We start from the raw sequence: 45693 nt of genomic DNA on the forward strand, positions 1-45693 counted from the left end.
CGACTGACGCCAACCCCCAGAGGAGGACCGCGGCGATGAATCCCCTCGCGCATTTCGACCCCGATGACCCCTATCCGGAGAGCGACGGCGAGCCCATGGCGGAGAATACCGAGCAGTATGAGTGGCTGGTGAAGATCAAGGAGAATCTCGAGATCCTCTTTGCGCAGGACCCGCAGGTCTTCGTCGCCGGGGATCTCTTCTGGTATCCGGTCCTTGATCGCCGGATCGCCGGCCCGGTGGCCCCGGACGTGATGGTCGCCATCGGCCGGCCCAAGGGCCGCCGCGGCTGTTACAAGCAGTGGGAAGAGGGTGGTATCGCCCCCCAGGTGGTGTTCGAGATCCTCTCGCCGGCGAACAGTCTCAAGGAGATGGCCGATAAGCTGGCCTATTATGACGCCTACGGGATCGAGGAATACTACGTCTACGATCCGTCCGCCAACATGCTGGAGATCCGGCTGCGCCAGGAGGGGCGGCTGCGGCGGATGTCGCACCTGAACGGCTGGATCAGCCCGCGGCTGGGTATCCGCTTTGCCTTGAGCGGCGAGACGCTGGAGATCTTCGATCCGCAGGGGCAGCCGTTCTTGACCTCGGTCGAACTGGCCGCGCGCTTGCGCGATGAGGCGGCGCGTGCCGAGCAGGAGCACGCGCGTGCGGAGCAACTGGCCGAGCGGTTGCGTGCCCTGGGGTTCGAGCCTTGAGCCTGGGAGCCCGATCAAGGGTTTTTCACGAAGACACGGAAGAAAGAGAAGAAATCCTCTCACACAAACCGCATCGCAGCGCGCGGTCCGTGATGCGGTTCGAGTACTCACCGCATCCTACGCGCTGGCCGAAGACACCGCGAGCCGCCAATACAATACGAGATGCACGTGCGCCGTTATCGCGTTACGCTTGGCCCCTGCGATCCCAAGATCGGACTCCTGCCGCCCATGTCCTCCAGCGCTGCCACTGAACTCGCACCCGCACCGCAGGTCCCGGCCCCGCCGCCGAGACGCCTGCCCACGGCGGGCTCCGCGGACGGTCTCCTGGTCTCGGAGGCGGTCTACTGGGCCGAGTACTATCTGGAGTCGGACCACCATTACGAGTGGAACAACGGCCGCCTGGAGGAGAAACCGGTGTCCGATTACGAGACCTTTCTGGTCTATGCCTGGTTCAGCGAACTGGTGCGGCACTTCCTGCGCACCCACCCCTGCGCACAGATGGTCGGTCTGGAGATGGGTTTCCGGCTGCCGCTGCCGAGCGGCACCGTCATCCGCAAGCCCGATTTCGGCGTGGTGCGCAACGACAATCCCCAGCCGCTGCTGCCCCTGGATTGCTCCTACCACGGAGTTTTCGACCTCTGTATCGAGGCTCTGTCCGACCAGGAGCGCAGCGGCATCGTGCGCGATACCGTTACCAAGAAAGCCGAATACGCCGCCGGGGGCGTGCCCGAGTATTACATCCTGCACCAGAACCCCGCCCACCAGGCGTTCTACACCCGCACCCCCGCCGGGTTCTATACACCCATCGCACCGCAGGTCGGGGTCATCTGCTCGCGGGTGCTGCCGGGGCTGCAATTCCGCCCGACCGACCTGGCGCGCCGACCGGAGTTGGAGGCGCTGCGTGACGATCCGGTCTATGCCGGCTTCGTCCTGCCGGGCTGGCGCGCCGATCGGGAGCGCGCGGAGGCTGCGGCGCGGCGAGCCGACGCGCAGACGCGGCGGGCCGATGCGCAGACGCGGCGAGCCGACGCGCAGACACGGCGGGCCGACGCTGAGGCCCAGGCCAAACGCGAGGCCGTGGACCGGGCCGAGGCCGCGGCGCGGCGGGCCGAGGCCGAGGCCCAGGCCAAACGCGAGGCCGAGAACCGGGCCGAGGCCGCGGCACAGGCCAAACGCGAGGCCGAGAATCGGGCCGATGCCGAAGCGCAGCGGGCGCTCGAGCAGACCCGGCGGGCCGACGCCGAGGCCCAGGCACGGCAGCGCCTGGAGCAGGATCTGGCGGCCCTGCGGGCACGCCTCGCGCGGTAGGATGCGGTGAGAAACGAACCGCATCGCAGCGCGCCCTGCATCCGCGGTATGCGCGTGACCACCGGCATGATGGCGAGCGGTCATGACCGTGCCAAGATTCTCACGCTCTATCCCTACCTGGAGGCGGATGATATCGCCCAAGCCTTGAGCTATGCCGCATGGCGCGCCGAAGAGGTCGAGATCGATATCACTTGCGCATGAAACTGCTCTTGGATATGAATCTGTCACCTTTCGCGGTCCCCATCGGGTACTCAACTACAGAGCTGCCATGTCCAAACAAGCCCCCGCCCTACTCCCGATGCTGCAAGGCTTGATCGGCACTCTGTCGGTCAGCAGCCTCGCGCCGGCCTTCGACCACAGTAACCGACCGCTGATCGATCTGTTGGCCGGCTGGCTCGACGCGGCCGGGTTCCGGGTCGAGATCCTGCCGATCCCCGGTCATCCGGGCAAGACCAATCTGCTCGCGACCCTCGGCGCGGGGCCGGGGGGCCTGGTCCTGGCCGGACACACGGATACGGTTCCCTATGACGAGCCCTATTGGTCCTACGACCCACTGGCACTGACCGAGGCGGACGGCCGTTACTATGGGCTTGGAACCTCGGACATGAAATCATTTCTGGCACTGGCGATCGAGGCGGCGCGCGGACTGACTCCGCGGGACCTGACCCGACCCCTGATGATCCTCGCCACCGCGGATGAAGAATCGTCGATGACCGGCGCCCGCGCCCTGGTCGATACGGGCCGCCCGCTGGGGCGCTATGCGGTGATCGGGGAGCCGACCGGTTTACGGCCGGTGCGCACGCACAAGGGGGTGATGGGCGAGGCAGTGCGGCTGATCGGGCGCAGCGGCCACGCGAGTGATCCGCGCCTGGGCAACAATGCGATGGAGGGGATGCATGAGGCCCTGACCGCCATCCTCGCCTGGCGCGATGAGTTGCAGCGCACCCATCATCACCCGGCTTTCGCGGTCCCCTATCCGACCATCAATCCGGGTTATATCCATGGCGGCGACAACCCCAACCGCATCTGCGGCGACTGTGAATTGCACCTGGACCTGCGCGTGCTGCCGGGTCTCGACCCCACGGACCTGCGCGACGAACTCACCCGCCGGGTGTCGGCTATCGCCGAACGGCGCGGGCTTGCCTGGGTGGTGGAGCCGTTGTTTCCGCCCATCCCGCCGGTCGAGACACCGGCGGGCGCGGCCATCGTGCGGGCCGGCGAGGCGCTGACCGGGTACGCCGCCGAAGCGGTCGGTTTTGGCACCGAGGCCCCGTTCTTCGATCAGTTGGGGATGCAGACCCTGATCCTGGGACCCGGCGACATCGCCCAGGCCCATCAACCGGACGAGTTCCTGGAAATCGCCCGTATCCCGCCGACCATCGAATTACTGCGCGGGTTCATCCGACGGTTTTGTATGGCGTGATGTAACGAGTCAGAAATAAGTGAAACAACGAATACAAGTGCTGTCGTTGTCGTTGTCGAAATCGGATAAGTGATTGGGTAGTCCTGTAATCTGTAGGCGGTCTTGATCATTGTTCCGGCGGACATCCGGGCGTCCCGCACTGGAGGTCGATGCTTTACCGTGAAAGTGCGTCGTCAGGCCATCCTGGCCTGACGGCGTCGGGACTGAAACGGTCAGGGCTGGAAGCCCTGACTACGCACTCCGCTCGAACCGGACGACGACGGCCGTGACGTTGTCGCGCCCACCGGCCTCGCAGGCACGCTGCACCAAGGCCTGGGCGATACGCCCGATGTCACCACCGCCAGGGGTCCCGCCAAGCAGCGCGGCAATCTCCGGATCACCCAACTCCTTGTCCAGCCCGTCGCTGCACAGCAGGTAGCGGTCGCCGTCACGCAGGGATTCGATGCGGGTGTCGATCTCAACCCAACCGTCCGCCCCGATGGCGCGGGCCAGGACATTGGAGTACGGGTGACCTTCGGCCTGTTCCGGGGCCAGCAACCCCTGGTCGACCAGGGCCTGCACCTGGGTGTGGTCACGGGTGAGGCGGGCGATGACGCCGTCACGCAGCCGGTAGACGCGGCTGTCCCCGACCCAGAGGATGCCGCAGTGATCGCCGACCGCGATCAGGGTGACGATGGTACTGCCGATGACGTCGCTGCCGGCCGCCGTGGATTCATCGAACAGCGCCTGGTTGACGGCCGTCAGCGCCGCCCGGACCGCGTCTCCGGCCGCCCCGAGCAGTCGTGGGTGCGGCAGTGCCGCGAGCGCCTCGACCAGCAGCCGACTCGCCCGGCCGCCGTCGCGGTGACCGCCCATGCCGTCAGCGACGGCCCAGAGCCCCAGGTCGGGGCGGTCCAGGAAGGCGTCCTGATTGATGGAGCGGCGCATGCCCTGATCGGTTGCGCCACCCGAGGTCCAGCGGAAGCCAGGGCAGGGATCGTCCACGTCACGCCTCCGGACCCAGGGTGCGCGGCGCCTCCCCGAGCAGCCGCCAATCGCCCCCGGACCAATCGCCATTGAGGAACGCGGCAAAGCCATCGGGCGGCGGCAACCCCTGACAGGCCAGGAGCGAGGGTGCGACCAGGTCGGACCCCTGGCCCCACCACAGGCTGTAGGCGAGGAACACCTGATTCATAGCATGGTCCAGCAGGGTCGGGCAGGCGCCGGCGGCCGGTCCGTCGGCCGTGCTCAGGTGCCAGGCATTGGGTCGTCCACGACCTGGATCGGGAGGGCAGATCGCACCTTCCGCGCCGATGGGGTCACCCAGCGCCAGCACCTCCGCGTCGAAGTCATCCAGCGAAAAGGGGTCATCAAGGACGGACAGGGCCAGCGCCTCCGCCCGCTCGAACCAGTCGGTGACATGCAGTAACCGGCAGGGGTTGGTGCCCGTCGGCAGCGAAGCTGCGATGGTGAGCGGGAAGTAACGCCCCACCCGGTCCACGCTCGGCATCAGTACCCCGGCCCAAGCCCCCTGCCCTGCCACGCCGGGACTGAGGGCAAAGCGCCACAGCGGGCTAGTAAGGTATTGCTCCAGCCAAGCCTCGCCAAGACGGGTGCGACTGGCCGCCAGGGAGGCTTGCAGCCATTGGTCCCAGGGCTCGATCAGCTCGGTGGACAAGCGCCGACCGACGAAGTCACCCAGGTGCGGGAGTTTGCCGTAGAAGCCAGTACCGACCGGGTTCCCCGTACTCATAAGCGCTCCGGGCAGGCGAAGCCGCGCAATTCGTCGAGCTGGTAAGGATTGCGCACACTCATCGCCCGCAAGTCGAAGGCTGCCGACAGCCCGCCCAGGGCAAAGGTCACGCGGAACAGTTCCGGCTGTCCGGTCGGTTGCAGCTTGGCGCGGTCCAGCACCCGAAACCAGGCCCAGGAACCCTCTTCGGTCTGACCGGGGGTCTTGCCGTCGACGCCGGCGAACATCAACCGCACCTGTCCGAGTCCGTCGGGAGCAGGCCACTTGAGCACCTGCGCCTTCATGGGCCCATGGCGGTAATCGAGGATCTGACCGCCCAGATCGAGTGTGAACTGAGTCGCCCGGGCGTCGAGGCTGGTTGGCGTCAGCGCAAACTCCACTGCCGGGGCCTTGGCGCCGGCGGCGAAGAAGGCGTCACGGATGGTCGCTGCCCGCTGGAACTGAGTCAGCACCGAGGCGGGAATGCCCAGGTCAGCGTTCACCCAGCGCCACTGGCGACGCGAGGTGTCCGCCAGGGGGGCCAGGTTGGTCTTGAAAAAGGTCTCCAGGAGCCCGCCGGGGCCGAACAGTTGTCCGAAGTCGGCCAGGGTGGTGTCCCGCGCGCTGCCCTTATCGAATGGGTAGCGGCCTTGTATCGCCTCGCGGCAGAAGGGCAGGATCTCGGACGTCCAAAGATTGTTCAGGTGCGACCGCGCGCCCCCGGCCACCAGGCCGGCGCTGTCCTCCGCCAGCGCACCGAGCAATGCGGCGAGGACCGGCGGCTGGGCGGCCGCCGCCTGTTTGGCCGCCTGGATCTCGGTCCCGGTGCCGACCGCCAGGGTGCCGCGTCCGGTGGTGGCGGCAGCGGCCACTGACCGCAGGTGCGCCCCCAGTTGGCCGACACTCTCCAGCGACTTATCCAGCGGTGCCGGCCGGTCGCCCTTGCCCTTGACCAGATCGTGCAGCCAGGCGAAACGGCGCGTCACATAGGTTTCCGGCGCCTCGCCCGGCTGCTCCTCAGGCGTGGGGGTATCGAAATAGCGCCCGACCCGGTTGCGCAGGTTGGTGACCGCGCTCGTGGCGCCGGCGGCTCTGGCCGCGATCTTGGCCGCCTTGTCGCCGGTCGCCTCCGATTCCGTCGGACGATCGAGTTCAGTCTCGCGGGCGGCCGCGACCAGCAGCCGACGCAACGGCGAGTCGTCCGGGGAGGCGAGTGCATCGGCCACCTCGGCCGCGTGCGGCAGGTCCCGCGCCGGGACCAATCCGAGGTCTTCGAGCAGGCTGTTCCACTGCGCCACATAGTCGCGCAGGTAGGCCGTGCGGACGGCTTCGATCAGCGCCTTGGCCTCGGGGCTGCCGGGGGTGAGCCGCGCGGTCGGACCCAGGACCCAACTCTCCGCGGCCTCGTCCGCGATCAGGCGGGTGGTCACCGCGTCGAACCCCTGATGGTAGCCCGCATAGGTGTAGAGCGCGGGAATGCCCTGGTTGATCGGCTTGCCGCTGCGGCGCTGGAACACCAGGTTGGCCAGATCGCCACCGGCGGTGACGATGGTGAAGTCGGGCAGCCCCCCGCCCGGCCCCGCCTGCTTCAACTGCGCATAGACCCGGGTGGCCAGCGGGGCACTGCTCAGGATCTCGCGGGCCTGCCCGATCAGATCCGCATCCAGCGCCAAGGGTAACGGACTCGGCCGAGTCTCCAGCAAGGCGGCCAGATGGCCGGCCAGGGCCGCGCGCTGCTCGGTCGTGGTCTCCCGCGGCAGACTGCGCGCCCAGTCACGCTCGATCCAAGTCTGCAACTGGTCGGGATCGTAGTGCTCCGCATCGTCCAGCATCAAATAAGAGCGCAAGGCCTCGTAGAGAGTCGCCGGGTCGGCCGCGCCCTGGCGGATCTGCTCCTCCAGCCGCAGAATCACCGCGGGCAGCAAGGCACGTAGCAGGACCCGTCGATAGGTGCGCTGCGCCTGGGAACCCAGCTTGCCCCCCTGATACAGACCGAAACCCATGGTCAGTGGGGTGCCGGCGTCGCGCTCGGCATAACCGCCTGGAATGCGCCGGGCGGCGTCGAGCAGCGGCAGGACGGCGAGCACATCACGCCCGCTGGGCTCCAGCGCATCGATCTGGGTCTGGATGGCGGCGACTTGGGTGGCGACCTCGGTGATATAGGCGCGATTGCGCGCGTAACTCACACTCCAGAGCGCGGCGGCCGTCACGGCGAGCAGCACGGCCCCCGCATACGCGCCCCAGCGCAGCCAGCGCCGCCGCTGTTCCTGGCGCGGGTCAAGCCCGGCGAGCGGGGCCTCAGGAAACACCACATCGGTGAGCAGACGGTTGACGAAAAACGTCTTGGCAGTGCCGTTGAAGGGCGCCGGCCCCTGGCGCCCGAGGCCGAAGTTGGCGGCGATCGCCGCGAGCACCCGGTCGATCGGGGTGCCGGTCTGGGTGCCGCTGGTAAAATAGACCCCGCGGACCAAGGGCCGCACCTCATAACGGGTGGACTCCAGCGCGTCAGTGAGAAACTGGTCGATGGTCTCGCCCAAAGCGGCGAACTGACGCGGGAAGTTGAAGACCAGACCGCGCCGCCGGGGGTCGCGCTCCTCCTGCATCCGCCCGAGCAGACGCTGATTGAGCCGCTGCGACAGCGCCTGGTGCTCGCCGCGGAAACCGCTCAGCGTACCCGCGGCCGTGGGGGCGGGGTCGAAGGGGAAGGTCATGCCCCAGACCTGTTCGCGTCCCTCTTTGCCGAGATCCGCGAAATACTCCATGAAGCCGGCCACCAGGTCCGCCTTCATGAAGAGGACATAGAGCGGCACGCGAATGCGGAAGGCGGCGTAGATCTCCTGGACCCGCAAGCGGATCGCCTGGGCATGGGCGGCGCGCTCGGTCGGGGAGAGTTGCAGCAGATCGGACAAGCTGACCGCCACCAGCACCCCGTTGATGGGGCGGCGCGGGCGATGGCGCTTGAGCAGTGCCAGGAAGCCGGTCCAGGCGGCGTTGTCGACCTGAGCATAACTGTCCTGCGTGGTGTAGCGCCCCGCCGTGTCGAGTAGCACGGCCTGATCCGAGAACCACCAATCGCAGTTGCGGGTGCCGCCCACGCCCTGGACCGGGTCTTGCCCCAGCCGCTCGGCGAGCGGGAAGCGCAGCCCCGAGTTGACCAGGGCGGTGGTCTTGCCGCAGCCGGGTGGGCCGATGATCAGATACCAGGGCAACTGATAGACCCAGTGCCCGCCAAGTCCTTTGCGGCCCTCGGAACCCTTGAGCATCGACAGCGCCTCATCAAAGCGCTGCTTCAGCGTCGCCAGTTCCTCCGCGGAGGCTGCCTGCGTCGGGTCGGGCGCGGCGGCGGGACCGGACGCGAGTTGCTCCATCAGGCGGCGGTTGCGCCGCCGCGCCACGACTGCCGCACCGATCTGCCACAGCGCCCACAGCGCGAAGAGGATGCCGATGACCCACCAGCGCGGCGCTTCCGGTTCCAGCGGCGCGCTCCCGGCGAACCCGAACAGGGGGCCGATAAACCACACCAGGGCGGCAAGCGCGGCGGTGCCCAACAGGGCCAGGAACCACCGGGCCGTGAGAAATCCAAACAGTGCTTTCATGGTGCGACTCCCTCGGCGCGGGGTACCGACGGCGTCCCCCCGGCGGGCGATTTGGCCGCGCTCGGCCGCTGCAGCATGATCTCGACGCGCCGGTTGCGTGCATCGCGCGGGTTGTCCGGCACCACCGGCTCGGCGTCGGCGCGGCCTTCACCGGTGAAGCGTCCCGGGTCCTTGGTGAGTTGCCCGAGCCGTTTGGTCACCTCGTCCGCGCGCGCTTGCGACAGGTGCCAGTTGGACGGATAGCGCAGCGACTTGATGGGCGCGCTGTCACTGTGGCCGGTCACCAGCACCGGACCGGGCAATTGCGCCAGTGCCGTGGCGATGCGCTCGATCAAGGGCACGACGGCCGGGGTGAGCGTGGCCTGCGCCGAGGCAAAAAGTCCGTCACCGCGAATCGTCACAACCTGGCCTTGCGGTCCCTCGACGACCCCGATCCGATCGGCGGCGATGTCCTCGGCGAGCAGGGTGCGCAGCGTGATCTGGGGGACATTCGGCACGGGCGCGGACGCGACCGGCGGCGGCAGGGGGCGGCGCGGCCGGTCGGCGGGGTCCGGAATGCCCCGATCGAGCGTGGCCAGCGACAGATAGACCGGGTCCGAGTCGCGACTCAGGGCGAACGTGAAGGCGGTGAAGAGGCCGAGCAGCAACAAGCCGGCGACCGCGGAAAGCACCCACAGCGGCACCTGTTGGATCATCGGATCGCGTTGGGGCGTTACCCCCCGCCAGTGCGGAGAGAGTTCCCGCTCCGGTTCACCACGCTGGGCGCGGATGGTTTGGTACAGGTTGGTGCGGACCCGTTCGAGTTGATCGCGCCCGCCGTCGCGCACCCGGTAGCGGCCTTCGAAGCCCTGGGCCAGACACAGATAAATCAGTTCCAAGAGATGCAGGTTACCCGCGGGGTAGGTCAGCAGGCGGTCGAGCGCATCGAAGAACTTCTCGCCGCCCCAGGTCTCGTTGTGGAAGCTGACCAAGAGTCCCTGCTTGCTCCAGATGCTCTGGCTGCCCCACGGCGTGTCCAGCACCGATTCGTCCAGCAGGGCGCACAGGACATAACGGGCCGGCAGCACCACCGTATCCACCAGGCCGCGGGCACGAGCGCAGTTCTCGAAGTCCCGCACCTGACCCACCAGACGCTCACGCAAGCCCTCCGGGTCGCGGTGCGCGGCGCTGCCCCGCAGCTCGCCGGCGACGCTGAGCAGGTCACCGGCACAGGCGACCAGCGGGTTGTCGGTGGCGATCGGCGCCGGCCGGGAACCCGCACCAGGATCAGCGGCAACCGCCGGACGTGGCGGCGGCGGATTGAACGCTGGGGACGGCAGGGGCGGCAGAGGTGCGCCGGCCGTCGGTCGCCGACCGCCTGGGGTCGGCCGGATGACGGTCGGACCCGCGTCATTGGGATCAAAAAAGGGATCGTCGACGGTCACAGGCTACTCCCGAATCGCCCACAAGGTTAACTGTAAGCCCGGAAACTCGCCGCCGATGTGCAGTCCGAGCCCCCCGCCGACGGCCAGCGGTTTCCAGAACTCGCTATTCCGGTCGAGTTCGAAGTAGTCGCAGCCGGCGTGATAGGGAATCTCCAAGGGGGCCGTGGGCAGGGGCCGCAAGGCAATCCCCGGCAGGGCCAGTTTGACGAACTCCTGAATGCGCTCAATGGGTCCGATCTTGGCCTGTGCCGGGAAGCGGTTGCGCAGGACTTGCGAGTCCAGATCGGCCTGCGCGGCTAACACAAATCGTGCCCCAACGAGCAGAGACCGATCGGCCACCAGCGCCACCCGGAACCCAAACTTACGTTCCTCGATCGGAATAGCCACGGCACGCTCAACCAGTTCGCGGCTGAGATAGTCGCGCAGACGCTCCATGAGCGGGGTGAAGGTCGCATCCAGATCGTCGTGCCGGTACGGCGGGAAATCCGGCGGACGCTTGGATTCCGCGGCATAGGTGGCGAGTTCACCGGCCAGCCCGAGCAGGAAGCGGTAGAAGGGCTCCGGATGCAGCCCTTGGATGCGTGAGAGGTGGACCGTGACCGGTTCACTGCGGTTGATTAACTGGAGCATCAGGAAGTCGGCCCAATCCGCGACCCCGCCGCGCCCGCCGCCGCGCACCCGTCCGGCGCGTGCTTCGGCCTGACGGTGCATGAGTCCGGTCACCTCTTCCAGGAAACCGGCCAGGCGGCTGGACGTCCGCACGTCCAGGCTGGGCGGGATGTACGCCTCATCGAGGACCACCAGACGGTCGGCGCGGCATTCCAGCACCCGGGCGACACCGCAGCAGGCAAAGCCGTCGCGGGCGTCACGCTCGCGCAGCAGACGCAGATCGAGGCGCCCGACTTCCAGCAGCGCTTCGGTGGCCGCGCCCAGACTGTTATCGCGCACCGTCAGCTCGCCGGCACGATAGCGCAGCATCGTCTCTTGGACCGCCGGGCCGCCGCTCTCCGGAGCGCCGGGGCGGCGCAGCGGCAGCGCCAGGTAGAGGATCTGGCCGGCTGCGGCATCGTCGAGGATCAGCGGCGCCGGCAGCGGATCACACTCCGGAGCATCGAAAGGGGTGCCATCCGGCAGTCGGCCGACGCAGGCGGTGACCGCCAGCCGGCCCTGCGCGAGCAGATCCCGGTCAATGGTCAGCCGCGACAGGCCCCAGGGATAGGGGCAGCCGAGTCCGGACTGGGACTCCACCAGATGTTCCAGATAGCGATCATGTTGCTGGAAGTGGTGGGGCTGCAAAAACAACCCTTCAGACCACAACACACGGTTGTCCCAAGCCATGGTCTCTCCCTTAACGCAGTTGAGCGGAAACGGCCGCTGCCCGCACCTCGACCTGGACCGTGTTGGTCTGGTCGGGCGTCAGCGCGACGAGGGCACGCCATCCGGCGCGGTCGATATCACGAAAGGCCGCTACCACCCCGAGATGGCTGGCCGCGGGGTTCAATGGGTGTACGACCAGCCGCCGCTGACCCGGCACCAGCGTGACCTCTTCGCGCGCGATCAGGTCGCCGCCCAGGGTCGCGGGGGCGCGGTCGTAGAGGCTGAAAAAATCCGCGCCCGTAAAGGCGCCCTCGCCCTTCAGTTCGTAGAGCCGCACCACGATCGGCAGCGCCCGCCCGCTTGGATCACGATTGGCATCGGGGGCGGCAATGACCTCGACCCGCAGTTCCGGCACCGGTTTCTCCGGCTCCTTCTTCGGATCCTCGGGCTTGGGCTTGCTTGCGCAGGCCGTCAGTACACTGATCGCTACGGTCGCGGCCAGCAGGCCCAGGAACTGTCGCCGCCGTGCCGGTCTGAATCGGGTTGCGCTCATCGTTGCCCTCATGATGCCGGATAAGTCGTTTGGTGTTGCGCATGCTGCGGTCAGGGCGACGAGCCGGACCGGCCCGGCCCGCGACCCGCGGTCGGTCCGGCGGCCTTGGCGCGCGCCTGCGCCAGCCGCTGGATCTGATCCTCGTAGGCATGGGTAAAGGCGTCCCCGAACAACTGCATGAAGTCGTCCGCCGCGTCAGTCGCCACCTGCGCGAAGGTCTCGGTGAAAAGATCCCAAAAACGCGCCTTGCGCGCCATGGGCAGGAGCTTGTCGAGCCCCCAGCCGGCACCCAGTCGCTGTTCCAGCTCGGCGGGCTCAAAACGCGCGAGCAGTGCCCGCAGCGCGGCCCGCAAGCCGGCGATCATCGCCATCTCGTGGGCCTGAATATCTTCGAAGGCGGCACGTGCGGCCTCGCTGGCCGGGAGATAGCCGGGGCCGGACCGGAAGAAGAGGCGCTCCAGGGCTTCGTCCACCCCGACGGCGAACTTATACGGGTTGTTCTCAACGGCCCGGATGGTGGTCACCTCGCAGCGCAGTTCGCTCTTGAACTGGGCGCGCACCTGCATGGTCGCGGTCAGGCCCGCGGTGAGGTCGCGCATCAATTGCCCGGCCTCGCGCAGGAACAGGTCGGGATCACGGACCTGGGTCGGATCGCCGGTGCCGAGGCCGGCCAGAAAGGCCGCGAGCCCGCTGCCGTTACCGCCCGGTAACGCGGCGGGCGCGGCGACGGTCAACGGACCAGGTTCCGCCGCTGCAGGTCCGGCAGCGGTGCGTGGGGTAGGCTCGACAACAGCGGCAGGCGGGGCCGCGGGGGCGACGCTGGGAGTGGTCAGCCCTGCGTCCGGCTCCTCGAACGCTGAAAACAGGGGCTCGTCGAACGTTGGCGTATCAACGACAGGGGCCGCAACCGCGGGCGCATCGAATGCGGACTCCGGGGCCGCCGCCGGGGCGAACGGCTCCGTCCAGACCGGTTCCGCAAACACGGCCGGCACCGCCGCGGGGCTGGCGGCTGCCGGGCCCAAGGCATCGGCCATCAGGTCATATTCGTCCGGGAATAAGGGTTCCGCGGGCCGCTGCGGCTGGCTTGACACCGCCTGGTTTGAAGCGGCCTGGTTTGAAGTGGGTTGGGTCTCGGGCGCACGCAGGTAAACATGCTCGAAGGGGGTCGGCGCCGACGTGATCAGCGGCGCGTCCGCACGTTCGGCGGGTCCGCCGAGGTAGGAGTCGAACGCCACGGCATCGGCGAACGGGTCCTCGGCTTGAGCCCGCCCTGCCGCGGCGCTCGAGGGGGCGGGCGCACGTGGGGTTCCCGGCATCGGCACCCCGCTCTGACCGCTGGGGCCAAGGATGTCCATGATGTCCGCGTTAACGCGCACTTCGGAGCCGAGCGTCGGCACCTCATCGTCGCCGAATCCGAACGGGTCGGTCGCGTGGGATGCTGATTGTTCCGCGGGCGCGCGGTAGGCGGCGCCGGTCTCGACGCACAGCTCATAGCCGCCCACATGCAGGATATCGCCGACCTGGATCTGCACCCGCTGACCGACCGGCAGCCGCTCCGCGGCCTCATTGAGAAAGATCCCGTTCGTACTGAGATCAGTGACCCACAGGCTGCCGTCGCGCAACTCGACGCGCGCGTGATGCCCGGAGATGACGCGCTCCGGATCGCTCAGCGGGAGATCGTTGTCCGGGCTGCGGCCGATCGTGCAACCCCGTGCGGACACGCCCCAGCTGGCGGGCCGTTCGGGCGCCACGCCGCCGTAGCGCGCGACAGTTATCGTATACTCCATGCCGTGCACTGACTCGTTATCACTTTGGAAGCCACAGTATAGCCGACTTCGGGTCATGGTCTAAGCGGCGCCAACCGCGTCCGGCAATTCAGGATCCGCCGGGAAAGAGTACCTCAAGGGCTGGATCGGTGCATCCGTCGCGGTGCCGGACCACCGGCCTTCCGGCCGGTCGGCTACAATGAGCGGACAATCGGCGTCGGTATGATCCATCACCAGGCCGCAACCCAGGACCGAGGACGGTCATAACCGGCCGGCGCTGGACGCCAGGGCCCGCCAGGTCCGCACGATCCGTGAAGGGGACAGATGAACGACGAAGCGACCAAGGTGATCGGGACTGACAGCGCTGACCCCGCGGCGGTGACCCGCGTGCCCGACCGCACCCCGGCAACGGAACCGCGACAGGCCGCCCCGCCTGAACCGCCAACCGCGGCCCAGCAGGAGACGCGTCTGTCGGACCGTCCCGCCGCGCCGGCCGCGCCGAACAGGGAACCGGACCCGGCGGCTCCGCCTCCGGTCGCCGACCCGACGCCCGCCTACGGCATCCCCCCCGGCACGCTATTGGCCAATACCTACCGGGTCGAACGCATGCTCGGCGGCGGCGGCATGGGGGAGGTCTACCTGACACGCGACGAGCGGGTCGGCGTCCAGCACGCGGTGAAGGTGATCCGCCCCTCGATGGCGGCCAACCGCCAGGTCATGGATCTGTTTTACCGCGAAGCCAAGGTTCTGCGCGGAGTCCGTCATGACGCCGTGGTGAGCTACGATGGCTTCGTGCGCGATGCGGAAGGACGGGACTACTTGGTCATGGAATATGTCGACGGACCCTCCCTCGGGGAGCGGCTGCGCCGCGGACCGCTCCCGGTCGATGAGATCCTCACCCTGCGCGACCGCCTCGCCGCGGGGCTCGCCGAGGCCCACCGCAAGGGGGCCGTGCACCGCGATCTCTCGCCGGACAACGTGATCCTGCCGGGCAATCAGGTGGCCGCCGCCAAACTGATCGACTTCGGACTCAGTAAGCTCACCGACCCCACCCAGGAGACCATCATCGGGTCATCCTTCGCCGGCAAGTACCGCTTCGCCTCGCCCGAGCAATTCGGGCTCTGCGGCGGAGCGGTCGACGGGCGCTCCGACATCTACAGCCTGGGTCTGATCCTCGCCGCCGCCGCCCTCGGCCGCCCGCTGGCCATGGGCGAGTCTTTCGCGGACGCCCTGGGAACCCGCCAGCGTGTCCCGGACCTGACCGGGATACCGCAGACCCTGCACCCCTGGTTGGCCGCCATGCTCGACCCCGATCCGGCACGCCGTCCGGCGGACCTGGATGCATTGCTGACCCACTGGCCCGCGGCGACCCGGGTCGACCCGCTGCCCCGTTCCGCCAACGCCGGTGCCAAGGCGTCGGAACCCGTTCGGACCCCGGCGCCAAACGCAGCGCCGGCCGCGCGCCGGTCTCCGCGGGTGTGGCTTCTCAGCGGCGGCGCGCTCGCGCTGGCCGCGGTTGCCGCCGGCATCTATGTGGCGCTGCAACCACTGGAACCCGTCTCACCCCCGGCAACGGCGACACACCCGGGGCCCACGACCGAAACCAGGCCGACACCGCCCGTCCCGGCCACTTCCGAACCCGGCGCGCCCGCCACACCGGCCGGCAACCTGGAGCAGCTCATCGCGGCACACCGCGACGACGCGGCGCTCAGCACCGCGCAAAGCCTGATCGCGGCCCGGTCGGCGGCCCCCGCGGCCAGTGCCCAGCCGCTCCCGACCGGAGCCTTCCTGGCGCTGGCCGATCAGTTGCGGACCGCCGGCCGGCCGCAAGACGCGTTCATCCTGGCGGAGGCGCTGATCAGCGCGGGTGAAACGCCGCCGATCGACACCCTCTGGCCACTGGCCCAGGACCTGCGCACCGCCGGCCGCCTCGACCCCTGGTTCTTCCTGGTGCGCAACCTGGCGAATCGCAGCTATGGCCCGGCCAGCTTCGCCATGGGTGAAATGTACGATCCCCAGCACTGGTCGGCCAGTACCTCGCCACTCGCGAAACCCCGCGCGGACAAGGCTCGGGAATGGTATGAGCAGGCGCTTCGTCAGGGCGTTCGCGAGGCCGGTGAGCGACTGGAAGCACTCAAGTCGTTATAGGCTTCGAACATGTCACGATAATGGTGATTTCCGGGAAAAGATGCACCAACGTGTAGGGGCGACTTTAGTCGCCCCTACCGTCCCGACAGCACCTACCGATCCTGCAGGCATGCGCCGTTGGGACGTTTGTTCCTGGGAATCGCCCAAGTTGATTTCCTGAACACCGGACACCGTCGACTCGGATGTAGGTGCGACTTCAGTCGCACCGACCAGAACGCAGGTGCGACTGAAGTCGCACCTACACTGACCGGTACCCAAATTGTCGGAAGTCACCTAAGTTACACAACGAAAACAATCGTTGTCGTTGTCGGTCTGGATATCACATGCGAAGGCGATACCTCGCGGCGAGGGCCGATCAGGACCCGTCCCCCAACTGGTCCAGGTCCAGACCCCAGCGGTCCAGCATCTGGCGGTAGACCGTCAGTTCGGCGTCCGCGAAATAGCCGTCCGAGCGGGCGATCAACAGCAGCGCACTGGCCAGAAAGCGGCGTTGGTCCGGCTCGGTGACGCCGGCCAGCACACGGTCCACCCAGTCCATGTCGGCCAGACCCACGTAGCGGGCCGTTCCGGCGTGGGCGATGAGGTCATCGCAGTAGGCGTCGAACACCTGTGCGAAAAGATCCCGATCCGCACCCAGCGTCTTCAGTATCCCGAGGCGCTCCAGGATGTCGATCTCGCCCTCGGCGACATCGCCGTCGCAGACGATGAAAAGTGCGATCAGCCGCAGGCAGGCCTGCGGGCTGTTCTCCGGATAAGGGGTCAGTTCGGGCTGGGTCATGAGGACTCCGTCGACGATCAAACGACACAAGGCGCGGCATGATCGCACAGGCCGCCCCCCGCGGACGATCGGAACCATTGCCAGGGTCCGTCACGAACGCGGAGAATCAGCGGTTACGGCGTACGCGCCGCCATCACGGACCCGCCGCCATGTTCTTCCCGATCCCCGAGCCCGTCCGCCGTCAGGCCAAATCCCCGCATGAGGTGGCCATGGTCAATCTGGTGCTGTTCAACCTGCTGATGCTGATCGCTCTGCTGGGCGGGAGCTTCGTGGAGTCGGATTCGTCCCTGGCGCCCTACAAGATCCTGGGGGTCGCGGTGCCGCTGTGCATCTCGCTCGCCATCGTGGCTTACACCTGGGTGCGCGCGCGGCGTGCCGCACGTGACGGCCCCTGGTTCCTGGCCGCCCACTGGCGGTTGGCGGGGATCCGCTACAGGATTCTGTTGATCGCCTACCTGGTCGGTACCGGCCTGATCGGACTGGGTTGGCTGCTGGCACACGCCCAAAAATCAGCCGGGATGCAGGATTTAATGTTCATCGCGCTGCAACGGGTGGCGATCGCACCCATGTTGATAACGCTGATGGTGCTCGTCATGTTGGAGTCCGGCGCCATCTACCAGGCCCAGCGGGGCGAAGTGCCGGACGGTCTCGTCAAGCGCGTTCCGCCGCCCGCGGACCTCGCGGGAGCGGACGCGGAATTTGCATCGGCGCCGCCTTCGGCCTGATCATGCGCCGCCCGGCCGCAACCGGGCGAACAATTCTGAATCGTATCCACACGCAACACGCACCGCGGAGCCCTCATGAACCTGACACCCAACCTGCTCGTCGCCGCCATCCTGTCCGTCGGCGCCCCGACCGCCATGGCCGCCAACCCGAAGGTCGCACTGGACGTGACCATCGGCGGCGAGCCGGCCGGCACCATCACCATCGAGCTGTTCGCCGACGTGGTGCCGAAAACCGCGGAGAATTTCCGCGCCCTGTGCACCGGCGAGAAGGGTATGGGCAAAAGCGGCAAACCGCTGGCCTATGCGGGCAGCACCTTCCACCGCATCATTCCAGGCTTCATGATCCAGGGCGGCGACTTCACCCGCGGCAACGGCACCGGCGGCGAGTCAATCTACGGTGAGAAGTTCGAAGACGAGAACTTCAAGCTCAAACACTTCGGCCCCGGCACCCTGTCCATGGCCAACGCCGGTCCGAACACCAACGGGTCGCAATTTTTCATCACCGTGGCCGACACCTCCTGGCTGGACGGCAAGCATGTCGTCTTCGGCAAGGTGGTCGACGGCATGGATGTGCTGAAGAAGATGGAAGCCCAGGGCAGCCGTGCCGGAACCACGCAGTCCGAGGTCAAGCTGGCCGCCTGCAAGCAGCTCTGAGCGGGCGTACCTGGTTCGCGGCCGGGAGCGGCCGCGACCCTCAGCGCGCCGCCTCCTCCAGAGCACCGGGTGTCACCACACGACAACGACGACAAGAGGACTACACCATGCCCGGTCTGCATCGACAGTCGGTCGTCTGCGCACTGCTCGCCATGGCTTGGGCATGGCCCGTCGCGGCGGAACAGCAGCTTGTTACATCAACTTGCCACGATCATACCGGGGGGCAGATTTTTTCATTGAGGAGACCATCGACGGCGACCGCCATCGGGCGCTGAAGGTCGCCAAGATCGACCTGACCGACAAGGGTATTTCCAGACTTCTGGTGTTCACGGCTGTCCCCGGCGGAATCGATGAAGGGGATACCTATATGCCCAGTGCAAACCCGCAGCGGATCATGACGGTGCTCGGTCACTTCGAGGTGGAGTCCGCGCTCGGTATTGGCCAGCGGGCAAGTGGGATCCGTGCCTGTTGCCGTGGGAACCGGACCTGAAGGAGCGCGAGCCGGTACCGGCGCCGGGAACCATCGTCGCCACGCCCTCCCCGGACCTGAAGACCACCGGGGTCGATCTGGACCTGCTGGTGGACGCGGCCCAACCCGCCTTCCGGCGTTTTGCCATGGAGTCCATTCCGGTGATTTTTGCCGAGTGCATCTCCAGCGGCGTGAGCATGTACGCCCAGATCGCCTATGTGCTGGCCACCGCGGAGCACGAGGCGGGATGCGGCAAATGGATGCGGGAGCTGTGGGGACCGACCGCGGCGCAGCGTGGCTACGAGGGTCGCAGTGACCTCGGCAACACCCAGGCCGGCGATGGCCTGCGCTTCCGCGGACGCGGCTATGTGCAGATCACCGGTCACGCCAGTAACTATCTGGCGGCGCTGACCCGCCCGTCCAATCCAGACTAGCGACCCGGTCCGCCTGACATCGCGTGCAGGTCCCGGCCGGTCCGCACGGCGGCGTTTCCCCGTGGAGCGGCAGCACGTCCACATATTAAGCGGGTATATTCTGACCATTGCACTACTCCCCCCGCTGATATACTGCCAGTGTCCCGCGCCCCTTTCGTTGCGACCACTTTCCGGGAATCCCTATGAACAACACCCCCGATATCGATCCCCAAGAAACCCAGGAGTGGCTCGATGCACTCGAGGCCGTGCTTGACCAGGAAGGCGCCGAGCGCGCCCACTTCCTGCTGGAGCGGCTCATCGACCAGGCCCGACGCTCCGGAGCCGACCTTCCCTACAGCGCCAACACCGCGTATCTCAACACGATTCCGGTACCCCAGCAGCAGCCGTTCCCCGGTGATCGGGCGATGGAGCGGCGCATCCGCTCTTTCGTGCGCTGGAACGCCATGGCGATGGTGGTCCAGGCCAACCGGCTGTCCACCGAGCTGGGGGGCCATATCGCGTCCTTCGCGTCCGGCGCCACGCTGTTCGATGTCGGCTACAACCACTTTTTCCATGCCCGCACCCCCGAGCACGGCGGCGATCTGGTCTTCGTCCAAGGTCACTCGGCCCCCGGCATCTATGCCCGGGCCTTTCTGGAGGGCCGGATCAGCGAGGACCAACTCCACAATTTCCGCCAGGAAGTCGACGGCGGCGGGCTGTCCTCCTACCCCCACCCCTGGCTGATGCCCGATTTCTGGCAGTTCCCCACGGTATCGATGGGGCTCGGTCCGATCATGGCGATCTACCAGGCGCGCTTCATGCGCTACCTGCATGACCGCGGGATCGTCGACACCAGCAAGCGCAAGGTCTGGGCCTTCCTCGGCGACGGCGAGATGGACGAGCCCGAGTCGTTGGGGGCCATTGCGCTGGCCGCCCGCGAGGGGTTGGACAATCTGGTGTTCGTGGTCAACTGCAACCTGCAGCGCCTGGATGGTCCGGTGCGCGGCAACGGCAAGATCATCCAGGAACTGGAGCGCGACTTCCGCGGCACCGGCTGGAACGTCATCAAGGTCATCTGGGGCAGTTACTGGGACAAACTGATCGCCCGCGACAAGGACGGGCTGCTCCTGAAACGCATGGAGGAGTGTGTCGACGGCGACTACCAGACCTACAAGGCCAGGGACGGCAAGTATGTGCGTGAGCACTTTTTCGGCGCCTATCCGGAACTGCTCGACATGGTCGCCAACATGACCGACGAGGACATCTGGCGCCTGAACCGCGGCGGCCACGATCCGGCGAAGGTCTATGCCGCCTACGCCGCCGCCATGCAGAGCAACGGCAAGCCCACGGTGATTCTGGCCAAGACGGTCAAGGGCTACGGCATGGGCGTGGCCGGCGAGGGGATGAACATCACCCACTCGCAGAAAAAGATGGGGGAGGAGTCGCTCAAAGCCTTCCGCGACCGCTTCAATATCCCGATTTCCGAGGATCAGATCGCCGCCGCGCCCTTCTACAAGCCGGCGCCGGACAGCGCCGAGCAGAAATACCTGCTTGACGTGCGCGAGCGTCTCGGCGGCTTCCTGCCCGCCCGTTACGACGATGCCGCGGCGCTTGCGGTCCCGCGGTTGGAAGTCTTCAAAGCGCTGCTGGAAGGCACCGGCGAGAAGGAGATGTCCACCACCATGGCCCTGGTGCGCATCCTGAACCTGCTGGTGCGCGACCCGGAGATCGGGCGCTTCGTGGTCCCGATCGTGCCGGACGAGGCGCGCACCTTCGGGATGGAAGGCATGTTCCGCCAGCTCGGCATCTACTCCTCCCTGGGCCAACTCTATGAGCCGGTGGACGCGGATCAGGTGATGTCCTACCGCGAGGACAAGAAGGGCCAAATCCTCGAGGAGGGCATCAACGAGGCCGGCGCCATGTCGTCCTGGATCGCGGCGGCCACGGCTTACGCCAATCATGGCCAGGCGATGATCCCCTTCTACATCTATTACTCCATGTTCGGCTTCCAGCGCATCGGCGACCTGGCCTGGGCGGCCGGCGACATGCAGGCGCGCGGCTTCCTGATCGGCGCCACCGCCGGACGGACCACCCTGGCCGGCGAAGGGCTCCAGCATCAGGACGGCCACAGCCACCTGATGGCCGCGACCATTCCCAACTGCGTGTCCTACGACCCGACCTACGCCTACGAGCTCGCGGTCATCGTCCAGGACGGCCTGCGCCGGATGTTCCAGAACCAGGAGCGGTGCTTCTACTACATCACCGCGATGAACGAGAATTATCCCCAGCCGGCCATGCCGGAAGGTGTCGCGGACGGCATACTCAAAGGGATGTATCGCATTCAGGCGGGTGAGGCGCGCGCCCATCGGGTGCAGTTGCTGGGCGCCGGCACCATTTTGCGCGAAGTGGAGGCCGCCGCCGAGTTGCTGGCCCAGGATTTCGACGTGGGTGCCGATGTCTGGAGCGTCACCAGTTTCAACGAACTGCGGCGCGAAGGCATCGACGCGGAACGCTGGAACATGCTCCACCCGGATCAGGAGCGGCGCGTCACCTTTGTGGAATCGCAACTGGCCGCGACCAGCGGCCCGATCATCGCCGCCACGGATTACATGCGCGCTTACGCCGACCAGATCCGCCCCTACTGCCCGCGCCGCTATGCCGTGCTCGGAACCGACGGTTACGGGCGCAGCGACTTGCGCAGTCAGTTGCGCAAGTTCTTCGAGGTGAATCGCTATTACGTGGCCGTGGCCGCACTCAAGGCCCTGGCGGACGAGGGCGAGATCCCCGCGGCCACGGTCGCGCAGGCAATCGCGAAATACCGCATCGACCCGGACAAACCCAACCCGGCGACGGTCTGAAGCGCCCGGCAACACAGGTTTTGGAGAACATCGCGTGGCAACTGTCGAAACAATCCTGCTGCCCGACGTCGGGGACTTCGCGGGCGTCGAGATCATCGAGATCCTGGTTGCCCCCGGCGACCGGATCAGCGTCGAACAACCCATGCTCTCACTGGAGAGCGACAAGGCGACCATGGAGGTTCCCGCACCGCGCGCCGGTGTGGTCAAAGAATTGCTGGTCAAGCTCGGGGACAAAGTCAGCTCGGGCCGCCCGCTGCTGACGCTGGAGACGGAGGGCGAGTCGACGGCTTCGGCCCCGGCCGCGAAACCGGCTCCGGCCGCGGCGGCCCCGGTCACCGCGGCAGCGGCTGCCCCCGCAGCGGCCCCGGCGCGTACCGGTCCCGCTGAAACGCTCTCGGTCGTGCTGCCGGACATCGGCGACTTTACCGATGTGCCAGTGATCGAAGTTCTGGTGAAACCCGGCGACCAGATCGCGGTGGATCAATCCCTCGTGACCCTGGAAACCGACAAGGCGACGATGGAGGTGCCCTCCCCCAACGCCGGCTTGGTGGAGAGTGTCGCGGTCAAGGTCGGGGACAAGCTGACTCAGGGCGATCTGATCCTCACGTTGCGGGGCGAGGCCGCGGACACGGCACACGCTGAGACACCGGCACCGCAACCGACCCCGGCGGCGCCCGCCGCCCGTGCCCCCGGCGAGCCCGAACCCCGCCCGGCGCCGGTGCCCGCGCGCCCGGAAGACCTGGCCCTGACCGGATCAAAGCCCCACGCCAGCCCTGGGATACGGCGCTTCGCCCGCGAGCTTGGCGTCGATCTGCGCCTGGTCACCGGCTCCGGACCCAAGGCCCGGATCTTGCGCGAGGACGTGCAGGGCTATGTCAAGGGTGCCCTGGCCGTGGTGGCATCGCCCCAGGCGGCCGCTGCTGCACCCGGCGCCCTGCCCTTCGGCCTGACAGCCGCCGCGGAGGTGGACTTCGCCAAGTTCGGTCCGGTCGAGGTTCAGGAACTCCAGCGCATCAAGAAACTCAGCGGCCGGCACCTGCACCGCTGCTGGCTCTCCATCCCCCATGTCACGCAATTCGAGGACGCGGACATCACCGACCTGGAGGACTTCCGCAAAGCGCAGAAGGACGCCGCCGAACAGGCCGGCGTCCGGCTCAGCATCCTGCCGCTGCTGCTCAAGGTCGCGGCCGTGGCGCTCAATCAGATGCCCAAGGTCAAATCATCGCTCAGCACGGACGGCGAATCGCTGATCCTCAAGCAGTACACCCACATCGGCGTCGCCGTGGACACCCCCAACGGTCTGGTGGTCCCGGTCGTGCGCGACGTGGACAAGAAGAGCGTCTTCGAGCTGGCACGGGAACTCGGTGACCTGGGTAAGAAAGCGCGCGACGGCAAACTGCTGCCGACCGAGATGCAGGGCGGCTGTTTCACCATCTCCAGCCTGGGGGGCATCGGCGGCACCCACTTCACCCCCATCGTCAACGCCCCGGAGGTCGCCATCCTGGGGGTATCGCGGGCAGACATGAAACCGGTGTGGAACGGCAGCGAGTTCCGGCCCCGGCTGATGCTGCCGCTGTCGCTCTCCTATGACCACCGGGTCATCGACGGCGCCGAAGGGGCGCGTTTCACCACCCTGCTCTGCCATCTCCTGGCGGATATCCGGCGGTTGTTGCTCTGAGCCTGTCAACCGGCGGCGGATCGACCGCCGCCGGCTCGGCCTTCACATCGTTCCGGCCAGCGATATTTATCCGGCGTTTAAGGCTTTACCGTGAAAGTGCGTAGTCAGGCCATCCTGGCCTGGCGGCGTCGGGGCTGGAACAGTCAGGGCTGGAAGCCCTGACTACGCAGCCTCGCACACCGACAGTTGCGACAGTGGTCGAGAGGACTTGGCGACTGCTGTCTCTTTCGGCGCATGGCCCCTTGATTACGATTCAGGAAATGCGGTCGGCCGCCGGCATTTCAGTAGCGGCCAAACGCGCTTTTCGAAAAATGGTAGGCTTCAGTCACCGAGGTGAAACAGCGGGTCGAAGGCGACTATCCGCCTTGGTCGGTCAAATAATGGAGCGCGCGACGCATGCTTGGATTGAGCTTAAGAGAGGAATTCCGCGGCAAACGCCTGAAAGGCACGGCCATCGAGTTGTCCAACGACGCCAACACCGGCGCGACCCAGGTCGCGGCAAAGGCTTTTCTGGATATCACCTATCCAACCCATGACCTGCTGAAAGGGATCGAAGCGGTCGGGCCGAACCAAGGCCGTCCGGTGGTGGTCATCGGCGAGCGCGGTCTGGGTAAGTCGCACTTGCTGGCCGCCCTCTATCACGCCGTCAACGACACCGCCTCGACCAGCACCTGGCTGCAATCCTGGGCGAACACCCTCAACAAGCCGGAGATCGGCCAGATCGCCCTGCGCAACAAGATGCTGGTCATCGGCGAGACCCTGCATCGTCACCGCCACAAGTTTCTCTGGGACATCCTGTTCGACCGTCACCCCCACGGCACCTATATCAAGGGCAAGTGGGAGGGCATGGGCGCTGCCAAGACCGACATCCCATCCGATCGGCTGATCGTCGAACTGCTCGAAAACCGGCCCACGATGCTGCTGCTGGACGAGTTCCAGACCTGGTTTGATACCCTGATCGACAGCAGGAACAGCCCCGGAAAGAGTTGGGCCTTCAATTTCATCCAGATTCTGTCGGAGATCGCCAAGGAACGACCCGACCTCCTCGTCCTCGTCATCTCGGTCCGCAACGGGAGCAGCGACGCCTATCAGCAGGTGCACCGCGTCAACCCGGTCCCCATCGACTTCATGGCCGGCGGCAATCCCGAGCGGGTCCAGCAGGACCGCCGGCGGATGTTGCTGCACCGGCTCTTCGAGAATCGCCTGCAGATCGGCAAGGCCGAAATCGAGGGCCTGGTGGCACCGCACGTCTGCGAATATCTTCGTTTGATGGAGGTGCCGCCGGCGGAGCATGACCGCAAGCATCGCGAGTTTCTGGCCGCCTGGCCCTTTGCCCCTCACCTGCTGCGCCTGCTCGAAGACCAGGTCCTGATCGCGACCGACGCACAGGAGACGCGCGACATGATTCGCATCCTGGCCAACCTCTACAAGAGTCGCGGCCAGGCATCACCGGTCCTGACGGCCGCGGATTTTCGCCTCGACGACGACGCCTCCGGCATCGGTGCGCTGCTGGACTCCGTGTCGAACGAGCATCACCGCCGGCTGCGGGCCAAGGCCCAACAGAACATCCTCTCGGTCACCGACGCCATCCGCGACCATGCCAAGGTCGCCCCGCATTTGCAGGCAATCCTGGGGGCGCTCTGGCTAAGGTCGATCGCGGTCGGCAACCTGGCCGGCGCCGAGCCGGCCACCCTGCAGACCGACATCACGCATGACACGCCAATCGACGACAACGCCTTCCAGGTCGAATTGGCGACCATCATCGAGAACAGCTTCAACATCCACCCGGACGGACCCAAGCTCGTCTTTCGCGAAGAGGAGAACCCGCAAGCCAAGCTGATGGCCTGCGCGCGCAACGACAAGCTGTTCGCCGACGGCTCCGATCTGGCGCAGCTCGCCCGCGAGACCCGCTATGTCATCGGCGGTACCGAGGAAGTCGCCAAGACCTTTCGGGTGATTGCCCTGCCCAAGACCTGGCAAACCGACCCCTGGACGGCACTGGACGAGACCGAGCGTCCGGAGCACTGGGACAACCGCCTGCCCATCCTGGTGCTGCCGGAAGAACCCGACAACCTCGATCAGCGTCTCGGTAACTGGCTCAAAGACCAGCTACAGCAGCGCCGCAATACCATCCGCTTCCTGCTCCCGCGTGCCGGTTCGGGCAATGCGTTTCTTGATCGCGAACTGTTGATCCTCGCGCGGATGGATCTGAAGGCCCAGGAGTGGAGCGGCCAGAGTCCCGACTACCGCAGGCTCCACACCAAGTACCAGGGGGAATTGCGCGACCACCTCAAAAAGCGGTTCGATCGCTTTGCCGTGCTCCAGCGCTGGGATTACGTGAACCCGAGCCAGTGCCGGTTCAGCATTGAGGCCCTCAAGAAGCAAGGGGCGCAGATCCCCGAGGCCATCGAAGAAGGACTGGTCAACGACCTCTTCGTACCGGAAGACTTTGCGGACCTCGTGTTGGAGACCGCCGCGGCCAACTCCAGTGTAGGCAAGTTGCTGGGCGAGTTGCAGGAGCCCCGCCCGGGCGGCAAGGATTGCATCCCCTGGCTGGGCGAGACCCTCATGAAGGAACGCATCCTGCGGCTTTGCGCGCAAGGCAAGATCGCGATCAATCTCCGCGGCCTCGAACACCTGCAAACGCATCCGGGCGAAGACGAAGACACGGCCTGGAGGCGCTTGCGCCCCAAGCTCTCGGTGACGGGCCGTCAACTCCACGAAGTGTTCCTCATGGAGCCCGCGGCCGTTTCGAGCACCGGAGGCATTACCCCGCCTGGGCCGCAACCGACAGGGGATACCGGCGGTGACCCGCCTGATGGCGGTACCACACCGACACCAAAGCCCGATGACACAGAACATCAAACGGATGGTCAAACCACGCCAGGCGGTGCCGGTATCTTTGGCGGAGGCGCGCCTGGCGGCCCGAAACCGTGGGTCACGCTGAGCAACCCGCCCACCTCGCCCCTGAACCTCATCGGTAAACTGGAAAACTGGGGCATCGGCCCGGCGACGCCCGTCGCGGCGGTGTCGATCAAGCTGTCCGCTGCCACCGGTGCTCAACTCAAGGAACTGCTCAAGAAGCTGCCGGACGGCATGACCTTTGAGCTAAGCCTGGAGAAGGAGGACACCTGATGGCCCTCGACGCGGACCTGTTGCTCAACCTCGCCAAAGACCCGGCCAAAGACGCCTGGCGCATCATCATCGACCAGGCGGTCGAGATCGCCTCCCGGCCGCTGACCGAGGGCAAAGCGGCCACTGAGGTGACCAAACGCGACCGCGAGATCGGCGCGCTGGATCACTTTCTCTCCTCCAGCGGATGGGACCTTTGGCAAGTTTTTGGCGACCCCAGCCGCAGCGGGGTCGAGCGCACCGCTGATCGACTCGTGCGTTGGTGGGCCGAACCCGCTGTTGGCGGTGGGAGTGCCAAGGCCGTACTGATCCTTGATGGGCTTTCGCTGCGCGAACTCCCATGGCTGCTCCAGGGTGCGCTGGCGCGAGGCTTCACCCTGTTCGAGGTGGCGGCCACGGCCTCGGAACTGCCCGGCGAGACCACCGCATTTGCCCAGGCGCTCGAATTCAGCAGTCGCAGCCAACTTCAGAGCAACGGCGGCGGCAGCACTCACCGGCTTGCGCCCGCCCACACCGAAAGCGCCGACCTGCCTTGGAGGGACTGCGCGGCCTTGATCAACAGTCAACCGAACTGGGTCTTCTGGCATCATTGGCCCGACAGCAAGATGCACGACGGGTCCGGTGCCGGCCAGGGACTCGACACCCTGACCCGCGACGCCGCCCTGCAACTCACCAGCGACGATTTCTGGTTTTTCGTCGAGCGGCTGGCCCAGGGACGACGATTGGTCATCACCTCAGACCACGGTTACGCCGCAACCGGCTACTTTCCCGATGCGGATGGCGAGGTCGGCCAATTCCTTAAAGCGACCTTCGCCAGTGGACGCAGCCTGGCCGGTAGCGCGGACCCCGGTCCCTTCGTGCCGCCCGTAGCGCTCCAGATCGACAGCCCCCACGGCCCCCATCTCCTGGCCCTTGGCCGAAGGAAATGGAAGAGCCAAGGCGGTTACCCGACCCTGACGCACGGGGGCCTGTCGCTGCTGGAGGTTCTGTCACCCTACGTTGAATTATCAAAGGACGGCGGCTAAAGCGATGGCTGCCGGCAATTCCAAACTTGGCGAACCGTCCCGCGCTGCCTGGTGGATGCGGCGCGCGCGAGCGCCGTGGCTGGTCCCAAGCTCCCGGCGGCGCGCCTTATCCACCCTACGGCGATGCCATGACAGTAGGGTGGATAAGCGTAGAGCATCCACCAACAGCCCTGACGCTAATGCAATCCTGGGGAGAAAACACATGGGCCTTGTACATGCAGACCTGAACCTGAAGAATCCCCGCACCGGGGACCAGATGACCGTCCGCGCGATGGCCGACAGCGGCGCCCTGTTGATGTGCATTCCCCAGCATGTGGCACTGCAACTCCAATTGGAGGAATTGGAGCGGCGCGAAGTGACGCTGGCGGACGGCAACCGTCACCTCGTGCCCTATGTCGGCCCGCTGCAGGTCCAGTTCAGTAACCGCCGCTGCTTTACCGGCGCCCTGGTGCTGGGGGACGAGGCGCTCTTGGGATCGGTGCCGATGGAGGACCTGGATGTGCTCATCGATCCTGCCCGCCAGCGGCTCATCGTCAATCCCGAGAGTCCGAACATCGCCGTTGCCCCGGTGAAATCAAACAGCCTGATGGGAGGCCATTAAACATGCAACTCGAAATCGATCTCGATCGGCCGCACCACGAACGGTTGCGCCAACTGCAGGATCGCTTGCAGCAACCCCTGGACATCGTCATTGCCCGACTGGTCGATTTGGGATATGCACTCTCCGCAAAGGACTCAGCCTTGGAGACCATACCGGCATTGAACACTGTCCGCGATCTGGACGGGGACACACCCGACGAGGACCAGGCATGGGCACAGCTACTCGGCGATCCAATCGTCCCCAATAGCATTCGGTCGCTGAGTTGGAGCGAGGCGGAGGTACTGGACACCCGCCTGCGACTGCGCTCCTTTGCCGACGATTGGAATGACGTCGGGATGGACGCTTACAATGAACTATAAACGCGGTGACGTCATTCTGGTCAGGTTCCCGAATTCGGATTTGAAAACCTACAAGAAACGTCCCGCGCTGATCGTACAGGACAACCGATTGAACACTGGCCTGCCGCAAACGATCGTCGCCTTGATTACCTCGAACATGACCCGTACCGGCGCAACCCGTGTGATGTTCAAGCAGAATGCTCCGGCTGGTCGGACGATGGGGCTGCTCTCGGATTCCGTAGTTGTCACCGACAACCTGGCGACTGTTCTGGAACGGGAGATCGACAAGGCCATCGGGCGTTGCCCGGACATGCCGTTAGTCGATCAGGCATTGAAAAACACCTTGGGGCTCGCCTGATGGCTACCAAGAAAGAGATCCTCGCACAACAAGTCGCCCGGGCCGTCGGTGCCGGCAAAGTCGTTGCGCTGGAAACCGTCGATTTCAACGACCCCAATCGTCCGAAGACCTGTCTGGAGGTGGACTTTCCGATCCTGCCCGTGAATCAGGTAGCGATCATCGAAGGCAACGCCGGCAAGCCCATCTATCAGATGTCGAAATGGTGGGCACGGCGGCGCTCCAGCGTCTTCCGCTCGATGCTGATTGCGGCGGCCACCAAGGCCCCGGATGACCCCTCGCACGCGGCCAAGCTGGTGTGGGACAACTATTACGCCAATCACCAGAAGAAGGGAGCTTTCAGCCACCTGAAAGTCGCGGACATCTTTATGGGCGGCGGGACCACGCTGGTGGAGGGCTCACGGCTCGGGATGCAGATGATCGGCAACGACCTGAATCCCGTCGCCTGGTTCATCGTCAAACAGGAGTTGGCCAATGTCGACCTGGATGAGGTCAAGCGGTTGCTCGCCGACATCGAGGCCGAGGTCAAGCCGCAGATCATGCCCTTCTACGCCTGCGACGGACCCAATGGCGAGAAGGGCAAGTGGACTCACGTGCCGACCGGACGGATCGAGAGCGAGGACTTCGACCCGCTGTTGCTGACTCCGGAACAGCGGCGCGAGTACAGCTACGAAGGACCGGAGATCATTTACACCTTCTGGGCAAAGCACGGACCCTGCCAGGTGACGGGATGTGGGCACCGCACACCGATTATGAGCAGTCCGGTGATGGCGGTGAAGACGCTTAGCGTCAAACACTGGGAACGAAGCTGCAGTATGTGCGGTGGGCATTTCCACGTTGAAGAAGAGTCTGCGCGGATGGGACCCGATATTCCGTTCTACGTGGCCCCGTCAGAGCTGGCTTTCTCCGTATTGGACAGGAAAAAGGGCGTCATGTGCCCGTACTGCCAACATACCGAGCTCGTCAATCTCGGTAAGGGTGTGAACAAGAAGGTGAACCTTAGCCTGCTGGTGCATCCGCAATGGCTGGCGGGTAGCCCGAAGCAGGATGTCGATGGAAGGTTGTTCGGTGGATCGGCTCAGGATGATTCAGTTGCCACTGCTCGGTGGAATCAAGAGCGGGCATCCAAGATTCGACTGCTAGAGGTCCGTGGTGATCTGCCGGACGTGGTGACGTGCCCCGCAACAAGTATGACCTTCAGCACGGACAAAGCGGGTGGGACTGTACCCAAAAAGTCACACTTTGCTTGCTCTGCTTGTGGCGCGACTCAGGGCGTGCTCACCAGCGTCAAGGCGAGCGGCAAGACTGGACCGATGGCTGGCTATGCAATTCAAGGTTATGCGCCGAAACGAAATGCCGAAGGCGCATCCTATAGTGGGCGGTTTTTCTCTCCATTTGATGAACGGGTCGCGCGTCAATACGATGCGGCAGTATCTGAGTGGGACAAAAGAAAGGACACGGATCTTGCGAACTATTGGCCGAGGAGCGAGATTCCTTTCGGCTTTATGACCCACATGAATAACGGCGGAATACCTAATCACGGATTCACTCACTGGTGGACGCTTTTCAATTCTCGCCAATTGCTAGTTCACTCACAATTGCTGAGGGCAACTGTTACAATCGGAGATTATAGCTGGGCGACTCGGGAATTTGTGCTTGGAGCGTTTCAGCAGTATCTGCGAAATCAAAGCCTTTTCACATTATGGAACACTCAGGCGGATAAGCTGGAGCCGCAGTTTGCCAACAATAATTTCCATCCTAAATCAACAGTCATTGAAAACTGTGTTTTTTCTCTCCTAGGTCGTGGTAACTGGGCATCCTGCACGGAGGGTATTATCGAGGGCTGCGAATGGAAGAGTCATCCATGGGAGGCTGTAACCGCGGAAACTCTCAAACGCCAGTATCCAAAAATTGCAAGCGGCATTTCCGGTAAGAGCGAGAAGGTCTATCCCAGTGATTTGGTCGGCACTGCCGAACTAACTTGCGGTTCATCAACTGATCTTGTTCATTTGAGCGACTCCAGTCTCGATCTAGTCATTACCGACCCGCCTTTCGGCGGCCTGCTTCACTATTCCGAATTGTCGGATTTTTTCCACGTCTGGCTGCGTCTTGTCCTGACAAATCATTATCCGAATGTGTTTAGCGCCGAGCACACGCCAAAATCTCTGGAAGCGGTCGCTAATCGTGCCCGCGAACCCGAGAACCCGGACGGCTTCTATCAGCGCCTGCTGACACAGTGCTGGCGCGAGGGTCATCGCATTCTTAAGCCTTTCGGCATCCTCGCTTTCACTTTTCATCATAGTGAAGATGAGCCCTGGGTTGCTGTGTTGGAATCTTTGTTCGAAGCAGGTTTCTATCTTGAAGCGACCTATCCGATCCGTTCGGACGAGACTAAGGGAGAAGGTAGTAAACCGGGAACCTTCGGTTCTCAGCAAATCGAGTACGACATCATCCACGTCTGCCGCAAACGCACCGAAGAGCCCAAGGCCGTCAGTTGGGGCCGAATGCGCCGTGAGGTGATGGCCGACGTGCGTCAACTCCAAGGTATGCTCGAAAACCATGCCAAGGAGGGCCTGCCCGCCGCGGACCTCCAGGTGATCCGGCGCGGCAAAGCGCTGGAATACTTCTCGCGCCACTACGGCAAGGTCTATGTCGATGAGGGACGACCGATCTCGGTCAGGGATGCGCTGGTCGGCATCAATCAGCTCATCGACGAGGACGCCGACAAAGGCAAGGAACAACCGCCGGTCAATGCCGAACCCATCACCCGGCAGTTCCTACGCACCTTCGGCTCGGCCCTCGAGATCAAGCGCGACCAACTTCAGAAATTCCTCAAAGGCTCCATCACCACCCCGGACGAGTTCGTTCAGCGTGGCTGGTGCAGCGAGAAGAACAAGGTCTTCACCCGAACCAACCCGCTCGACTTCGCCCGTGACTGGTCAGGCAAGCACAAGCGTAAACTCACCGCCGACCTGGATCAGGCGCTGGTATTGGTCGGGGCCTGTTTCGACGGCAGCGGCATCAACGCCTCCGATACGCTGAAAAACGCCAATTTCAAGCCGCATGTGGCCCTCAAGCCGCTGCTGGAGTGGCTGATCAAACAGGGCCCGGACCAACCCAGCCGCAATGCCGCGACCCGCGCTGCCGTGATCTATAACGCATGGGCGGCCACCCAGGCCGTCAAGCCCCGACAGGGCGATCTCTTTGCGAACGAGGATTATTGATGATCGACTTGACTGAATGGATCAGCATCGACCCCGATATCCGCGGCGGCAAACCCTGCATTCGCGGTACCCGCATCACGGTCTACGACATCCTGGAATACCTGGCAGGCGGTATGACCGAGGCGGACCTGCCGGCGGATTTCCCTAGCCTCAAACCCGAGCATCTGCGGGCCGTGCTGATGTTTGCAGCGCAGCGCGAACGCCGTCTCTCGGTGCGCCTGCCTTGTGAAATGGCTGCTTGATGTTCAATGGTTACCCCATGATACCTGACCCGCTGACGCTTGATGCGGCAAGGCGTTTTCTCGATACGGTCGCGAGCCGTTATCCCTTCCGCCAGGCCTGGCTGTTCGGCAGCCGGGCGCGGGGAAACGCGCGCCCGGATAGCGATCTTGATATCGCGCTGCTGCTCGATGGACCGCGCGAGGCCTTCATAGCCGCCAAGCTGGCTTTGGACGATCTTGCGTATGACATCCTCTTGGAAACAGGGATCCATATCCAGCCGCTGCCCCTGTGGCAAGACGATTGGGACGTGCCTGGGACGTTTCCGAATCCGGGTTTAATCGCAGCCATTCGGCGCGAGGGGGTGCCCCTGTGACACCTTATGCTGATTTGGATCTCGAAGCCATGCTGACCGATCTCGAATCGGATCGGGTCGAGCGCAAGGAGTCGTTTAAGGGCAAGGCTCCGGACACGGTGCGCGAGGCTGTCTGTGCCTTCGCTAACGATCTGGCTGGACACGGCGCGCCGGGCGTCGTGTTTATCGGCGCGCGCGATGACGGCACGCCAGTCGGACTGAATGTTTCGGACGAGTTCTTGCGGCAGTTGGCGGACATCAAGACCGACGGCAACATCGCGCCGCCGCCGACTCTGCTGGTGGAGAAGCGCCGGCTGCTTGGGCATCAGCTCGCGGTCATCACGGTGTGGCCTTGTGATACACCCCCAGCGCGTTGCCGGGGCCGGGTCCATGTGCGCTGGGGACCGCGGCGTGGATTGGCCAGCGCGCAGGATGAGCGCATCCTGAACGAGCGCCGTCGGCATCGGGATCGCCCCTTCGATGTGCAGCCGGTCCCTTCAGCCACCATCGACGATCTCGACCGCCTGCGCTTCGAACAGGAGTATCTGCCATCCGCCGTTGCTGCGGACGTTCTGACGTCTAACGAGCGGAGCCTCGAGCAGCGCCTGGCTGCCACCAAAATGATTCTGTCCGATGTCGAGCCCATCCCGACGGTATTGGGTCTGCTCGTCGTTGGCAAGAGTCCGATCGATTGGCTGTCCGGTGCCTATACCCAGTTTCTGCGCGTTGCCGGAGTCGATCTTGCCGACCCCGTACAAGATGACGCGGTCATCGATGGTACGGTCGCCGATCAGATTCGCCGCCTGGAGGACAAGCTGAATGCACATAACGTTCAGGGCGTGCGTTTCGGCGACCTGGTGCAGGAGTCGCGTGAGGTGGCTTACCCGCTTGACGCGCTGCGCCAATTGACTCGCAACGCGCTGATGCACCGTACCTATGAGTCTACCCATTCGCCGGTTAGGGTCTATTGGTTCGACGATCGGATCGAGATCCACAATCCGGGCGGACCATTCGGCAGCGTGACGCCAGAGAACTTCGGCCTGCCTGGTGTGACCGATTATCGCAATCCGAATCTGGCGGAGGCGTTGCGGGCGCTCGGTTATGTCCAGCGGTTTGGCGCCGGTATCAGCATCGCCCGGCGCTTGCTTGGCGAGCGGTTGCGTTTCGAGGTTCAGCCTGGTTTCGTCGCCGCCATCGTGAGGGCTGCCAGGTGATCAGCATCGCCTTCTTCAACAACAAGGGCGGCGTTGGCAAGACCTCGCTCGTCTACCACCTGGCCCGAATGTATGGTGAGCTGGGTTATCGCGTCTTGGCGGCCGATCTCGATCCCCAGTCGAACCTGTCCATCATGGCCCTCAACGAGGAGCGGTTAGAGGAGTTGTGGCCCGATGATGAGCATCCGGAGACTATTTTCGGGGCCGTGCAGCCGCTCTTTGGCGGGACCGGAGATATCCGCGATGCGCATATCGAACCGATTACGGAGCGCGTTGCGCTGCTGGTTGGCGATCTGGCGTTGGCGCGTCTCGAAGATGATTTGTCTACCGAGTGGCCTCGCTGTCTCGAGGGAAGAGAGCGTGCGTTTCGGGTGACTTCGGCCTTTTGGCGGCTGATCGAAAAGGCTGCATCGAGCTATGAGGCGGAGGTCTGTCTGATCGACGTTGGTCCCAACCTTGGCGCCATCAATCGCGCCGCCCTCATCGCGGCCAGTCATGTGGTCGTGCCGGTCGCGCCGGACCTGTTCTCGCTGCAAGGCTTGAAGAACCTGGGACCAGTCTTACGCCAATGGCGTGAGACCTGGCGCCAGTCCTATGCTAAATCGCCCCTCAAAGGCGTGGCTTTACCCCAGGGTGAGATGACGCCGATCGGCTACGTACTGATGCAGCATGCCGAGCGTCTCGGGCGACCGACCAAGGCTTACGAACGGTGGCATGCGCGTATCCCAGGGGTTTATCGTGAGTCTGTGCTTGGCGAGGGTCGCTCGGTCTCGCCCGGTTCGACATCACCCGGCGGTGACCAGATTACCCGCATCAAACACTATCGGAGTCTGATGCCCCTGGCGATGGATGCACGCAAGCCGATGTTCCTGCTCAAGCCCGCGGACGGTGCGATCGGTGCACATCAAACGTATGTTCAGCAGTGCTATGGGGACTTCCGGACACTTGCCGAAGCAGTGGCGCGGCGCACCCGATTGCATTGGAGCGGCCAGCCATGAGACAGACCCTCGATACCGTCTGGCAACGCCGCGGCACCAGTTGGATCTGGGACGAGGAGGCGCGCAACCAGGTCTGCGCGGCCAGTGAGGTCTGGAGTCTGCGGCAACTCCTGCGTGCCGTGGGCCACTGGCCTGAAGACCTGCCGAGCAACGACAACAACACCCTGGTGGTCGCGGGACTGGAGGGCTGTCTCGACCTGCTGACCCCAGCGGACGCCGAGGCCTGGCTGGGCGATGTCATCAAAGACGCCATCCTGTCGTTCCAGTCCCACTACGAGGGGGAGGTGGCCCTCATTTTTTGGCTGCCCTCCGGCCAGGGACGGATCAAGGTCAATCCGGCCACCGAGGCGGTAACTTGGCGCTGCTCTGCCCCGCACGGCCAAGAAGCCCTGGATTTCGGCCGCGTCCTGTGGGGCGAGGCGCTCGATTATCCGCAGGAGGTCTTGCTGCGCGAGGGCGCCAAGCCGGCTGGGTTGTTCCACCTGCGCATCACCTGAGACCAGGGCTTGGAAGCGCAAACCGAACCCCAGTTTCAACCCGGCGAACGGATACTCCACCACGAGTACGGACAAGGTGTCGTCCTTGACTCCGTTCGCGATGGTTACCTGCGTGCCTTTTTCAGTGCCGGCGAGCGCCGCGTTCCGGTTGGATCCGTTTGCCGCCAGCTTACGCGTACGGAACGTATCCTGCGCGCCGTGGCAAGCGGCGCAGATCGCGCCCAAAAGGCTTGGCTCACCTACGAGGCCCACGCGCTGCCGGTGATGGAGAGCGCCGCGGCCCTGACCTCCGCCCGTATCGACCTGCTCCCGCACCAGGTGGTGTTGACCCATCGCATCGCTACAGCATCCCCTCGACGCTACCTGATTGCAGACGAGGTGGGTCTGGGCAAGACCATCGAGACCGCGCTGATCCTGCGGGAGTTGGCCAGCCGCGGGGAACTGGTCCGGGCGCTGATGGTGGTCCCCGCGGGATTGGTGAACAATTGGCATCGAGAGCTCAACGACGTCTTCAATCTGGACTTTGAGGTCTTCGGTTCGGAGGGCGATATCACCGACCGCAAGACCAACGCCTTTGCCAAGCACGACCGGCTGATCGCCAGCATCGATACCCTGAAACGCCCCGCCCGAATCAAGCGACTGCTGGACGCACCCCGCTGGGACCTGGTGGTGTTCGATGAGGCGCACCATCTGGCCGCCTATCGGATGGGCGGCAAGGTCCGCAAGACCGAGAACTACAAGCTGGCCGAGGCGCTGAAGGATCACTCGCGAGACCTGATGCTGCTCTCCGCCACACCTCACCAGGGCAACCACTTTCAGTTCTGGATGCTGGTCCAACTCCTGAACCCGACGCTGTTCGGCAGCCCGGAGGAGATGCTCGAAAACCGGCATCGCCTGAACACCGTCATGTTTCGGCGGACCAAGGCCGACGCCTGTCAGCCGGATGGTTCACCGCTGTTCGCACGCCGCTGGGTCCATACCGAATCCTTCCTGATGGGCGCGGAGGAACGCCTTTTTTACGAGCGGCTGCGCGAGTATCTGCAAGACGGCTTCGATCTCGCGCGCCGCCAGGGCAACAAGGGTCGTGCCCTGGGTTTCTTGATGGCCATCTTCCAGAAGATTGCGGCCTCCAGTTTCGCCGCCGTGCGACGGACCCTGAAGCGCCGTCTGCTGATGCTCACGCTCCACGAAGCCTTTCTGCGCGACAAAGACCTCGACATCGAGGGCCGCGAGCGCCTGCTCAATGAGGCCCGTGAGCTCATCCATGAGGAGTTTGAGATCGCTCGCGATGCCATCGGCCGCAGCGAGGTGGAGCTTGTGCTGGCCGATCTGAAGTACCGGCTGATCAAGAAGCTGGACGAGGAGGCGCTGGAGATGGCCGCCGACCCCTATGGCAGCGAGTATTCGTCGACTCATGCCGAGGAGGCGGCCTCCGCGGTAGTGGACTTGCATCTGCCCGAAGAGCGGATGCGGATCGGCGACCTGCTGCGGATTTTCCCGCAGCAGCGTGAGACCAAGGCACAAAAGCTGCTCGACGGCCTGGGCACCCTGTGGCGGCAGAACCCGGACGAGAGGATCGTCGTGTTCGCAACCTATCTGGGCACCGTGGACCTGATCGCCCGCGAGATCGACCTGACCTTCCCAGGCCAGGGCGTGGCGGTGCTGCGCGGCGGCGATCACGGGGCCAAGGTGGCAGCCGAACGCCGCTTCCGCCAAAAAGACGGCCCGCGCGTCCTGGTCTGCACCGCGGCGGGGCGTGAGGGGATCAACCTGCAATTCGCCCGTATCCTGTTCAATTTCGACTTACCCTGGAACCCCATGGACATGGAGCAGCGGATCGGCCGCATCCATCGCTATGGCCAGAACTCCACCGCACAGGTCTACAACCTGGTGCTGTCGGACACCATTGAGGGCCGCATCTTCCTGCTGTTGGACGAAAAGCTGACGGAGATTGCGCGCACGGTTGGGAAGGTGGACGATCAGGGCAACATCGCCGAGGACTTGCGAGCGCAGATCCTGGGTCAGCTCTCCGAGCGGCTCAACTACGACCGCCTGTATCAGGAGGCCCTGTCCGATCCTGAACTCCGGCGCACCCAGGTGGAGCTTGAGGCCGCCCTGTCGAACTCGCGCGAGGCGCGAGCGGTGGTGTTCGATCTGTTCCAGGATCTTGAAGGCTTCAGTCTGGACGACTACCAACCCTTCTCCGACGTCTCGTCGAGCCTGCAACGGCTGGTTCGGTTCCTGTCCGCGGCGGTCGTGGATCGGGGGCACCGGCTGGTCAAGATCGACGACGAGACCTACGACCTGGTGAAGACCGGGGGTGCGCACCGCGTCAGGTTCACGCTGAATCGTGACCTTGCCACCGACCGGGACGACTTGGAGTTGATGGGTCTGGATCACCCATTGGTGCAGGAGGAGCTTGGCCGCTGGCGGAGCCGGCCACCTGAGGAGATCGGTATCGCCGTCGCGGGCGACCTGGACTCAACGGTGTTGCTGTCGCTGTGGATGGTCGAGGCGTCTGTCGGCAAAGGAGAGCGCCGGGTCGTGATCCAACCCATCGCCGTCAAGCCGGACGGCACGCGCGTCCCGGCGGTCGAGCGCCAGTGCGACGCATGGCTGCACGCCACCGCCACCTCAGCGGCACTCCAACCGGATGAGCGGATCGATCTCTTCAGACACACCGTCGAGCCGACGTTGCAACGGGAACTCAGGCACAAAGGCGCGGCGAATGGGGATGGCAGCTACTCGGCAGAACTCATTGGTTACGTTGAGATCGGTGGTCAGCCCAGAGAACCCGAGCACTGAATCCTCCCGCTGCCGACGGCCCCCTACCCGCAGCGCGACGGCCAGCCCGGCGCGCGGAACACGGCGCAGTACCACCGGGCACCGCCTGCATCAAGACTTGAGTTTGATGCCTGGTGGGCCGGCGCTCACAGATTTGATGACAAAGCAAAGATTTCCGCTGGATTGCGGTGCATACTGTGCTTATGTGACGGTGCAGTGGCGCGTGCCTGGTTGCCGTGCGACCGGCGACGCACCAAAGCCTCGCCCGGACCGACCCAGAAACCGGCTGCGGCTCGCTGGCCGCGCGATCGAGGACGTCCATGTCTATGGCAGTTCACCCGACCAGTGTCCATTCCGAAACCGGCCGCCTGCTCGATGCGCAAGGTGGACGGTCGACGCTGACCATCGGGATTTCCGAAGACCACACGTTGAGCGACGCGGCCGGGGCTTGCGTCGAGCACCAGTCGACACCGGCGGACTCGAACCTGTTGCAGACCATCCTGCGGGCCATCCCTGACCTGATCTGGCTCAAGGATCTCAATGGCGTTTACCTCGCCTGCAACCCGACCTTCGAACGGTTATTCGGTGCGGCGGAGGCCCGGATCATTGGCCACACCGACTACGATTTCGTCGACCGGGAACTTGCCGACTTCTTCCGCGCTCACGACGTTGAGGCCTTGGCCGCCGGCGGGCCGACCGTCAACACCGAACAGTTGACCTTCGCCGCGGATGGTTACCACGGCCTGTTCGAGACCATCAAGACGCCCCTGCGGGACGCCGCGGGCGAGCCGATCGGCGTGCTTGGGATCGCCCGCGACATCACCAAACTGCGCGAAGCCCAGGACGCCTTGCGCGAACGTGATGAGGTTTTTCGCGCCATCGTCACCCAGGCGACCGACAGCATCATGCTGATTGATGCGCAGACGGCCCGCTTCGTCGAGTTCAACGATGCCGCCTGCGCGGCCCTGGGCTATACGCGGGAGGAGTTCGCCCAGCTGGGCATCTCGGATATCGCGGCGGAGCACGACCCGGCGCGGGTGGCCGCCGAGATTCGCAACATCCTGGCAACGGGCAGCGGGGACTTCGAAACCCTGCATCGCCACAAAGACGGCACGCTGCGGCATGTACGGGTGCGCAACCGCGCCATCGAGTTCAAAGGCAAACACTACCTGTCGGCGATCATCACCGATATCACCGAGTCCAAATCGGCCGCCCTGGAGTTGGATTTGCACCGCCATCACCTGCAAGCGCTGGTGCAGGCGCGCACCGCCGAACTGGATGTCGCCAATCAACGACTGCACAAGAGCGACCTTCGTCTGAAGGCATTGTTCGAACTGAGTCAATCGGCGCTCGACCTGAATGAGCAGGAATTGCTGCAACGCGGCATCGATCTGGTGGCCCGCTTGACCGACAGTCCGATCGGTTATCTGCATTTCCTGAACCGGGATCAGCAGACGATCCGGCTCTGTGCCTGGTCGAGCCAGGCCAAAGAACAGTGCACCGCGACCACCGCCGGGCATTATCCGATCGACAAAGCCGGCATTTGGGCCGATACGCTGCGCACCGGACAGCCGGTGATTCATAACGACTACCAGCAGCTGACGCAACGCGCGGGCTATCCGGAGGGCCACACCCACCTGGTCCGGCACCTGGGCGTGCCGGTCCGCGAGGGGGGGCAAGTGCGGATGCTCATCGGGGTGGGCAACAAGTCCAGCGACTACGGTGCGAGCGATGCCCAGGAACTGCAACTGATCGCCGAGGATCTGTGGCGGATCATCGCCCGGCAGCGCACCGCGGCCGCCCTGGCCCAGGCCAAGCAAGCGGCCGAGGCGGCGAACCGCGCCAAGAGCACCTTCCTGGCCAACATGAGCCACGAGATTCGCACCCCGATGAACGCCATCATCGGGTTGACCCATCTGCTGCGCTCCGAGATCACGGTGCCCAGGTCCCAGGCGCGGCTGGACCAGATCGGCGAAGCGGCCGCGCATCTGTTGGGGATCATCAACGACATTCTCGATCTGTCGAAGATCGAGGCCGGCCAGTTGATTCTGGAGGACGGCCAATTCAACCCGCTTGAATTAATGGAACACGCGATTGGCATACTGGCGGAACGCGCGGCGGCCAAGGGTCTGAGACTGACCGTCGAGGTCGATCCGGCGGTGCCCGCCGCACTGCGCGGCGACCCCCTGCGGCTCGGGCAAATTCTGCTCAACTTCATCAGCAATGCAATCAAGTTCTCCGAGCAGGGCCTGATCCGGGTGCGTGCCGACCTGCGTGCCGATCCGGCGAATGACCAGGACCAGCGCGTCCTGCTGCGGCTGCGCGTCGAGGATCAGGGCATCGGGCTGGCCCAATCACAGCAGGAGCGCATCTTCCAGGCATTCGCCCAGGCCGATGATTCGACCACACGCCGTTACGGCGGGACCGGCCTGGGACTGATCATCTGTCGGCGTCTGGCAGACCTCATGGGCGGCCAGGTCGGGGTCGATAGCACCCTGGGCCAGGGCAGTACCTTCTGGCTGACGGTTCACACCGAACCGGTTGCCGCCGGCGCTGAACTGACCCGGAGCACGGCACCACTGCTCGCGGTTCAGCCCGGACATCGCCCTGGTCAGACGGCAGAAGAGGTCCTCGCGCGCCGCTACCGGGGCGCGCGCATCCTCCTCGCGGAGGATGATCCGGTCAATCAGGAGGTCACCGCTGAGTTACTCGGCGGCCTGGGTCTCATCGTCGATGGGGTCGCCACCGGGCAGCAGGCGGTGGGGCGCGCACTGACCGGCGGCTACGACCTGGTATTGATGGACGTGCAGATGCCTGTCATGGATGGACTGGAAGCGACCCGGCGCATCCGCGCGGCCACGGCGGCCCGTCTGCCGATTCTGGCGATGACCGCCAACGCCTTCGATGATGACCGCCGCCGCTGTCTGGCGGCCGGTATGGACGATCACATCGGCAAGCCGGTCGAGCCTGAACGGCTCTACGCGGCCCTGCTGCGCTGGCTGCCGGCACCGCCCGGGCCGGGCGAGACCCCGCCGCCGCGGCCCGCGGCAGTACCGGCGACGAGCGACCTGCAACAGACCCTGTCCGCCATTCCGGGTCTCGACCTGGATGCCGGCTTGCAATGCGTGCGCGGTAGGCTGGGCAGTTACGTCCGTCTGCTGAAGATGTTCGCGCAGGGCCACGGCGATGACGCGCTCCTGTTGCGCGGCTATCTGACCGCCGGCGACACGGCGCAAGTCCGCCATCTCGCGCACACCCTCAAAGGCCTGGCGCTCACCCTCGGTGCTCGGGAGTTGCACCAGCACACGCTGGCCCTGGAGCAGGCCCTGCACGACGCTGCGCCTGATTTGGACGTGGCGGCCTGCATCGGCCTGGTTGATCAGGCGTTGGGTCCGCTCCTGGCAGCGATCGAAGCAATCGAATCAAAGCCCGCCGTCCCGCCGCCGCCCACATGGGATCGGGTCAAGACCGACGAGATCCTGATCCAGCTCGAAGCCTTGCTGGCCGATGACGACACCCAAGCCAGAAACCTGTGGCGTTCCGCGGAAGCGCTGATCCAGCCGGTGCTGGGAACCGCCGCGGCCGGCCTGGGCCAAGAGATCGAGGCCTTCGAGTTCGATCGGGCACTCGAAACCCTGCGCCGGATTGTTGCCCTGCCCGCATTCCGCGAAGAGTAAGGCGCTTGCCGGAACATCCAGCGGATCATGCCTGACACCCCGACGCCGCAGCGCCGACAGCTCCGGCTCGCCTGGTTGAGCCTCACGGTCGGTCTGCTGCTGACCGCGCTGGCGACGCTCTACACCAAGACCGACGTCGCGGCGCTGAACCGCCGAGAACTCGCGCTGATCGGCGAGGAGATCGCGGCCAAAATTCAGGCCCGCCTCCACACCCAGGCCCAGATTCTGCGCAGCGGGGCAGCCTTCTTCGCCGGATCGGCCGAAGTCACCCGGGACGAGTGGCGGCAATTCATCGAACGCAGCAAGATTTATTTGAATCTCCCCGGCATTCAGGGTATCGGCTTCGCGCTGCTGATCCCGACCGACCAACTCACCGGGCACCTGGCGCAACTGCGTGCACAGGGGTTCCCGGACTATCGGATCTGGCCGGAGGGCGAGCGCAACCTCTATACATCCGTCGTCTTCCTGGAGCCGTTCTCCGACCGTAATCTCCGCGCCTTCGGCTATGACATGTTCACGGAGCCGGTGCGGCGCGCGGCAATGGAACAGGCACGGGACCAGGACGTCGCGGCGCTCTCCGGCAAGGTGCTGCTGGTGCAGGAGACGGATCAGGACGTGCAGGCCGGCACCCTGATGTATGTTCCGGTCTATCAACCCGAGCAGCCGACACTGACCGTCGATGAACGCCGTGCCGCACTGCTCGGCTGGGTCTACAGTCCCTATCGTATGAGCGACTTGATGCACGGTGTGCTCGGCGGTTGGGATCTGCAGGAGACCAAGCGCATTCGCTTACGCATCAATGACGGTGACCTGATCTCCCCCGCGACCCTGCTATACGACAGCCAGCCGACCGAACCGCCGGGCGCGGCAGTCGGCGCGGAGGAGTCCGTGCGCGTCCCGATCGACTTCAACGGCCATGTCTGGACGCTGCGCTTCTCGCACGCACAACCACTCATACCCGCAATGGCCGACGCGCGGGTCTTGCTGATCGCAACCAGCGGTACGGCCATCAGCCTCCTGCTGACCGCACTGGTCCTGGCGCTCACCAGCAGCCGTTCGCAGGCCGTGCGGCTGGCGTCGGAGCTGCTGGCGCGCGAGCGGCTGGAGCAGGCCCTGCGGACGAGCGAGGCGCAGTACCGCCTGCTGGCGGAGAACACGACCGACGTGCTGTGGCTGTTGAATCTGGAAAACGGCAACTGGACCTACATGAGCCCGTCAGTCGAGCGGCTGCGGGGTTATACCGTCGCGGAAGTCATGGCGCAGTCGGTCGAAGAGGTGATGACGGCCGAGTCCTATGCCTACGCACAAGCGCGGATCAGTGAGCGTATCACGCGTTTTCGCAGTGGCGCCCCCGGCACCCATGCCTACCGCGACGAGATCGAGCAGACGCATCGCGACGGGTCAACCGTCTGGACCGAGGTCAACACCCGCTATCTCTGGAACGATCAGGGTGAGCTGACCCTGCTCGGCGTGACCCGCGATATCACCGCACGGAAACGCAGCGAGACCGCGCGCGAGGCGGTCAGCGCCGTGGCCCGGCTGGCAGTCTCGTCCGACTCGGCGGAGAGCTTCCGCAGCGCCCTTCCGCCCCTGTTGGCGACCAGGCTCGGATTCCCGATCGTCGCCATCGAGACCTATGACGCGGAGCGCGCGGAGATGGTCTTCGCCGGCTCGGTCGGGATACCCGCGGCGGCCGATGCGCCGTTGCGTGTGCAGATCGACGCGACCCTGTCCGGTCAGGTCGCCCTGACCGGCAGGCCCCTGGTGGAACTCGCCGCCGATACCAGACCGGAATACGCGGACCAGGCGCTGAAGACGATCGGCGTGGTGACCTTTCTGTGCGCGCCCATGACGCTCGGAGGGCAGACCCTGGGCACCCTGTCGCTGGCGGATACGCGCCACCGTCCGGACGCGCCGCAGATGCTGGCGACACTCCAGACCATCGCCGATACCCTGGCCGACGCCACCGCGCGTTTGGAGGCGCAGTCCGCACTGCGTGAGAGCGAACGCAACTACCGCGGCCTGATCGAGAATCTGCACGCCGGCGTGGTCGTTCACAGACCGGATACAAGCATTCTCTTCTCCAATCCGATGGCCTCGCACCTGCTGGGACTGACGCCGGAGCAACTGTGCGGCATTGCGGCCATCGACCCGCGCTGGTGTTTCCTGCGGGAAGACGGCACCTGCATGCCGGTAAACGAGTTTCCGGTCACACGCGTCGCGGCCTCCGGAACCGCCTTGCAGAATCTCCACCTGGGGATCATCAGGCCCGATCGCGACGCTCCGACCTGGGTCCAATGCGAGGCCCATCCGATCCGCGATGAGCAGGGCCAACTCCTGCAGATCTTTGTGACCTTCTTCGATATCACCGAACGCCAACGGGCGCTGGCAGCGCTGCGCAAGAGCGAGGCCTTGCTGAACGAGGTGGGCCGGATGGCCGGAATCGGCGGCTGGGAACTCAACATGGAGCGACGCGAGCTGACCTGGACCGAGGCCGTCTATCGCATCCACGGGGTTGAAGCGCGCACGATCCCGACCCTCGACCACGCGCTCGCGTTCTATACGCCGGAGTCCCGCCCGGTGATTATGGCGACGCTGCAGCGGGCCATCGAGCAGGCTCAGCCGTTCGACCTGGAACTGGAGATCATCACCGCAACGGCCCAGCGCCGCTGGGTCCATGCGATCGGCCGGGCCATCACCGAGCACGGCAAGACCCTGACCATTGCCGGTGTGATCCAGGATATCACCGAGCGCAAGCAGGCCGCGCTCGAGCTGGAGCACCACCGCCATCATCTGGAATCCCTCGTGGCGTCGCGGACCCTGGACCTGATGGAAGCACGTGACGCGGCGCAGGCGGCCAACCGCGCCAAGAGCGCCTTCCTGGCCAACATGAGCCACGAGTTACGCACGCCGATGAACGCCATCATCGGTCTGACCCATCTGCTGGCGCGGGAGATCACCGCCCCGCGAGCCCGCGAACGGCTGGTCAAAGTCGGCGAGGCCGCACAGCACCTGCTCGGCATTCTCAACGACATCCTGGACCTTGCCAAAGTCGAGGCCGACCGCTTGTCGCTCGACGAATCCGACTTCTCTTTGACCCCCGTCCTGGAGCGCGCGGCCGATCTGGTGCGCGCGCAGGCCGCGGCGAAGGGGCTGCGGCTGACCACCAGGGTCGACCCCGCGTGCCCGGATACCCTGCACGGCGACCCGCTGCGCCTGGGTCAAATGGTGGCGAACTACATCAGCAACGCGGTGAAGTTCTCGCTGCACGGCGAGGTCCAGGTGCGGGCCTGGGTGACGGAGCAGGGTCCCCGCGATTGTGTGCTGCGTATCGAGGTTGCGGATCAGGGCATCGGTCTGACCCCGGAACAGCAAGCACGGTTGTTCCAGCCGTTCGTGCAGGCCGACAGTTCAACAACCCGCGAGTACGGCGGCACCGGCCTGGGACTCGTCATCGTGCAGCGCCTGGCGGCCCTGATGGGCGGCCAGGTGGGCGTCACGAGCACCCCTGGTGTCGGCAGTACCTTCTGGCTGACCGCGCGCCTCGGCCGCGTGATGCCGATCCACAGCGCGGCGCCGGCCGCCGTCGGCGCCTTTGGACCCACGTCGGCGGACAGCCCTGAAGCATGACCGCGCGACCTCAGTCACGGCGCAGGCTGGCGGGGGTTAACAAAAGTTAACGTTCGCACAAGGGGGTAGACACCGCTGCGGGCTTCTGGCAGGATTAATGGCAGAGTAGTCGGTCTGCGAAGTCG

Annotated in this window: 33 protein-coding genes; 25 read left to right on the forward strand and 8 right to left on the reverse strand. The window is 65.2% G+C overall.

Annotated elements, in window-relative coordinates; translation table 11 throughout:
- Positions 1 to 35: 35 nt before the first annotated feature.
- The 4 genes from QZY03_RS06560 to argE all read left to right on the forward strand — a co-directional run bounded on the left by QZY03_RS06560 (position 36) and on the right by argE (position 3429).
- Positions 36 to 698 carry a Uma2 family endonuclease gene (locus QZY03_RS06560; protein ID WP_295579365.1) on the forward strand — a complete coding sequence of 221 codons (663 nt, stop codon included), beginning with the start codon at positions 36 to 38 and terminating at the stop codon, positions 696 to 698.
- 168 nt (positions 699 to 866) lie between these two features.
- Positions 867 to 2006: a Uma2 family endonuclease gene (locus tag QZY03_RS06565; RefSeq protein ID WP_295579296.1), complete on the forward strand. Its 1140-nt coding sequence runs from the start codon at positions 867 to 869 to the stop codon at positions 2004 to 2006.
- A gap of 6 nt (positions 2007 to 2012) precedes the next feature.
- Positions 2013 to 2207, forward strand: a complete 195-nt coding sequence (locus tag QZY03_RS06570) for a DUF433 domain-containing protein (protein WP_295579299.1) — start codon at positions 2013 to 2015, stop codon at positions 2205 to 2207.
- A 67-nt stretch (positions 2208 to 2274) separates the two neighbouring features.
- The gene (gene argE / locus QZY03_RS06575; protein ID WP_295579302.1) at positions 2275 to 3429 is read left to right on the forward strand and encodes an acetylornithine deacetylase; all 1155 of its coding nucleotides are present in this window, start codon (positions 2275 to 2277) and stop codon (positions 3427 to 3429) included.
- A gap of 231 nt (positions 3430 to 3660) precedes the next feature.
- Here the strand turns inward: argE and QZY03_RS06580 are convergent, their stop codons facing one another.
- The 7 genes from QZY03_RS06580 to tagH are packed head-to-tail and all read right to left on the reverse strand — an operon-like array spanning position 3661 to position 13817.
- A complete protein-coding gene (locus QZY03_RS06580; RefSeq protein WP_295579305.1) occupies positions 3661 to 4413 on the reverse strand; it encodes a protein phosphatase 2C domain-containing protein in 753 nt (250 codons plus the stop codon).
- A gap of 1 nt (position 4414) precedes the next feature.
- A complete protein-coding gene (gene tagF, locus QZY03_RS06585) occupies positions 4415 to 5161 on the reverse strand; it encodes a type VI secretion system-associated protein TagF (protein ID WP_295579308.1) in 747 nt (248 codons plus the stop codon).
- A complete protein-coding gene (tssM, locus tag QZY03_RS06590; RefSeq protein ID WP_295579311.1) occupies positions 5158 to 8736 on the reverse strand; it encodes a type VI secretion system membrane subunit TssM in 3579 nt (1192 codons plus the stop codon). Before tssM ends, tagF begins: the two co-directional genes overlap by 4 nt.
- A complete protein-coding gene (gene icmH / locus QZY03_RS06595) occupies positions 8733 to 10160 on the reverse strand; it encodes a type IVB secretion system protein IcmH/DotU (protein WP_295579314.1) in 1428 nt (475 codons plus the stop codon). The genes tssM and icmH overlap by 4 nt, the downstream gene beginning before the upstream one ends.
- A gap of 3 nt (positions 10161 to 10163) precedes the next feature.
- Entirely contained in the window at positions 10164 to 11498 is a 1335-nt protein-coding gene (gene tssK / locus QZY03_RS06600) for a type VI secretion system baseplate subunit TssK (protein WP_295579316.1), read from the reverse strand.
- A gap of 10 nt (positions 11499 to 11508) precedes the next feature.
- Complete coding sequence (gene tssJ, locus QZY03_RS06605; protein ID WP_295579318.1) at positions 11509 to 12030, reverse strand: type VI secretion system lipoprotein TssJ; 522 nt, start codon at positions 12028 to 12030, stop codon at positions 11509 to 11511.
- Between the two features lie 50 nt (positions 12031 to 12080).
- Positions 12081 to 13817 carry a type VI secretion system-associated FHA domain protein TagH gene (gene tagH, locus QZY03_RS06610; protein WP_295579320.1) on the reverse strand — a complete coding sequence of 579 codons (1737 nt, stop codon included), beginning with the start codon at positions 13815 to 13817 and terminating at the stop codon, positions 12081 to 12083.
- A gap of 303 nt (positions 13818 to 14120) precedes the next feature.
- Between tagH and QZY03_RS06615 the strand changes: the two genes are divergently transcribed.
- Positions 14121 to 15944 (forward strand): serine/threonine-protein kinase, encoded by a 1824-nt coding sequence (locus tag QZY03_RS06615; RefSeq protein WP_295579322.1) that lies wholly within the window; start codon positions 14121 to 14123, stop codon positions 15942 to 15944.
- A gap of 355 nt (positions 15945 to 16299) precedes the next feature.
- On the opposite strand, the gene QZY03_RS06620 is transcribed toward QZY03_RS06615, so the two are convergent.
- Positions 16300 to 16722, reverse strand: coding sequence for a TerB family tellurite resistance protein (locus tag QZY03_RS06620; protein WP_295579324.1), 423 nt, complete (start codon positions 16720 to 16722; stop codon positions 16300 to 16302).
- 149 nt (positions 16723 to 16871) lie between these two features.
- Between QZY03_RS06620 and QZY03_RS06625 the strand changes: the two genes are divergently transcribed.
- From QZY03_RS06625 to QZY03_RS06720, 20 genes are all read left to right on the forward strand, one after another.
- Positions 16872 to 17447 carry a hypothetical protein gene (locus QZY03_RS06625; protein ID WP_295579327.1) on the forward strand — a complete coding sequence of 192 codons (576 nt, stop codon included), beginning with the start codon at positions 16872 to 16874 and terminating at the stop codon, positions 17445 to 17447.
- A 75-nt stretch (positions 17448 to 17522) separates the two neighbouring features.
- Entirely contained in the window at positions 17523 to 18101 is a 579-nt protein-coding gene (locus QZY03_RS06630) for a peptidylprolyl isomerase (RefSeq protein WP_363168903.1), read from the forward strand.
- Between the two features lie 163 nt (positions 18102 to 18264).
- Positions 18265 to 18591, forward strand: a complete 327-nt coding sequence (locus QZY03_RS06635) for a hypothetical protein (protein ID WP_295579329.1) — start codon at positions 18265 to 18267, stop codon at positions 18589 to 18591.
- Positions 18570 to 19004, forward strand: a complete 435-nt coding sequence (locus QZY03_RS06640) for a hypothetical protein (RefSeq protein WP_295579331.1) — start codon at positions 18570 to 18572, stop codon at positions 19002 to 19004. Before QZY03_RS06635 ends, QZY03_RS06640 begins: the two co-directional genes overlap by 22 nt.
- Positions 19005 to 19186: 182 nt before the next feature.
- Entirely contained in the window at positions 19187 to 21841 is a 2655-nt protein-coding gene (aceE, locus tag QZY03_RS06645) for a pyruvate dehydrogenase (acetyl-transferring), homodimeric type (protein ID WP_295579334.1), read from the forward strand.
- Positions 21842 to 21875: 34 nt separating this feature from the next.
- The gene (gene aceF / locus QZY03_RS06650; protein WP_295579336.1) at positions 21876 to 23519 is read left to right on the forward strand and encodes a dihydrolipoyllysine-residue acetyltransferase; all 1644 of its coding nucleotides are present in this window, start codon (positions 21876 to 21878) and stop codon (positions 23517 to 23519) included.
- 396 nt (positions 23520 to 23915) lie between these two features.
- Entirely contained in the window at positions 23916 to 26654 is a 2739-nt protein-coding gene (locus tag QZY03_RS06655) for a DUF499 domain-containing protein (protein ID WP_295579339.1), read from the forward strand.
- A complete protein-coding gene (locus QZY03_RS06660) occupies positions 26654 to 27676 on the forward strand; it encodes a hypothetical protein (protein ID WP_295579341.1) in 1023 nt (340 codons plus the stop codon). The genes QZY03_RS06655 and QZY03_RS06660 overlap by 1 nt, the downstream gene beginning before the upstream one ends.
- A gap of 202 nt (positions 27677 to 27878) precedes the next feature.
- Positions 27879 to 28277: a clan AA aspartic protease gene (locus tag QZY03_RS06665; protein WP_295579343.1), complete on the forward strand. Its 399-nt coding sequence runs from the start codon at positions 27879 to 27881 to the stop codon at positions 28275 to 28277.
- A 2-nt stretch (positions 28278 to 28279) separates the two neighbouring features.
- Entirely contained in the window at positions 28280 to 28636 is a 357-nt protein-coding gene (locus QZY03_RS06670; protein WP_295579345.1) for a hypothetical protein, read from the forward strand.
- A complete protein-coding gene (locus QZY03_RS06675) occupies positions 28626 to 28973 on the forward strand; it encodes a type II toxin-antitoxin system PemK/MazF family toxin (RefSeq protein ID WP_295579347.1) in 348 nt (115 codons plus the stop codon). Before QZY03_RS06670 ends, QZY03_RS06675 begins: the two co-directional genes overlap by 11 nt.
- Positions 28973 to 32194, forward strand: a complete 3222-nt coding sequence (locus QZY03_RS06680) for a hypothetical protein (RefSeq protein WP_295579349.1) — start codon at positions 28973 to 28975, stop codon at positions 32192 to 32194. Before QZY03_RS06675 ends, QZY03_RS06680 begins: the two co-directional genes overlap by 1 nt.
- 2 nt (positions 32195 to 32196) lie before the next feature.
- Positions 32197 to 32436, forward strand: a complete 240-nt coding sequence (locus QZY03_RS06685; RefSeq protein ID WP_295579369.1) for a DUF433 domain-containing protein — start codon at positions 32197 to 32199, stop codon at positions 32434 to 32436.
- Positions 32437 to 32453: 17 nt separating this feature from the next.
- Entirely contained in the window at positions 32454 to 32789 is a 336-nt protein-coding gene (locus QZY03_RS06690; protein ID WP_295579351.1) for a nucleotidyltransferase family protein, read from the forward strand.
- Positions 32790 to 32818: 29 nt separating this feature from the next.
- Positions 32819 to 33982: an ATP-binding protein gene (locus QZY03_RS06695; protein ID WP_295579353.1), complete on the forward strand. Its 1164-nt coding sequence runs from the start codon at positions 32819 to 32821 to the stop codon at positions 33980 to 33982.
- The gene (locus QZY03_RS06700) at positions 33979 to 34980 is read left to right on the forward strand and encodes a ParA family protein (protein WP_295579355.1); all 1002 of its coding nucleotides are present in this window, start codon (positions 33979 to 33981) and stop codon (positions 34978 to 34980) included. The genes QZY03_RS06695 and QZY03_RS06700 overlap by 4 nt, the downstream gene beginning before the upstream one ends.
- On the forward strand, positions 34977 to 35477 hold the full coding sequence (locus QZY03_RS06705) for a hypothetical protein (RefSeq protein ID WP_295579357.1): 501 nt from the start codon (positions 34977 to 34979) through the stop codon (positions 35475 to 35477). The genes QZY03_RS06700 and QZY03_RS06705 overlap by 4 nt, the downstream gene beginning before the upstream one ends.
- 9 nt (positions 35478 to 35486) lie before the next feature.
- A complete protein-coding gene (locus tag QZY03_RS06710; RefSeq protein ID WP_295579359.1) occupies positions 35487 to 38282 on the forward strand; it encodes a DEAD/DEAH box helicase in 2796 nt (931 codons plus the stop codon).
- A gap of 299 nt (positions 38283 to 38581) precedes the next feature.
- Positions 38582 to 41938, forward strand: a complete 3357-nt coding sequence (locus QZY03_RS06715; protein ID WP_295579361.1) for a PAS domain S-box protein — start codon at positions 38582 to 38584, stop codon at positions 41936 to 41938.
- A 27-nt stretch (positions 41939 to 41965) separates the two neighbouring features.
- On the forward strand, positions 41966 to 45568 hold the full coding sequence (locus tag QZY03_RS06720) for a CHASE domain-containing protein (protein ID WP_295579363.1): 3603 nt from the start codon (positions 41966 to 41968) through the stop codon (positions 45566 to 45568).
- Positions 45569 to 45693: the final 125 nt, after the last annotated feature.

Source organism: uncultured Lamprocystis sp. (assembly GCF_903933125.1).
Lineage (GTDB): Bacteria > Pseudomonadota > Gammaproteobacteria > Chromatiales > Chromatiaceae > Thiodictyon.

Bases quoted from the DNA above. Each gene is read 5' to 3' on its own strand.
- QZY03_RS06560 (WP_295579365.1), top strand. From the start codon at position 36: ATGAATCCCCTCGCGCATTTCGACCCCGATGACCCCTATCCGGAGAGC.
- tagH (WP_295579320.1), bottom strand. From the start codon at position 13,817: ATGGAGTATACGATAACTGTCGCGCGCTACGGCGGCGTGGCGCCCGAA.
- QZY03_RS06665 (WP_295579343.1), top strand. From the start codon at position 27,879: ATGGGCCTTGTACATGCAGACCTGAACCTGAAGAATCCCCGCACCGGG.
- QZY03_RS06715 (WP_295579361.1), top strand. From the start codon at position 38,582: ATGTCTATGGCAGTTCACCCGACCAGTGTCCATTCCGAAACCGGCCGC.
- aceE (WP_295579334.1), top strand. From the start codon at position 19,187: ATGAACAACACCCCCGATATCGATCCCCAAGAAACCCAGGAGTGGCTC.
- QZY03_RS06630 (WP_363168903.1), top strand. From the start codon at position 17,523: ATGAACCTGACACCCAACCTGCTCGTCGCCGCCATCCTGTCCGTCGGC.
- argE (WP_295579302.1), top strand. From the start codon at position 2,275: ATGTCCAAACAAGCCCCCGCCCTACTCCCGATGCTGCAAGGCTTGATC.
- tagF (WP_295579308.1), bottom strand. From the start codon at position 5,161: ATGAGTACGGGGAACCCGGTCGGTACTGGCTTCTACGGCAAACTCCCG.
- tssJ (WP_295579318.1), bottom strand. From the start codon at position 12,030: ATGAGCGCAACCCGATTCAGACCGGCACGGCGGCGACAGTTCCTGGGC.
- QZY03_RS06680 (WP_295579349.1), top strand. From the start codon at position 28,973: ATGGCTACCAAGAAAGAGATCCTCGCACAACAAGTCGCCCGGGCCGTC.
- QZY03_RS06620 (WP_295579324.1), bottom strand. From the start codon at position 16,722: ATGACCCAGCCCGAACTGACCCCTTATCCGGAGAACAGCCCGCAGGCC.
- tssK (WP_295579316.1), bottom strand. From the start codon at position 11,498: ATGGCTTGGGACAACCGTGTGTTGTGGTCTGAAGGGTTGTTTTTGCAG.
- QZY03_RS06625 (WP_295579327.1), top strand. From the start codon at position 16,872: ATGTTCTTCCCGATCCCCGAGCCCGTCCGCCGTCAGGCCAAATCCCCG.
- QZY03_RS06670 (WP_295579345.1), top strand. From the start codon at position 28,280: ATGCAACTCGAAATCGATCTCGATCGGCCGCACCACGAACGGTTGCGC.
- QZY03_RS06675 (WP_295579347.1), top strand. From the start codon at position 28,626: ATGAACTATAAACGCGGTGACGTCATTCTGGTCAGGTTCCCGAATTCG.
- QZY03_RS06655 (WP_295579339.1), top strand. From the start codon at position 23,916: ATGCTTGGATTGAGCTTAAGAGAGGAATTCCGCGGCAAACGCCTGAAA.
- QZY03_RS06690 (WP_295579351.1), top strand. From the start codon at position 32,454: ATGATACCTGACCCGCTGACGCTTGATGCGGCAAGGCGTTTTCTCGAT.
- tssM (WP_295579311.1), bottom strand. From the start codon at position 8,736: ATGAAAGCACTGTTTGGATTTCTCACGGCCCGGTGGTTCCTGGCCCTG.
- QZY03_RS06720 (WP_295579363.1), top strand. From the start codon at position 41,966: ATGCCTGACACCCCGACGCCGCAGCGCCGACAGCTCCGGCTCGCCTGG.
- QZY03_RS06705 (WP_295579357.1), top strand. From the start codon at position 34,977: ATGAGACAGACCCTCGATACCGTCTGGCAACGCCGCGGCACCAGTTGG.
- QZY03_RS06615 (WP_295579322.1), top strand. From the start codon at position 14,121: ATGAACGACGAAGCGACCAAGGTGATCGGGACTGACAGCGCTGACCCC.
- QZY03_RS06635 (WP_295579329.1), top strand. From the start codon at position 18,265: ATGGCCCGTCGCGGCGGAACAGCAGCTTGTTACATCAACTTGCCACGA.
- QZY03_RS06695 (WP_295579353.1), top strand. From the start codon at position 32,819: ATGCTGACCGATCTCGAATCGGATCGGGTCGAGCGCAAGGAGTCGTTT.
- QZY03_RS06660 (WP_295579341.1), top strand. From the start codon at position 26,654: ATGGCCCTCGACGCGGACCTGTTGCTCAACCTCGCCAAAGACCCGGCC.